Origin of the sequence: Clostridium thailandense (assembly GCF_019207025.1) — a bacterium.
Classification (GTDB): Bacteria; Bacillota; Clostridia; order Clostridiales; family Clostridiaceae; genus Clostridium_AM; species Clostridium_AM thailandense.
Window position 1 is genome coordinate 1 of the sequence record NZ_JAEEGC010000006.1, and the last position, 44,628, is coordinate 44,628.

Annotated in this window: 37 protein-coding genes, 6 tRNA genes, 2 rRNA genes and 1 riboswitch; of the genes, 3 read left to right on the forward strand and 42 right to left on the reverse strand. The window is 31.0% G+C overall.

Features of this window, described 5'->3' with window-relative positions; genetic code table 11:
• Positions 1-181: 181 nt before the first annotated feature.
• The 21 genes from I6U48_RS01125 to I6U48_RS01225 all read right to left on the reverse strand — a co-directional run bounded on the left by I6U48_RS01125 (position 182) and on the right by I6U48_RS01225 (position 23,067).
• Positions 182-1,417, reverse strand: a complete 1,236-nt coding sequence (locus I6U48_RS01125) for a nucleotidyltransferase domain-containing protein (protein WP_218318560.1) — start codon at positions 1,415-1,417, stop codon at positions 182-184.
• 49 nt (positions 1,418-1,466) lie between these two features.
• The gene (locus tag I6U48_RS01130) at positions 1,467-2,195 is read right to left on the reverse strand and encodes a CpsD/CapB family tyrosine-protein kinase (protein ID WP_218318561.1); all 729 of its coding nucleotides are present in this window, start codon (positions 2,193-2,195) and stop codon (positions 1,467-1,469) included.
• 17 nt (positions 2,196-2,212) lie between these two features.
• Positions 2,213-2,956, reverse strand: coding sequence for a YveK family protein (locus I6U48_RS01135; RefSeq protein WP_218318562.1), 744 nt, complete (start codon positions 2,954-2,956; stop codon positions 2,213-2,215).
• 438 nt (positions 2,957-3,394) lie between these two features.
• Entirely contained in the window at positions 3,395-4,897 is a 1,503-nt protein-coding gene (locus I6U48_RS01140) for a ParB N-terminal domain-containing protein (protein ID WP_218318563.1), read from the reverse strand.
• Positions 4,897-6,462, reverse strand: coding sequence for a lipopolysaccharide biosynthesis protein (locus tag I6U48_RS01145; protein WP_218318564.1), 1,566 nt, complete (start codon positions 6,460-6,462; stop codon positions 4,897-4,899). The genes I6U48_RS01140 and I6U48_RS01145 overlap by 1 nt, the downstream gene beginning before the upstream one ends.
• 7 nt (positions 6,463-6,469) lie before the next feature.
• Positions 6,470-7,651 (reverse strand): glycosyltransferase family 4 protein, encoded by a 1,182-nt coding sequence (locus I6U48_RS01150; protein WP_218318565.1) that lies wholly within the window; start codon positions 7,649-7,651, stop codon positions 6,470-6,472.
• 52 nt (positions 7,652-7,703) lie between these two features.
• Complete coding sequence (locus I6U48_RS01155; RefSeq protein ID WP_218318566.1) at positions 7,704-8,687, reverse strand: capsular polysaccharide synthesis protein; 984 nt, start codon at positions 8,685-8,687, stop codon at positions 7,704-7,706.
• A complete protein-coding gene (locus I6U48_RS01160; RefSeq protein ID WP_218318567.1) occupies positions 8,647-10,065 on the reverse strand; it encodes an O-antigen ligase family protein in 1,419 nt (472 codons plus the stop codon). The genes I6U48_RS01155 and I6U48_RS01160 overlap by 41 nt, the downstream gene beginning before the upstream one ends.
• Before the next feature lie 51 nt (positions 10,066-10,116).
• On the reverse strand, positions 10,117-11,055 hold the full coding sequence (locus I6U48_RS01165) for a glycosyltransferase (RefSeq protein WP_218318568.1): 939 nt from the start codon (positions 11,053-11,055) through the stop codon (positions 10,117-10,119).
• An 86-nt stretch (positions 11,056-11,141) separates the two neighbouring features.
• The gene (locus I6U48_RS01170; protein WP_218318569.1) at positions 11,142-12,158 is read right to left on the reverse strand and encodes a radical SAM protein; all 1,017 of its coding nucleotides are present in this window, start codon (positions 12,156-12,158) and stop codon (positions 11,142-11,144) included.
• 124 nt (positions 12,159-12,282) lie between these two features.
• Positions 12,283-13,542, reverse strand: a complete 1,260-nt coding sequence (locus I6U48_RS01175) for a glycosyltransferase (RefSeq protein WP_218318570.1) — start codon at positions 13,540-13,542, stop codon at positions 12,283-12,285.
• Between the two features lie 14 nt (positions 13,543-13,556).
• On the reverse strand, positions 13,557-14,501 hold the full coding sequence (locus tag I6U48_RS01180) for an NAD-dependent epimerase/dehydratase family protein (RefSeq protein WP_218318571.1): 945 nt from the start codon (positions 14,499-14,501) through the stop codon (positions 13,557-13,559).
• A gap of 11 nt (positions 14,502-14,512) precedes the next feature.
• A complete protein-coding gene (locus I6U48_RS01185; RefSeq protein WP_246615152.1) occupies positions 14,513-15,694 on the reverse strand; it encodes a glycosyltransferase family 4 protein in 1,182 nt (393 codons plus the stop codon).
• A 95-nt stretch (positions 15,695-15,789) separates the two neighbouring features.
• Complete coding sequence (rfbC, locus tag I6U48_RS01190; RefSeq protein ID WP_218318572.1) at positions 15,790-16,365, reverse strand: dTDP-4-dehydrorhamnose 3,5-epimerase; 576 nt, start codon at positions 16,363-16,365, stop codon at positions 15,790-15,792.
• 26 nt (positions 16,366-16,391) lie between these two features.
• Positions 16,392-17,267: a dTDP-4-dehydrorhamnose reductase gene (rfbD, locus tag I6U48_RS01195; protein ID WP_218318573.1), complete on the reverse strand. Its 876-nt coding sequence runs from the start codon at positions 17,265-17,267 to the stop codon at positions 16,392-16,394.
• 34 nt (positions 17,268-17,301) lie between these two features.
• Entirely contained in the window at positions 17,302-18,219 is a 918-nt protein-coding gene (rfbA, locus tag I6U48_RS01200) for a glucose-1-phosphate thymidylyltransferase RfbA (protein WP_218318574.1), read from the reverse strand.
• A gap of 17 nt (positions 18,220-18,236) precedes the next feature.
• A complete protein-coding gene (gene rfbB / locus I6U48_RS01205) occupies positions 18,237-19,292 on the reverse strand; it encodes a dTDP-glucose 4,6-dehydratase (protein WP_218318575.1) in 1,056 nt (351 codons plus the stop codon).
• Between the two features lie 14 nt (positions 19,293-19,306).
• Positions 19,307-19,933, reverse strand: a complete 627-nt coding sequence (locus tag I6U48_RS01210; protein ID WP_218318576.1) for a LuxR C-terminal-related transcriptional regulator — start codon at positions 19,931-19,933, stop codon at positions 19,307-19,309.
• 132 nt (positions 19,934-20,065) lie between these two features.
• A complete protein-coding gene (gene galU, locus I6U48_RS01215) occupies positions 20,066-21,001 on the reverse strand; it encodes a UTP--glucose-1-phosphate uridylyltransferase GalU (RefSeq protein WP_218318577.1) in 936 nt (311 codons plus the stop codon).
• Positions 21,002-21,550: 549 nt separating this feature from the next.
• Positions 21,551-22,186 carry a response regulator transcription factor gene (locus tag I6U48_RS01220; protein WP_218318578.1) on the reverse strand — a complete coding sequence of 212 codons (636 nt, stop codon included), beginning with the start codon at positions 22,184-22,186 and terminating at the stop codon, positions 21,551-21,553.
• 67 nt (positions 22,187-22,253) lie between these two features.
• Positions 22,254-22,336: riboswitch (cyclic di-GMP riboswitch) on the reverse strand.
• Positions 22,337-22,503: 167 nt separating this feature from the next.
• Positions 22,504-23,067 (reverse strand): VanZ family protein, encoded by a 564-nt coding sequence (locus I6U48_RS01225; RefSeq protein WP_218318579.1) that lies wholly within the window; start codon positions 23,065-23,067, stop codon positions 22,504-22,506.
• Positions 23,068-23,264: 197 nt separating this feature from the next.
• On the opposite strand from I6U48_RS01225, the gene I6U48_RS01230 reads away from it, so the two are divergent.
• On the forward strand, positions 23,265-23,666 hold the full coding sequence (locus I6U48_RS01230) for an HD-GYP domain-containing protein (protein ID WP_218318596.1): 402 nt from the start codon (positions 23,265-23,267) through the stop codon (positions 23,664-23,666).
• Between the two features lie 464 nt (positions 23,667-24,130).
• On the opposite strand, the gene I6U48_RS01235 is transcribed toward I6U48_RS01230, so the two are convergent.
• The 14 genes from I6U48_RS01235 to I6U48_RS01300 all read right to left on the reverse strand — a co-directional run bounded on the left by I6U48_RS01235 (position 24,131) and on the right by I6U48_RS01300 (position 36,209).
• The gene (locus I6U48_RS01235; protein WP_218318580.1) at positions 24,131-25,540 is read right to left on the reverse strand and encodes an APC family permease; all 1,410 of its coding nucleotides are present in this window, start codon (positions 25,538-25,540) and stop codon (positions 24,131-24,133) included.
• Positions 25,541-25,745: 205 nt separating this feature from the next.
• Positions 25,746-26,801: a 2,4-diaminopentanoate dehydrogenase gene (gene ord / locus I6U48_RS01240; RefSeq protein WP_218318581.1), complete on the reverse strand. Its 1,056-nt coding sequence runs from the start codon at positions 26,799-26,801 to the stop codon at positions 25,746-25,748.
• A gap of 37 nt (positions 26,802-26,838) precedes the next feature.
• Entirely contained in the window at positions 26,839-27,933 is a 1,095-nt protein-coding gene (gene orr / locus I6U48_RS01245) for an ornithine racemase Orr (protein ID WP_218318582.1), read from the reverse strand.
• A gap of 58 nt (positions 27,934-27,991) precedes the next feature.
• Positions 27,992-29,371 carry a GlmL-related ornithine degradation protein gene (locus tag I6U48_RS01250; protein ID WP_218318583.1) on the reverse strand — a complete coding sequence of 460 codons (1,380 nt, stop codon included), beginning with the start codon at positions 29,369-29,371 and terminating at the stop codon, positions 27,992-27,994.
• A gap of 11 nt (positions 29,372-29,382) precedes the next feature.
• Positions 29,383-31,587: a D-ornithine 4,5-aminomutase subunit OraE gene (gene oraE / locus I6U48_RS01255; RefSeq protein ID WP_218318584.1), complete on the reverse strand. Its 2,205-nt coding sequence runs from the start codon at positions 31,585-31,587 to the stop codon at positions 29,383-29,385.
• The gene (locus I6U48_RS01260; protein WP_218318585.1) at positions 31,587-31,952 is read right to left on the reverse strand and encodes an ornithine aminomutase subunit alpha; all 366 of its coding nucleotides are present in this window, start codon (positions 31,950-31,952) and stop codon (positions 31,587-31,589) included. The genes oraE and I6U48_RS01260 overlap by 1 nt, the downstream gene beginning before the upstream one ends.
• Before the next feature lie 11 nt (positions 31,953-31,963).
• Entirely contained in the window at positions 31,964-33,376 is a 1,413-nt protein-coding gene (gene ortB, locus I6U48_RS01265; protein WP_218318586.1) for a 2-amino-4-oxopentanoate thiolase subunit OrtB, read from the reverse strand.
• 33 nt (positions 33,377-33,409) lie between these two features.
• Entirely contained in the window at positions 33,410-33,706 is a 297-nt protein-coding gene (gene ortA / locus I6U48_RS01270; RefSeq protein ID WP_218318587.1) for a 2-amino-4-oxopentanoate thiolase subunit OrtA, read from the reverse strand.
• A 348-nt stretch (positions 33,707-34,054) separates the two neighbouring features.
• Positions 34,055-35,467 (reverse strand): sigma-54 interaction domain-containing protein, encoded by a 1,413-nt coding sequence (locus I6U48_RS01275; RefSeq protein WP_218318588.1) that lies wholly within the window; start codon positions 35,465-35,467, stop codon positions 34,055-34,057.
• A 260-nt stretch (positions 35,468-35,727) separates the two neighbouring features.
• Positions 35,728-35,844 (reverse strand): 5S ribosomal RNA (gene rrf, locus I6U48_RS01280).
• Between the two features lie 22 nt (positions 35,845-35,866).
• Positions 35,867-35,941 (reverse strand) — tRNA-Gly (locus I6U48_RS01285).
• Between the two features lie 31 nt (positions 35,942-35,972).
• Positions 35,973-36,047, reverse strand: a tRNA-Gln gene (locus I6U48_RS01290).
• Positions 36,048-36,053: 6 nt separating this feature from the next.
• Positions 36,054-36,130, reverse strand: a tRNA-Arg gene (locus I6U48_RS01295).
• A 5-nt stretch (positions 36,131-36,135) separates the two neighbouring features.
• A tRNA-Gly gene (locus tag I6U48_RS01300) sits at positions 36,136-36,209 on the reverse strand.
• Between the two features lie 460 nt (positions 36,210-36,669).
• On the opposite strand from I6U48_RS01300, the gene I6U48_RS01305 reads away from it, so the two are divergent.
• Positions 36,670-37,527: a TerC/Alx family metal homeostasis membrane protein gene (locus I6U48_RS01305; RefSeq protein ID WP_218318589.1), complete on the forward strand. Its 858-nt coding sequence runs from the start codon at positions 36,670-36,672 to the stop codon at positions 37,525-37,527.
• Between the two features lie 39 nt (positions 37,528-37,566).
• On the opposite strand, the gene I6U48_RS01310 is transcribed toward I6U48_RS01305, so the two are convergent.
• From I6U48_RS01310 to I6U48_RS01320, 3 genes are all read right to left on the reverse strand, one after another.
• Entirely contained in the window at positions 37,567-39,429 is a 1,863-nt protein-coding gene (locus I6U48_RS01310) for a PTS fructose transporter subunit IIABC (RefSeq protein WP_218318590.1), read from the reverse strand.
• Positions 39,430-39,537: 108 nt separating this feature from the next.
• Positions 39,538-40,449 (reverse strand): 1-phosphofructokinase, encoded by a 912-nt coding sequence (gene pfkB, locus I6U48_RS01315; RefSeq protein WP_218318591.1) that lies wholly within the window; start codon positions 40,447-40,449, stop codon positions 39,538-39,540.
• Positions 40,446-41,198, reverse strand: coding sequence for a DeoR/GlpR family DNA-binding transcription regulator (locus tag I6U48_RS01320; protein WP_218318592.1), 753 nt, complete (start codon positions 41,196-41,198; stop codon positions 40,446-40,448). Before I6U48_RS01320 ends, pfkB begins: the two co-directional genes overlap by 4 nt.
• A gap of 223 nt (positions 41,199-41,421) precedes the next feature.
• Here I6U48_RS01320 and I6U48_RS01325 point away from each other — a divergent pair, with 223 nt between their 5' ends.
• Positions 41,422-42,129, forward strand: a complete 708-nt coding sequence (locus I6U48_RS01325) for an HAD family hydrolase (protein WP_218318593.1) — start codon at positions 41,422-41,424, stop codon at positions 42,127-42,129.
• A 163-nt stretch (positions 42,130-42,292) separates the two neighbouring features.
• Here the strand turns inward: I6U48_RS01325 and I6U48_RS01330 are convergent, their stop codons facing one another.
• The 4 genes from I6U48_RS01330 to I6U48_RS01345 all read right to left on the reverse strand — a co-directional run.
• Positions 42,293-43,924: a M20/M25/M40 family metallo-hydrolase gene (locus tag I6U48_RS01330; protein WP_218318594.1), complete on the reverse strand. Its 1,632-nt coding sequence runs from the start codon at positions 43,922-43,924 to the stop codon at positions 42,293-42,295.
• 105 nt (positions 43,925-44,029) lie between these two features.
• Positions 44,030-44,105: transfer RNA gene (locus I6U48_RS01335), tRNA-Pro, on the reverse strand.
• A gap of 9 nt (positions 44,106-44,114) precedes the next feature.
• A tRNA-Gly gene (locus I6U48_RS01340) sits at positions 44,115-44,188 on the reverse strand.
• A gap of 285 nt (positions 44,189-44,473) precedes the next feature.
• Positions 44,474-44,628: ribosomal RNA gene (locus I6U48_RS01345) — 23S ribosomal RNA — on the reverse strand; the annotation flags it as partial.

Sequence of the window (44,628 nt, forward strand, 5' to 3'; positions counted from 1 at the left end):
ATTGAGAATCTAAAATTTAAAAATAACAGGTTTATTCAGCCAAAAGAAACTATTATCTCAGAATGGTTTGAAAATAAATACCCTTCAGCATTAAATTAATTGTAAAAAACTCTCGTAAATTCAAAAAATCTCTATCATTTTTTGATAGAGATCTTTTTACTTTCATAAGATTATAAATTATTTATAAATCTAACCATTTAAATAAATTAATCCGTTTTCTTAAAAAATCAGACTGCGATAGCAAGAGAATGCTTTTCTCACAAATATTATAGTCCTTACGGAAGATGCCATAAATTAGACGATGTAACCATGCTAATGGTATACATATTGGATAATCCCTTGCATAGCTATACCTCCTTGAAAGTTTATGAGGCATTGGGAAAAAGAATTCAATAAGATATTTTAATTTCCCAGTAAGACTATAATATTGTCTATTACTTTCATAATAGAATAAAAGGTTATCGTCTGCTGGACCTAATCTTACCTTACCATAAATCCCTCCATAAACCCCTTCAGCAAGAACACTATCTATAATCATATCTATATATTCATTATTCTCTAAATCCTTATTGTACAATATGTTTGGTATAACCATATGAAACAATCTTCTACAAACTTCAAATATGGCAAAAACAAAATTTTTGATTTTACACCTTACAACTTTTTCATAAAAGCTATTCCAGTTGACTTTATGTACCTCTGTTTCAACCAAAATTACTAAATCACAAAGTTGACGGAGTCCAAATCCTGTATTGGCAAAGTGCACAGCCATATGCAAGCATAAGTATAGAATTTGATTTTCCAACGAAGGAATTAATATAGTTGCACCACCTATATTAATTTTTTCATTATTTTCCCATATGTCCTTTTCTAAATAATCAGCGTTTTTAAAATAGTTCATATCTATTGCTAACCAATGAAGCTCAATAGGAAAAAATTGTTTATGTAAAAATAATATATGTTTTAAGTCCCTATGATCCTCAAAATATCCTAGATTCAAAAGAATTTCTTCTACTTTGTCCAAATCTTCAACATGTATAAGTATATCTGTATCAGACATAGTTCTCAGTTCTTTTACTGGATAAAGTTCTCTAAGTACTAATCCTTTTAGCCCTATGACTCGTATTTTGGCTTCATTAAGAGCCCTTAATACAGAGATTATCTTATTACTGTTTTGTGCCTGATTTAACGAAGCTAAAATGGTGGTTTTCTTCCATTCATTCATAATTTCATTATTAGGTTTTAAATTGTCATCAATATCTTTTATTATAGGATATAAAAGTGCATATATATCCTGTTCCTTTGTAATTTCAAAAACTGTGCTCCAATTAATATTATCTATTTCATTATTGTTAACCCTTCTACCATGTATTGCTGCATTCAAAAGATGTACTAATGTTTGTTGATTATTATTCATACATAATCCTCCAGTAAATAACATATAAAACAACTTATGGTTAGCTTCTCTAAGCGCTAGCACTTGATTTATCATTGACTGGACCTCTGTTTTCTATATTCCTATATTTCACATCAAGAAGACTATTAATTTTATCATCAAGGCTTATTACTGATTTTTTTTCTTTATCTAATATACAACCAAGTATTTTGCACCTGATAGTAGCTATATTATCTTTAATAACACTGCCTTTATTTATTTCATTAACCCCCTCCTTCAAAACAAATAAACATCCATCAGTTGCGGCAGTGATAATTTGCGTATAACTTAAGTTTTCAAATGAAGGTGTATTCACAATTATATAATCAAAACCTTTCTTTAGGTATTCCATAACTGTCTTTAGATGTTCTGTTTTAAATAAAGAACTGTACCTATTCAAATCATTAGTGCCAAGTGTTAACATTGAAAGATACACGTGTTGTGTATCTTTTATATAATTCTTCAAATGCATATCATCTATACTTAAACTATTGGCAACCTCTAGCATTCCAATAAGCCCATTAATTGCTTTTATTCTATGATTACTTATGTTTAAATTCTCAGTTAAACTACAATCTATAAATAGTGTCTTTTTACTGTTTTCAGCCAAAATCATTGCAACATTTTTAGCTATTATTGTCTTTCCTTCTATATCACTATTACTTGTAATACTGATACATTTTACTTTATTACCATACCCTTCTATAATATTACGTAATCTTCTATATCTTTCCATGATATTACTTTTATCTTTCTTCATTTTTCACTCACCTCATATTATTCAATAGTGACTATCACTGGAATATTCAATATATCCTTGACTTGTTTTTCATTTCCTATCTTTAATCTATCTATATAGTTTCTGAAAAGTACTATACCAATTGATAATAGTAAGCCAAATAAAAACCCACAAGCAATACTTCTGGATTTACTTGTCGGTATTGGATTACTTGGTGTTCTTGCCTCATCCAATACCTGAATTTTTCCTACAGGCAATAAACTCATACTTTCCTCAATAAAGTTTTTACAATATGTGTTTGATATTTTGGCAACATCATCCCTGTTACTGCCAACTGCAGTTAATTTAATTATTTGCGTATTACCTGCACCGCCTGATAAAGAGGATGTTGATGAAGAGTTTGCCAAAGTTATTGGAGCAGCTGTCACCATTGCTCTTACTTGTGAGGATGAATAATTCTTCAATTCTTCCGCAGTTTTATCCATTACTAAATTGGATTGAGCAATTTGCACATAAGTATCTATTATTTTTTCGTATAATAAAATATCATTTTGTGTATACTGTGATTCATTTTTTGAGTTTTGTACAATACTTGTGTCTCTCTTAACTACTATTGCTGTAGCACTAGCTACATACATTGGGGTTGATAGAAACATGACTTTTAATGCTATGATACCTGTACACAATATTGTTACTAATAAAATAAATACAATTTTTTTCTTTAAAATTTTTATAATATCTATTAACGTTAGGTATTCCTCTGTATTATTTATGTTTTCCAAAGCTTTCACTCCCTCTATTTGTTTAATATTTTGCGTTTACTTATATATATTACAGTCTCAGTTATATTACTTTAATTTAGTCTATTGAATTTATCGTTTCTCCCCCTTACTATTAGTTTTTATATTACTTTCTATATTCACCACTATACCACCTAGTTACACCATCTACCATTCTTCTATAGCACTATTTTTTAATGATACGTATAATATCCAGTGTAATCTACCCATACTATTTTAATATCATATCCGTATACTACTCAGGTATAATTATGTTCAACAAGAATTCTCCAATTGTATTATAATTATTCTTTATTTGAAACATTTTTATAAAGTTGCAGTTGGATCGTTAAACAAAATGACAACTATGCACTAGACACTGCACATATATTTAAAAAGTCAAAAGACACTGACCTATTAACTGTTTTGTTCTTATTCATTTTATTCTCTTCTAATTAATTTTCGTATTTTATGATATCCCTCGAGACTACCATTATTTATCATCCAGTTTCGCAAGTTTTCTCGATTGCGATGATATGTTCTTCGAAATGTAAGTTTGTACGTCAAAAAAATTTTTTTTACTCTTTGATTTGGGCTTACATTCTTCTTTAATCCATTAATCAAAATTACATCAAGTTTATCTTTTTCCTCTCCACGATTTTCCTTCATTTTTTTTACAAGTGAAATAATAATAAACTTTAATCCAAAATAGTAAAAATAACATTCTGGATTATAAATAATATTAGTAGCTGTCATTTGATAATATTTCAAGTAATTCACATGACTCTCGCCTAACAATGACTCAACTTTTTTTATATCTTGGGAACAAGTTATATAATCAATATCATTAGCATCACGCAAATTATAAAGTGCAATAACAGCACTAGAGTCTATCACAAATTCTTCAAAATTCAAAAGATTGTTAATTAATTTAGACTTATATAAAAAAATTTTTTTATTCAGTTCAACATTTCGATCTGGAACTGTATTATTTATAAACTCTAATGTATTATAGTTTAAAAAAATCTGTGCCAGCATTACAGTTTCTTCATGAGTATCGTTAATATGTAGAGAATGTTTTCCCATGCCGAAAATTTCTCTAATTTTTTCTTTCACTTTTATAATATGATTCAAATTTGAATCTTGAATAACATAAATACATATTGGTTTATCAACATCATAGCACTCGTCTGCTTTGCTAGTAGCACCGGTATAATTATTCTCTAGCCCTCCCATCCAATCAAAACCGCAATAAGTTTGTACCATTATATTTCTCAAGCCGTTATAGGTTACATCGATTTTTTTACTATAAACTACTGTGAATTCATTATTTATAATAGTTTCTGCCTCTGTTATCTTTTCTTTATTAGCACCTATTGCCTTTGGCCACATACAAATCAGATGACTATCTGCATGTAAAATTATAAAAAGATAAATCATAAAATCCAAATATTTTTCTTCTAAAAACCTATTATTAAATAGTCGATAATTATTAGGTGGATACTCACAATTCACTCTTACAACCGGTACTTGCATATTCAGAGCAGCTGCAATTGCTACACGATGAGCACCATCCATAATTACACCAGATGCATTTACAGGTATTGCAGATACATCTGAAGAAACTCCTTTTTCTCTAATACTACTAATTAAATTGTCAAATGTTTCAATATAGGATTCCAGTGTCCTTTTTTCTGGATTACCTGGTTCACTAAATGTTCCTTGTGAAAATGCTTTGATATGTTCCTCATACAATTCCTTGGGCCATGTCATATCATAATCTCGTTCTTTACACCAAACATAGTAGTATTTTGCCATTAAATCGATACGATCTGCAACAAGAAGTTGCTGTGCATTCACCCATTCAATATAAACTTCTTCTTCTCCGTTCAAAGCATATTTGTTACAAAAATAATTACCAATCAATTCATTTTTGGTTGCCATTAGTCGCATGCCCATCCTTTCCTGTTTATTTTCACTAAAAATTTTTCCAAAAACAGATTCATAACCAATTGTTTCATTATCTTATATTCTTTAGTATGCCGGTTTGTAATGGAAAACGAAACTAAAACAATCATAGTTGTAATACATAATTTCACTATCATAAATATAATTGAATTCTTAGGCGTTATCAGCACCATTATATATATAAATATAATATCCATTAACGCCACTGCTATAAGCTTTCCTTGCATTTTCCAGTAATTAATCACTGGTTGTGAAAACTTCGTTCTATAAAGTAATCTAGGTTCGTACCAAACAGTAGTTAATAATCGGCTAATTCCGGTTGCATACAGAATTCCAGCCAAACCAAATATTTTCCCCAAAACAAACGATGTTATAATATTTATACAAGCTGTGATTAACATTATATATTTTATTTGCTTAAACAACCCCATTGTTTCACGATACATCCATACGGGATTAATTATATTTTGTAAATAAAAATTAAATAGCACAGCAAATAAAATTATATTATTCAAAGAATACTCTGTTCCAAATGCCATTGTAATAAAATCTGTAAAAATTGCTAACATACATCCGGTACACCATGTAGTCAAAACTGCAAACATTAAGATTAATGTATTAAATATGTCATAAGACCTTTTTTTATTTCCTTCTGCATTTAAATTTCCTAAGCTAGATATTAAAGAAGTTATAATAATATTAATAAATGTCATTATAGCAGTGACAATCATATTATAATTGGAATAATATCCAACAAAAATCGTGCCACAAATAATAGAAATTAAAATATTGTCCGTACTATTAATAATCACCACGCTAATTTTATACAAAAAAGTTGCCTTAAGATTTGAAAATAAATTTTTCTTTTCATCTTGAAGTATCATAGTTTTTTCATGATTCTTAATAAATGGGTATAACCTATTTGCAATCGTATTAAGTACAACATTATTAAGAATTGTACACAACACAAACAGTGATAAATAAATTAGATAATTACTTGTCCATAACAATATAATAATTTGTAAAACATACTGTACAAACAAAATTATAATGTTTACAACCTTAATAATGTAATTTTTCTGATCTGCATTTATAAGTGCCGTCTTATAGACAACAAAGTATGAAACAACTGAGTTTAATAAATATAAAAAATAATATTCAATTAATTCATTATAAGGAAGATTACTGTTAATAATAAATTTTAAAACTGGTAATAAACATATTCCAACAATGGCCACAAAAGATGCTATAAATAAATATAATTTCTGATAGAAATTTAACAGTTGATTTATTTTTTCTTGGTTATTTTCCCTAACAGGTTTATAAAGACTATAATTTAAAACATTACTAACTCCTAATTCAGCCATAGATAAAATTGATAAAATATTTGAGTATAAACCATTTACACCGAGATATTCTGCACTTAACATACGTACAAAAATTATGCGTGCAACAAATTGTAGTAAAGTTATTAAAAATTGAGAAGCAATTCCCCATATTACATTTGTTTTAAAATTTTTACTTCTTGAATTTTGATTCATAATTACCTCATCTATCTATTTCATCAAATAATTTTTTTTCTAAACTAATCATAGAAAATTCTTTCAAATATAGTTGTCTTGCATTTTCACATATCTTTCTTCTATCTTGCAAATAATATACTTCCACTATTTTATCAGCCAAATCATTTGTATTAGAATAATCATACGAAAACCCATTTATTCCATCTTCAACAAATTGATACTGACCTGTTCCAGATGCTGTAATATATAAGCATTTAAACATCATTGCTTCAGTTACAACTACTGGCATCGGATCATCATTTGAAGCACAAATTACCAAATCTGCTGATGAATATATTTGATGTATCCTTTCTCTAGGAACAGCTCCTACAAAAACAAAATGTGAATTACGCTTGATGGCTTCATCAAACTTTTGCTTATAATCATCTTCCCAAGTAGCACCTACAAATTTAAAAGTTACACTTTCTTGTATTTGTTTTGGCAGAAGATCATATGCTTCTATTACTTGGAGTTGATTTTTACGCCTGCAAATTCGCCCTATTACTACAATTTCAAATTTATTCTTTCCCCTAACTAGTTCTTTTTCTTTCGTAGATAAGCAATTTTTATTAACATTTTCAAACTGATCTGGTGTCCCATAATGCATAATATCGCTAGGAATATCCTGAAATATTTTTGTGAAGGCATCTTGTGTTCGATTACTAACACACTTTACATTAACATTACTTGCTAGTTTATGAGGAACATAACCTTGATAGTATCTTAGTAATGATTCTGTTTCATGAAGCCACCAAATAATAGGTGTTCGTATAACTTTCGGTAAGAAAACTATACAATCATAACAAACAATCGTATTTATAATAGTTAACTTAATATCAATCTGAGCCAAAATAGGAGCATATTTTTTTAACTTTTTTCCATAAACAAATGCATGCATTTTTTCTTTTTCACACTTATCAATAAGTGGCCCTGGCTCACGAAATAGAAAAATTATCTCATAACTGTGCTTTTGTAAAATCTTTGCTGCATCAAATAGTACAATAGGAGCTCCACCTGACAAATCAGCATCATGACTTATTAATAAACAATATTGCTTATTAGTGTCCAAAACTTGACTCTTTATCTGTTTAGCTAAGTTACTTGCATCAGAAGATGCAATAATTGTAGTTCCATATATATTTTTTATTTTACGCTTTACCATATTCATTAATTTTATCATCCTTTTCAATTTTGTGGATTCTCAGTTATATTATTCAAATTTAGTCTGTTGAATTATATATTTCTTTTGCAATATATCCATAAAAAGTTTCTCTATTCTTTTTAGTTTTAAGGTTAAGTTTTTGTCTTCTCTGAAGTTTATGAAAAACAGTATCTTTAATAATATCTTTATATACTTCGTTATCAAATTTATCATTCAATACTAAATTTAATTTAAAAAGCTTAAGATTATTGATTGGAACACTATCTATTTCTCTTTTTATTTCAGGAATATAGTTATATCCTAACAAAATAATATAATCAAAAAGAAAATAGTCTATTAAGTAATCTTCACGTTCCCAGTAATGTATATTGAATGAATTAATAAATGAAAATATTATATCGGAAGTATTTCCTGATAATAAAGCTGTATTCCACCTATATGCGGATAGAGATGTTATATTTTCATCAAATTCTAATTTCCCAGTAAAAAATTCTGGTTTAAATATATTATTTGATATTGACTCAGTGAGATAGAAAGTTGCATCTATCCATAATCCCCCATACTTGTTCAATAATCCGATACGAACAATATTGGAGAATTCAGTAAATGAAATAATTTCACTATTAAGTTTTTTATAAATATATTGCGGAAAGTCAATGTACTTTTTTAAATTCTTTTCAGAAATTAAAATAACTTCATGCTCACCACAATTTTTTTGTATACTATTTATGCATATTCGTATTAATTCTGGAGCTTCATCATAACCCTGCCACCAAAATACCCATATTTTTTTTGTCGAAGCTTCAAAATGTTTTTCTAATAAAAAAGCATTCTTATATTCTGCGATTATATGTCTGTAATTGTTATACAAATATTGCATAATATATTTTTGCTTAACTTTAGAAATTTTCAGAAATATCCTTAGTGGTCTTTTATCATAGTTAAATAATGCTTCTAGTAACGCAAAAAAGGCAATTCTAAATCCAAAATTTTTATTTAAATTATATATTTGATTCAGTCTCTGTTTTATTTTGTATATCATAATTAAACTCCTCTATTTGCTTAATTTTTATTGGTTTCATTTTAACTTTATTGTATGCTATAAACATAACTATAATTGTCCAAAATACCTTTTCACACCCTACTGCTGAAAACAACAGAAGAAAGTACATAATAAAACAATATTTAAAAGCATTATTAGCATTTTTAGCATCTTTTTTGTTACTGCTTCTAATCGACTCAACCAATAAGCCAATAAACAAGCTTAGTACTCCTATACTTCCAACTATTCCTTCACTTAGAATATACTCTAAGTAACCAACATCCAATGTATTAGTAGCATACCATTTACCACTTGGATTCATAAAATAAGCAATTCCTCTAATATGAGGATTTGCACCTAGACCAAATAAAAATGTATTCGTCTTAAATAAGTATAAAATGCCTGACAATTGTATTGCCCTAGAATTCAATCCTTGAGCATTCTCTCCATAATTCGCTAATTTATAATTAAATCCAAAGACATTTAAAATCGATTTGAAAATGCTAGTGAAAATATCAAATATGAAAGGATTTATTAAAGAAACTAGTATAATACTGATGCCAATGAACGCTATTGCTCCATAATATTTACGCCTGCTTGATTTCTTCTTATCAATAAACATAATAGCCATTAATACTACAAAAGAAATAATCGAACCTCTAGAATTAGAAAATAGCAAAGCTACTATATCGAGTAAGAAAATCAGTAGATATTTTTTCTGTTTTGAGCTTTCGTACATATACATTATCAATGGAGATACTAAAGCACAAAACTGTCCAAAATAAACAGGGTGACCAAAGGTTGCTTCCGCCCTTGTAAAGCCTAATCGTTGCACAGATGTTTCTAGCATAGTACGACTTACAGTCTTAAAATAGTAAGCTACGTTTATTCCCGTGATTGATTGTAATATTCCTATCACAAAAATCACTGCAGAAGAATAGATAAAAATTTTTAGACATTTTAAAAAAACTTTCTCACTAGATAGACATGATACAACAACTAAAAGTACTACAAGTTGTTCAAATATAATTATAAATAGTTCTTTAACTGCATCTACTATTGAAAACATATATAAACCATTTGCAATTATTCTGAATATAAAATATATAGCAAAATACATATACAGCCGCTCTTGTTTTAATATCTTAATTGTTGATTTTCTATGATCTTTTGTAAAATAATATACACATAAAATTAGTATGATAATTCTACTTGCAGTTAATAACGGTAATGAACTAGAGAATTCTACTGCAAAATATTCTGGTAATACAGCATATAAAGCAAAAAATAAATATAATGGCCATCTTTGATTTCCAATAATAATTAAGAAAACCATAGAACCAAATATTAAAATTGTCAAATAAATCAATATATCCATAATTTATCTTCCATTTCTCATTTAATAATACTTTTTAAAGACTGCGACTTGCTATAATCGTCTCAATGTATAATTAATTTTTAAAAAAACACTTCTTCTGTACGAGTAGCAGCCAAAAGGTGAATTAAAACTATATAATAACCTCGTCATAATATTCTTTTTGTACTTCTGCAAAAACTTCTTCATATCGTCATAAAGTTTATCTGATATACCCAATACATCCATAATAGTTAGCAAATTCTCCATTTGCAGAATAACTTTTCTTTTATTTATCAATAATAATTCGTCTTTTAGTGTTCGTTCTATTTTCTCACTCAAAGGTTCTTTTCCTGAGTTAACACCCAATGTATTATTTCCATGTTGCCTATAATAAATATATGGTCTATTATCAAAATACACTTTTCCAGATACGGCGCAGAGCAAATATAGCCACTGATCATGCATTGCCAATTCATTTTTTATATATTGAACTGTTTCACGATATTTGAATAATAATTCTTTGTTAAATACTGTGGTGCATCCAACTGTTCTGTTATCTGCTATACTTTTATATATGTCTAATTTATTAAGATGCCCATTTAGAACATATATTACGTTTAAACTGCTATCAGTAACATATGCTGCAGAACAATATATTTTAGGACACAACACAGAATCAGAGTCCATTTTCTCTATAGCAGAATAAATTTTATCAGGCTTCCATACATCATCTTGATCACAGAAAGCATAATAGTCGAAATCGCATGGACACTTTTTGAGCAACTCCATAAAGCTTCCACATGCTCCTAAATTTTTACCATCAGATATCAATTTTATATTTACATTCTTTGACATTATGTCATTAATAATATTCATACTTTTGTCCTTTGATTTATCATCACGTATGAATATATCGATAAGCACATTCTCTTGCTGTAACAACGATTCTATTTGCTCTCGCAAATAAAGTTCCCCATCGTATACAGAAAGCAATATTAGTACTTTTTTCATATTATAGAACTCCTTTTTGAATAATAATTAAAGTATTATAATTTACGAGCTGCATAAAAAATTTTTCTAAAGCACCAACTTAATTTTTATTTTTCCGATATTACTGTAATAAACTTATTTTCACTCAGACTATATTTGCTCCCCTTGAATAACTTATGTTTTATAACCCACCAAGCTGGTACCCAAATATACCTATGCATAGCTGGTGATACACTACCAATCATCCAACAGTTTCTTTCACAATTTTTAGTACATTTGCGAACTTCATCTGCCTGTTTAGAATTCCATAGCTTCTCCCAGGACTGATTCTTAAGATTACCCATAACTGCTTTCCTACCCATTCCATTACAAGGAATAACATCACAGAACGGATCAATGAAAAAAGCATTACTAGACATATCACATGGTAAGAGTCTCTTCTGACCATATATATAATTTATAAGGCCATGATTAAAGTAAGCTCTAAACCACTTTTTGGGAGATTTACTTTTAAGTAATTCATTATTTAGTTTTTCAAAGCTTTTAGCTACTTTATACTTATTGTCTATCTTGTTTGTTGTTTTCCTGAAATAGAAAGAATTGTGCAAGGTAGCAGTAGCAAATTCCATACCTAATTTATCAGAGATTTTATAAAGTGGAACCAAATCTTCACAATTCATATCCTGAACTGTCATCCCAAATCCCACATCTGGATGCCTCATTTCAACTAATTTCTTTAATGTGCTATACCCACGATTGAATCCATCTGCTAATCCTCGTATTGCATTATTTGTTACTTCAAGTCCCTCGATTGAGATTCTAATACCAACCTCTGGAAACTTATCACAAAGATCAATTATACGATCTGTGAAATATCCATTCGTAGAAATAACAATTCTATCTGATTTTTTATATAATTCTCTTACTATATTCGCCATATCTTTGCGGATAAAAGGTTCTCCACCAGTAATATTAGTAAATGACATTTCCGGTAACTTCTTTATATCTTCTAGTGTAATTTCTTCGGATGCCTTTGTTGGATCCCTCCAGCAATCACACATATTACAGTGTGCATTACATCTATATGTTACAATTACTGTTCCATATAAAGTCCTCTTACTCATTACATTTTTTTCTCCTATCTTTTTTGTATTAATCTAATATATTCTCGATATGTATTATTTTTTGTTACAACTATGTCTTTTTTAATATATAGACACAGCTTTCCCCAATAATTATAATTAAGATCTATATTTTATTATGATCTACACATTTTTTCGATCTAATTAGTTTCATATATTTAGAAATTAGTTCATCAATATATTTTTCCCAGTAATGTTTCTCTTTTGCTGAATATAGTATTCTATAAGATATTTTTTCATATTCTTTTCTATCAAGTTGCATTATGAAGTTTATTTTTATTTCCAAATCATCCGCATTTCCAGCTTCGAAAAGATATCCTGTTTTTTTATCTTCAATTAGTTCTGGCAGTCCACCAATTCTGCTAGCAATAACAACTTTGCCTTTTGCGATTGACTGTAGAATCGAATACGGACAATTTTCATACCATTCTGATGGGACTACAATTATTCTAGACCTTTCTATAATTTTTTCCATCTCATCTCCATAAATTGCACCGAGTAATTCTACATTGGTTAACCTATTCTCATCTATATATTTCTGTAGTTCATCTTTTATTAATCCATCTCCAACAATAATCAATTTATACTTACACTCCATTTGTTTATGGGCTTTCAAAAGTGTCAAAATTCCTTTTTCTTTTGAAAAACGTCCAAAATACAAAATATAATCTTTATATTCTTCATTAAATTTATATTCCTGATTAATTGGCAAAAAATTAGTCATATTAATAATTTTCGATTTTGTAAATTTGGATTTTTTCATTAAAGCCTTATATTGTTCACATTCAGCAATGTATAAATCTATTTTGTTGTAATATTTTCCGATTTTTAAAAATTTGGCTTCCATAACTCCAATGAAACTTTTTGCCTTCGAATCCTTAATACATAATTTTTTCACACAACTAACTATACCTTTATCCATACAGTCCTCACAAATTCCTGTTCTTGATAACATTGTATAATTAGGACAAGCAAAAATTAGGTCATGCATAGTCATAATAATCGGTATATTATATTTTTTGAGCACATCAACGACAGAAAAAGTAATTTGACGATGTATTAATCCAATATGTGCAACATCTGGTTTTTCTTCCCTGATAAGCTTTTTCATTTTTTCTTTTGCTTCAAAAGAATAAAATATCTTTAATCCCAATTTTATTTTACTTAGCATACCTTGCTTTCGACCATTATAATCTACATTTGAAACAAAATACTTTGATTGTGCACATGGTAAGTTTTTCTCATCTTGCATTGCAAAATAAATGACTTTATGGCCTTTTGCTATTAACGCTTCTGCTAAAGCAAAATAATAAGTCTCTGACCCGCCTCTCTTATAATGAAACTTATTAATTAATAATATTTTCATAATTACTCCCTATATTAATATTTAGTGTGATAAACTTTTCGCATAAAGTAGACTGTCTTTTCAATTCCTATACTCAACGGAATAGGATCAAGCTTTCCAAATGTATTCTCATATAAACTTATATCCAAATAATTCTCAGGCACATCAACTTTTCTCCCTTCTATATAATTTATATTGAGTCTAATTTTCAATATTTCCTGAATTGTTTCAATAACTTTCCTAATGGATATCCCATAACCACATCCTAAATTAAAAGTACGTTGCTGATGCTCTTGATTTGTTATATTTAAGATTCCACGTACTGCATCATCAATATAGATGAAATCTCTAACCACGGAACCATCTCCATAAACCGTAATTTCTTGTCCTATTAATGCCTTATAGATAAATGTAGTTACTGCTCCAAGAACTCCATTTGGATTTTGATATGGGCCGTATGGATTCGCTAATCTAATCACTCTATAATCAAGTCCGTATATATATCTATATAAGTAAAGCAATTTTTCTATAGTAATCTTTTGTAAACCATAAGCTGTAATTGGATAAGTTGTTGTATCTTCCTTTAAGGGCATTTCTTTTTCTTTCCCATACACTGTTCCTCCAGAGGAAGGGAATATTACTTTTTTAACCTTGTTTTTTACACAAGCCTCCAATAATTTAGCCATTACAACAATATTGGCAGCCAATTCATCAGGTATACACTGATTTGAAGTTGTAGGGACAGTAGTACTCACAAGATTAAATATAATATCTTGATCTCGAACCAATTCATCAAAATTAGTATCTATACGAAATTCTCCGCAAACATATTGCAGATTTTCTAATCCAAAATTTTTAATATTTTTAAAAAGCATCAAGTTTCTATCATATAAAGTAATGTTTAAATTTTTATCTTGAGCAAGTTGTAAAACTAAATTAGTTCCAATAAATCCTGCTGCACCAAAAATAATAATATTCATATATACCTCTCTTAATTTCTATAAAGCTGTATTGTGCTTAATACCACATCATCCCAGCTATATTTATTACATATAAAATTACTCGCTTCAGCTTTATATTTATTAACAATACTATAGTTATCACACAACCATTCCAATTTTTCTTTTAAATCACATATATTGCCCTTCTTAAAAACAACTGCTTTATCTTGGACTACTTCTGTGCATTCAGGAATATCAGAAACCACACAACAGTTTCCATAGCTCATTGCTTCCAGAAGACTAATTGGCATACCCTCAAGATCACTCGGCAACACATATGTGTATGCATTACTGTATAATTGCTGCAACACTTCGCCCTCTACAAAACCTGTAAAAATAATTCTATCATCACTCTTAGCCTTTTCTTTAATCTCACTCATAAATGTATCTGTATCTGATGAGCCTCCCGCAATTATAAGTTTTTTCGATGTATTTACATTTTTATAAGCATCTATAAGATATTGAATGCCCTTCTCTGGAACAATTCTACCCAAAAACAATATATATTCATCTTTTTTAAGCTTCCACTGTTTTTCAATCAACTCAGTCTCTTTGATTTCTGGTTTACTAATGCCATTAGGAATAAAAATAGTTTCTCTTCCGTAAGTATCTTTGAAATATTGTTGTACATTTTTGCTAAGAACGATCACTTCATCTGCATATCTAGCGGCAATCTTTTCACCGAGTTTTAAATACCAAGCAGCAAATCCCCCCCATTTTGATCTCTGCCAATCTAACCCGTGAATTGTAACTATAGTACGAATTCTAAATATATGAGGAATCACCAGCATTACCGAAGGACCTTCTGCGTGGTAATGGATGCAATCATAATGACCAAACAAAGCTTCCAGTGTTCCTAGGAAAGATGATGTTAATGCAGCAAAACCTTTTCCCTCGATAGTAGGAACTGTCTCAATACGGACTTTTTTATATTCTTTTAGCTGATCATTGCTGCTCCTATCATCAAACTCTTTTCCACTAACATGATGCCCCTTACGATTATAAGCAGTCACCTTATGTCCTAACTTTGCTAATCGTATTGAAAGCTCTTCAACTACAACTTCAATGCCACCTTCTCTAGAAGGTATACGTTTATGTCCAATCATTGCGATATTTAGCTGTGATTGATTACATTCTTTATGATGCTTATTATTCATCATCTGATTGAACATTTTATTGTACCTCCTAAACCTATTAAAATTCTATATTGATTACCTTTATTATATAAACCAAACTACTTATCTTACCTTATTAAATAATTTATCTATTATATTACAATATCAAACACAAACTTATTCTCTTTTAATTTGCACCACTTTTTATCTTTCTCTGATAAAATCAATTCTTCCATATTAACTTTATCTAATGGCCAATTTATGTTTATATCTTTGTCATTCCAAAACAAACCTACCTCATCTTCTGGATGATAAAACTTTGTACATTTATAACAAAATTCAGCCTCTTCAGATAAAACCAAAAAACCATGTGCAAAACCTTCAGGTATATAAAGCTGCTTTTTATTTTCCTCTGAGAGAGTTACTCCTACCCATTTACCATAGGTTTTTGAGTTTTTCCTTAGATCTACTACTACATCAAATACTTCTCCTTGAGTAACCCTAACAAGCTTTCCCTGTGGATACTGTCTTTGAAAGTGTAATCCCCTTAAAACACCTTTTTTAGACCTTGATTGGTTATCTTGTATAAAAATTGCATCAAGCCCTGCTTCTTTGAAATCTTCATAATTATAAGTTTCCATAAAATATCCCCTGTCATCTCCAAATACAACTGGCTCTATTACATATACACCCTGAATTTCTGTTTCTGTAAATTTAAATCTGTTCATTTAAAGCACTCCCTATAAATTAATTATCAATGCCATCTATTAAATGCCTTCAAAGCCTTTTCCCATTCTCTCATTTCATCACCCAAAGTACAGCGAAGCATCATATTATCAAGAGCGGAGTAAGCAGGTCTTTTAGCAACTCTTTCAATCTTCTCAGAGGTTATAGGGATCACTGTACAATTAATTCCAGCATAATCTACAATTTTATATGCAAAGTCATACCAACTGCATTCCCCTATTCCAGTACAGTGATATATTCCGTAATTCTCTGTTGTTATAAGTTTTAAGATATGATGTGCTAAATCTTCTGCATTTGTAGGATTACCTCTTTGGTCATTTACTACTTCTAAATAACCTTTTTCTTTTGCCGCATTTAATATGGTATACACAAAATTTTTACCATACTTTCCATAAAGCCATGCAGTCCTGACTATAAAATATTTACTACAGTGCTCTCTTACGTATTGTTCTCCTAAAAGCTTAGTCTTCCCATAAACACTTACAGGATTAGGGATATCATATTCTTTAAAAGAGATGTTTCCCTTTCCATTAAAAACATAGTCTGTAGACACATGTAAAAGCTTAGCTCCCACTTTTTCTGCAGCAATAGCTAAATTACATGGCCCTATAGAATTCACTTTAAAAGCATTATCTATGTCACTTTCGCATTTATCTACATCTGTATAGGCTGCACAATTCACAATAATATTAGGAATAAACTCCTCAATATAATCTAAAATTTCTTTTAAATTTGTGATATCAAGTTTATCTAAATCTACATACCTTATTTCAGAATTTACAATGTTATCATCTATTTTACCGATTTCAGACTTACCTTTATCAATTATGGAATGTATTTGAACACCTAACTGCCCCTTAGCCCCAGTAATTAAAATTTTCATTTTATCTTAACCTCCAAACATTTTAATAGAATTATTAAAATATCTCTCTTGTTGTAGCCACTTCTTCAATTAAGAAATTTTTTTCTTTAATTAAACTTAAAATATACCTTCCATAGTCTACCTTTCTTAGAGGCTCCACTAAATTTATTAATTGTTCACTATTGATATAACCTTTTCTGTAAGCAATTTCTTCAATACAAGCAACATAAAGTCCTTGTCTTGTTTGAACGGCTTCAACAAAATTTGCTGCATTAAGAAGTCCATTCGGAGTACCAGTATCTAGCCAAGCCATACCCCTTCCAAATAGCTCTACTTTTAATTTTCTGATTTTTAGGTATTCATTATTAATCTCTGTAATTTCTAGTTCTCCTCTATCTGATGGTTTAACACTTTTCGCTATCTCTACTACATGGTTATCATAAAAATATAATCCTGGAACAGCATAATTGGACTTTGGATTTTTGGGTTTTTCCTCTATTGATACCACATTAAAAGTTTCATCAAATTCTACTACTCCGAAATCATTAGGATTACTTACATGATATCCAAAAATAGTGGCTCCTTCAGTTCTATCTGCAGCTATTTGAAGTCTTTCTGAAAAACCATAACCATAGAAGATGTTATCTCCTAATACTAATGTTACGTTATCTTGTCCAATGAATTCTTCTCCAATTATAAAAGCCTCCGCAAGACCTCTTGGTTTATCCTGTACTGCATACTGAATGCACAAGCCTAATTGTTCTCCACTACCTAAAAGCTCCTTGAAAGTGTCTAAATCTCTTCGTGTTGATATAATAAGTATGTCCCTTATTCCTGCAAGCATAAGAACAGATAGCGGATAATAAATCATTGGTTTATCATATATAGGAACAATTTGTTTTGATATTGCTTTTGTCATTGGATACAGCCGTGTACCTGAACCTCCTGCAAGTATAATGCCTTTTCTAACCATTTTGTTTCCCCCATAGCTTATATAGATTCATACATTTTTTCATAATATTTTTGATATTCTCCAGAGGTTATATTCTTCATCCATCCTTTATTTTCTAAGTACCATTGAATAGTTTTATCTATACCTTCTTCAAAATTTGTTTCTGGATACCAATCTAGTTCATCTTTAATCTTAGCTGGATCTATAGCATATCTTCTATCATGTCCTTTTCTGTCCTCTACATATTTTATTAATGACTCGCTTATAGAAGAGTCTATATTCTCCTTAAAATATGAAATTATAGTTTTTACAATATGAATATTCGTTCTTTCATTATGTCCACCAATGTTATATACTTCTCCGAACTTACCATCATTTATAACCATATCTATAGCTTTACAATGATCATCCACATAGATCCAGTCTCTTATATTTAAGCCATCGCCATAAATAGGAAGTAGCTTTTTATTTAAGCAATTGTTTATGATAAGCGGTATCAATTTTTCTGGAAATTGATATGGTCCATAGTTATTTGAACATCTTGTAATGTTTATAGGCATTTTATATGTATCATAGTAAGACTTAACAATTAAATCAGCTGAAGCCTTGCTAGCAGAATAAGGACTATGAGGGTTTACTGATGTAGATTCAATAAAATATCCGTTCTCCCCTAAAGATCCATACACTTCATCAGTAGAAACCTGAATATACTTTTTATCTTCTGTGAAGGTATCTCCAATTTTCCAATAGTTTTTAGCAACATTAAGAAGATTTACTGTACCTAAAACATTGGTCTTTATAAATACTTCTGGTTCTTGTATACTCCTATCTACATGTGATTCAGCAGCAAAATTTACAATATAATCTATATTAAATTCTTCAAATAAATTTTCTACTGCATATCTATCACATATATCTGCCTGTACAAAAATATAATTTGGATAGTTTTCTATAGTTTTAAGATTCTCTAAGTTTCCTGCATAAGTAAGTTTATCTAAATTTATAATTTTTATATTATTGTATTTATTTAACATATAGATAATAAAGTTTGATCCTATGAATCCTGATCCACCAGTTACTAAATAGGTTTTCAATTTTATTCCTCCTTCTATTTATTTAACATTTCACATTTATTCACATATAGTGCAATCTCAGTTCTGTTGCTTAAATTTAGTTTGTTGAATATGTGATTAATATGCTTTTTTACTGTATGTTCTGTTATTAAAAATTTCTCTGCAATTTTTTTATTATTTTCTCCCTTAGCTACTTCCATCAATATTTGTTTTTCTCTAGCAGTTAATACTTTTAAATCAGCTTTAAAATTTTCTTTTTCATTTATCATGTGGTCAACAAAGTAAGAATCATAGTATTTTTTACCAGTATATACCTGTTCTATAGCGTGCAGCATTTCTGTTTCACTAGAGTTACCTAATATGTATCCTTGAACTCCATTTTTCAATGCTTTCACAAAGATTTCGTTATCTCCGTAAAAATCTAATATTATAAATTTAGCCGTTGAACCAGAATCTCTTATATCAGTAATTAAATTCAACTCTTCTTTGTTTCCCTTGCAAATATCTAACAGAACCACATCCGCTATATTATTTTTTATTAAATTCACAGCTTCTTTCACCGTTTGACCAACGAACTGTATTAAAATATCTTTTTGCTTAGATATAATAGATGATATTCCTTCTCTTATTAAAGAGTACTTTGATATAATTATGACTTTCATAAAGCTTCACATTCCCTTTTCTATTCTGTTTATTACCTAATAAGATAAACATTTTAACCTACTTCTTATTATTTTTTGCATCTAAAGTTCTATTTGTGACTTCGCAGAAACCTAACACGAAAATAGACTGCTTTAATCTGTAATAGAGGCTTCCTTTATAATTAAATCTTCTTCACTATAAAATTTTTCTCTATCATTCAAGTTACTAGCTTTAAACCTTGAAAGATATGACATAAGCTCATCTCTCAAATCCTTACGTTTCAAAGCATACTCTATATTAGCTTGTAAAAACCCAAACTTATCTCCAACATCATATCTAGTTCCTTCAAAACTGTAAGAATACATAGCTTCTTGTGATGATAATTTTTTTAATGCATCTGTAAGCTGTATTTCTCCCCCTTTTCCTGGTTCAGTTTCTTCTAATATTTCAAATATTTTAGGAGTTATTATATATCTTCCTAGAATAGCTATATTTGATGGAGCTTCTTCTATCTTAGGTTTCTCAACTAGATCTTTTACCTTATAAACTCTATCCTCAATATTTATGCCTTTTACAATACCATACTTTGATACTTGTGATTCATGCACTGGCTGTACTCCTAATATGGATGTTTTGTATTCATTAAAACAATCTATTAATTGTTTTAAACAAGGTACTTCGCTATCTACTATATCGTCTCCAAGCATGACCGCAAAAGGCTCGTCTCCTACAAAGGTTTTAGCACGGCTTACAGCATGTCCTAATCCTCTTGGTTCTTTTTGTCTTATAAAGTGAATATCTGCTAAGTTTGATATACTTTGAATCATTTGTAATAATTCTTTTTTATTATTATTTTGTAGTTGATCTTCAAGCTCTACTGATTTATCAAAGTGATCTTCAATAGCTCTTTTATTTCTGCCAGTTATTATTAATATTTCCTCTATACCTGATGCCACCGCTTCCTCAATTATGTATTGAATAGTAGGTTTATCTACTATTGGCAGCATTTCTTTAGGCTGAGCCTTGGTTGCTGGTAAAAACCTTGTACCCAGTCCAGCAGCTGGAATTATTGCTTTTTTTACTTTCATCCCTATTACTTCCTCTTTATTCATATAAAAATTGCTCAGGAATCTACATTTTAAACTGAAAAGCCTTATATAGTGACTTAATTTAGTTATTGTTCAAACTATATCTTTTACATCTTTACTCAATAACTGCTTATCATTAATTTTATAATTATTACATGTTTACAATTTTACCATGTGATTGAATTTTTACCATTACACTACAATTCCATTTTTAATACATTTGTATAATAGCCCGTATAATCTACTCATACTGTTTTGATATTACATCTATATACTACCTAGGTAGTATTTTCAATCAGAATTTTTAATTAATAACTGGTATAGATATATTTTTCTTTGAGAAATAAAAATATCAATGGATAATAAACCCTCATGCAAATAAAAAAGGTATATATAATGACTAAATATTAATCATCATATATACCTTTACTTTAAAATATTTGAAGTATATATTTTTATTATTACTTGCTACTAATAGCCTCTCCTTTTCTATCTGTTAGATCTATGATAATAGTTTCACGATTACTGCTAAATAGAACTTTTCTTTTACTATGATGCATTTTCTCTGATAACTCCACACTTATTAGCATACAATGCTACCTGTGTTCTATCGCTCAGGTTAAGTTTTTCGAATATATGATTGACATGCTTTTTAACTGTGTTCTCAGAAATATAAAACTTATGTGATATTTCACGATTACTCATGCCTTTTCCTATTTCACATAAAATTTCTCTTTCCCGTGGAGTAAGCTGTGTAAAATCTTCAACCTTAGTACTACTCTCATTAATCATACTATCTATGAAGAAGGAATCATAATATTTCTTACCTTTATACACCTGATCAATTACATATAGTATTTCCATTTCAGTTGATTTTCCTAATATGTACCCATCTACATTACATTTTATTGCTCTTACAAAGAGTTCTTTGTCACCTTGAAAATCTACTATTATAAACTTAGTTCTCATCACTTGATCTTTTATTTCTTTAATTAGATTTAACTCATCTTGGTTATATTTATGCAAATGAAAAAATACAATATCAATATATTCCTCTCTAATTAAATCAACTGCTTCCATTATTGTTTCCGTATCAAGCTTTAACTTCATATAGCTACATCTTGTAGCTATTGAACATAGTCCTTCTCTTATTAGTGTATAATTTGAAATAATAATTGAATTCATAAAAACCACCCCAATAATCCTAATATCTTATGTTTTTTATTTTATAAACAAAAAACTTCCAAAAATTATAATCATTGGCCGGTTGCACTATTAGCTCCCTAAACTCCAAGTGCCCAAATACAGAATTTAGTTCCATGCCTCCGTAATTATTCTACTCTTTTTTCCATAAAACTCATCCTCTAAATATTATTAAACATATGACAATAATTACACTAAGGTATATTATTAGTATTACTTTAGGTTTATTTATTCTCATACAGTAGAATATGAAATAAACAAATATATATACCCTTTCTATAATTTGTAATAAAATATTTTTAATACTTTTGGGAAAATCTTTTTCCATTAGACTTTATCTTCAACTTATAGTAGAGAAAGTAAAACACTACCATACCTAAAATACTTCCCAGAAAGTCTATCAATACATCACTAACAAGTGAAGTTCGTCCTGGTATAAATGACTGATAAAACTCATCCAATACAGCATAAAGCAGGCATATGAACATAATGTAGGTTAAAGCTCCTTTTCCCCTTATATTGAAAGAAAACAATATACTACTTACTAATATAGCTAATACTAGATACTCAAATGCATGGGCATTCTTTCTTAAAAATTTATTTAAAATTTCTTCTTTATCTGTATTTTTTAATTTAATCAAACCTTCTTGATTGAAAATTTTGCTTTCGGTTAACTTTTCGTCTTGCGTTTTTGAAACTTGCACTATATTCTTATATTGTTTAACTATCTTATTGCACTGTGTTTTTATATCATTTAAAAGCTTATGGCTTCTTGCCTCAGATATATTTGCATCATTAGACGAATTGTAAAATATAAAACATATCCAAAATATGCTCAAAAGAATGCATATATTTTTTTTCAATTCATTCTGCCCCCAAGTCTATATCTTAATTAGTAATTTTTTCATCATAATATTAAAATTATAGCACACACAAAGTTAACATTCTACCATTTATTCACTAATATTCAAAATTATTTTTTTATATCCTATTTATAGCTTTAGATATTTGTAATATTTCTTCAAAATAATAGTAATATAGTTATTTATTTTTAAAAACTATTGCAAGTACAGAAGAACATTTTCATAGAGTTAAAGAACTTTCAATCAGGCTCGCTCATCACATAGGGTTATCTAATAGTGAAGTCGAAAAATTGGGATTGCTTGCAATGCTTCACGATATAGGTAAAGCAGCTATACCCGATGATGTTTTGGAAAAGCCTGGTTCACTGAATAGTGAAGAATGGTCTTTGATGAAACAACATTGTGAAATAGGATATAGAATCGCAGTCGCAACTCCTGAAATAGCTCCTATAGCAAATTTCATTTTATACCATCATGAACACTGGGATGGAAGTGTATATCCTTTTGGCTTGAAGAAAGATGAGATACCTAAGTTATCACGTATATTTTCTATAATAGATGCTTATGATGTTATGATCTACAGCAGGCCTTATCGGTAAATGATGCAATTGAAGAAATAAAAAGGTGTTCAGGCTCTCAATTTGATCCAAGTATTTGGGAATTTTTTACAAGCATGCTGCTAAATGAGTATAAACAAAAAAATTGCAACTTTTAGTTATAGAATTAGAAACTAGAAAGTTGAGCTATACCTCAAATATGTTCACCTTCTAAGCAAGTGAAAGCATATACCTGAGTTTAAGTCAACTTTCGTTTTTAATCCTACAACTAAAAATTTTTTGCCTTTTTCTTTGTATTTTTAACAACTTTATTCTAAACTTACATAATAATAGCCCTCTTAAGAATTTTACAGTTTTATTTAATCTCTTAAGAGGGTAATTATTTTATCTACTTAGCACTCTGAAAATCTCCATTTTTAGTATCGTCGTTCTTAGTTTTATGTTTAAAATCTTAATTCTCAAAATCACACTTCATAAGAGAAACCAATTTAATTTTATAACATTTTTTAAACATTATCCGATATTCCATTTGAATGTTTATCTTTATTATTCAATGTACTATGTCTAATTCCATATAAGAAATAAATTAAAACACCAATTACAGTCCATATAGCAAACCTAATCCAAGTAACTCCTGGTAAACTGTACATAAGATAAAAGCAAAATAATACTGTTAACACTGGCGTGACGGGAACTCCAGGGCATTTAAATTTTCTTTCAGCATCAGGCATGGTTTTTCTTAATACAATAACGCCTACAGATACAATTATGAATGCCGATAAAGTTCCTATATTACATAAATCCATAAGCACAGTCAATGGCAACAATCCGCCTATAAGAGCTGTCAAAGCACCTGTAATTACAGTACATGCTGCTGGAGTACCATGCTTTTTTGATATAGCTGCAAAAGATTTTGGTAATAATCCATCTCTAGACATTACCATAAATATTCTAACCTGACCATACACTGTTACAAGCAAAGTCGAAATCATTCCTATGACAGCTCCTACACCAACTAATGCAGACCCCCAATTAATTCCTATTCTTGACAATGCTGCTGGTAGTGCGTTATTTACATCTATTTCTTTAAATGGAACCATCCCTGTAAGTATAAACGAAACAGAAACATAAAGTACAATAATCACCCCTAAGCAAATAGTTAGCCCTAATGGAATGTCTCTCTTAGGATTAATCGTTTCTTCTGCTGCAGTAGAAACAGCATCAAAGCCTATGTATGCGAAAAATATAATAGCAGCAGCTGACATTATTCCTTTAGTTCCATAGGGTGCGAATGGATGATAGTTAGCGGGATTTATATGAGTTACTCCAAGAAATATGAATACGATTATTACAGATACCTTTATGATAACTATAATATTATTTACTTTTGCACTTTCAGATACCCCCAAATAAAGCAACCAGGTTATAAAAGCAACAACGAGAATAGCTGGCAAATCCATCATCCCCCCAACAAGTGGAGTTTTTATTATCATTTCAGGAAGGTGTATTTTATAAGCGTCTAAAACCCCTATAAAAGCTGCTGACCATCCAGAAGCAACTGCTGCTGCGACAACAAGATATTCAAGTATTAAGTTCCAACCAATAAGCCAAGCTACAATTTCGCCAAAAGCAACATATGCATATGAATAAGTGCTTCCGGATACCGGAAACATCGTTGCAAGTTCTGCATAAGTAAGAGCACAAAGAGCACTTGTTATTGCTGCTACTACGTACGACATTGTAACTGCTGGACCTGCCATTTGTGAGCCTTGCCCCGTGGCCACAAATATACCGGTTCCTATTACTGATCCAATTCCAAGTGCTGCTATATCAAATGCTGTCAGCTTTCTTTTTAGACCGCTCCCCTCTGTTGACTCTTTAAAGTCTTGAACAGTCCTTTTTCTAAATAAATTCATAAAGAAATCCCCCTTAATTTTTTAGGCTTTTATTTATTAAAATTTTGGGCAGTCAAGCATTAAAATTGATTTTATGTGCTAATTTATGAGTCAGGAATACATATTATTAAACTCTTAGCGTATAAAACTAGCAGAATTATTGGTTTAATGCATATATCACAGCTTATAGTACTATATAGTTGGAACTATAATTTTACTCAACTAGTTAGTTCTCATTTTTTATTAGTTCTCTGAAATCCCCCATTATTGCTCTTGGCACAGGAAGATCTATCATTGTCTTGAGTCCTGGATCAGCATTTATTACATGTGGAATCATATTTACGCACATAGCAATTGTTCCAATTCCACCTTCAACCTCAGGCTTATTTGCCATGTGAATATCCGGTGTTCCTTTAATTGTTATATAGTCTCCTGTTTCTGTACCTTCCATTTCTGGTTCAATCTGTTGTGGGTGAATCATATCTATCTTAACTTCTCCATCTACCCATCCCTGGCCTGTCATGTTAACACCTGCAACATCTCCAGCTTTTGAAAATCCATAAGGTGATTTTCTATCAATAGATGTAACTATTGGTTTCATTTGCTGTTCAAATTTTTCAACCTTCCAGCCAATGGCATCTCCAATCATTCTTACTGACTCTGCAAACCCAACATGTCCAGCAAGTGTGCCATCTTTAACTCCTTTTTCAAATTCTTCTACAGTAGCACCAACACCTTGTTCCTCCATAACAGCTGGTCCAAATGGAGATAAGCTGTTCACTCTCTTTGCTTCAACATGTTCAACATCCATCATACAACCAGTTAAACAAACTACAAGTAAGTCCATAATAAGACCTGGGTTTATACCAGTTCCAAGTATACTAACACCATTTTCTTTAGCTATTTTATCAAGTTCTGCCGCAAGTTCAGGATTTTGAGCTTGTGGATAAGCCATTTCCTCTGCTGTTGTGATTACATTTATTTTCTTTTCAAGTACAGTCTTTATTTTTGGAAATACTTTTTTTGTAAATGTATCTGTAACAACAAGACATACATCACAGCATCCTTCAGTTAAAACTTCATCAATTTCAGGTTTGATTATAACCTCCGGTCTGCTTCCTTTTTCTATTTCTAAGACTTCATATATACTCTTTCCTACTCTATGTGGCGCCATATCACATACACTTACAATATCTACCCCTTTTTTCTTTAAGAGCATTTTTACCATGCCGCTTCCCATTGCTCCAAATCCCCAAATTGCGACTTTTACATTTCTTTTCATCTTAATTCCTCCTTAATTATATTAATCTTTGAAATCTTCACACAACTATAGATATAGCTAGCTCCTCTTCGTAATACTTTTCCACATACCCTGAAGTCATAGCAGCAAGGAGACACCCATAATCCATTTTAAATTTCACTATATCTCCAACCTTAAATTGACTTTTACTATCTGTAACATCTAAAATCAAATGGTCGCTGCTTGCTCCAAAAATACTTATATTTTTATCTAATGGGCTAAGCCCCTCAACTTTTATATCTTGCCTACCTATAGCTACAATGGCCCTTTTACGTATACCTTTATCCTCAAAATGTGGTCTTTGTCCAAAGGCATCCATACCTATTGTCCCTTTAGGAACTGTTGGCTTATTTTTTATTTCTACTATTTCACCTTTTAGTATAAAGGCATCATCATAGCAGTTAGGTATTAGCTGTCCAAAAGCTGTTTCTCTTCCTAAAACAATTCCTTCACCAATTCTTAATTGGTTAATTTCTACAGGAATAGTGCTATTCATAATCATATAAAGACTGCTGGAATTACCTCCAGATATTATTGATAGTTCTATATTAAAAAGAGCTTTTATATCATGTTTTAACTTAACGAGTTTTCCTAAGTTATTTCTGTCTGGAAGCACTCCTCCATAACATGTAACATTAGTACCTAATCCAACCAATCTTATATTCTCTAGCTTTAATATTTCCTTAACAATACCAATAACATCTTCCTCAAGCACACCCTCTCTTAAGTCTCCAACATCTACCATAAGTACTATGTTGTGAATCTTACCTAGGCTTTTTGCTGCTTTATCTAAAACCTCAATAGTGTTTAATTCAGAGTTCATGCTTATATCACTATACTTAACAACATCTTCAGCTTCACTTTCCATGGATATCCTTAAAAGAGTCTTCTTACAATTCATGTCTTTTACTTTTTTTAAATTTTGTATTCTCGAATCTCCAATATGGGTAATGCCTCCATCTAACATTGCTTGTACTATAGAGGTTTCTGCACAAAACACCTTTGTGACTCCAATAACATTAATACCTTTTTTGCTACACATGGATAGAACTTCTTTTACATTGTGAGTTACTTTGGACAAATCCACTTCTACACATGGGTATCTTTTTCTCATAATGAGACTCTCCTTTTCATTTATTACTTTTATAATCACAATTTTCTGCTCTACACTATTAAGCTTCTTCTTTATTACTTTCCATATCCTTAGTTATATTTAAACTCTGTCTTAAAAGAGCTTCTGCAGCTTCTTTATTCTCTCTACTCAGCACTCCAGCACAGGCCATAATATAGTCCTTGTCTATTAATACCTTAGACCCTTTTCTTGGTAACATGGTAACATCATCTTTTAGATACCTTATATTTAAGAGGTTATCTTCTCCTCCTGGCAATCTTGTTAATGCTCCACCAGTGCCTATTATATATTTTACCTGAGATAAATCTTTTCCATAGGCTATAAAACCACTTTCTCCACCATATTTTCTTTTTATAGTTCCAACATGCCTATTTACTGCTACTTCTACCGCTTTCTTAGTTAACATGCAGCTAGCCTTTACTTCATCCTCCTCTGTAGGTATAGGCTTTATGTGATCAGCTATATGCTCCTTACTAAATCCTGCTAAATCTCTAACATCCAAAATTTCTATAACATTTTTACTGTTAACAAAAACTCCAAGATCCCCTTCTACTGTTCTTTTAGCTTTCGGTTCTGGATTCACTAACATATCCAAGATTACTACACTACCTTCTGTAACAGAATGCACATCAGTAGTAGCTCCACCAACATCTAAGACCACTAAGTCTCCTATAATCTCGTAAAGAACTTTTGAACTTTCCATAACCGCACCTGGAGTTGGCATTATGCTCCCATCTACCATATCCTTTATCTTATTCATTCCAGGAGCCTTTACGATATTCTTTTCAAAAGCATCCTGTATTACTTTTCTAGCTGGTTCTACATTTAATTCATCTACTCTAGGATAAACGTTATCGATGATGTAAAGTTCCTGTCCTTCAAATATCTCCCTTATCTCTTCTCTATTTTCAATATTTCCACAGTATACTATTGGCTTATTAAATTTCTCTGCGCTTATTAATTCCGCGTTATGGAGAGCTGTTTCTCTTTCACCATAATCTGTACCACCTGCGATCATTATCATATTAGGATTTATATCGCGTATTCGCTTTAGATCACTCTTCCTCATCTTTCCAGCTGTGACCATTTTTATTATTCCACCAGCTCCGAGTGCCGCCTCTTTAGCAGCCTTAACTGTCATTTGTTCCATGAGACCATGGACAGTTATTTTTAGGCCACCAGCTGCACTGCTGGTAGCTAGCATCTTTCCCCAAACAAGTTCTTCCCCTATTTTGTCTTCAATATCTTTTACTGCATTTTTTAATCCTACTGTTACATCACCATCTAATACCGTAGTACAGCTTTTCCCTTGAAAAGCTGTATCTACAAAAACCATATTATTTTTATCAAATTTTAAATTAAAGGCTGTAACTAATGTAGTAGTGCTACCTATTTCAGCAATCAGGTAATCTACTTTCACAAAAACCCCTCCTATTCTTCTTCATCAGGATTAAGCCCCATTAGTTTCTTTATTATAAAGGATGCAACATCCGTTCCATTAGATCCTCTTCCAAATCCAACATCCATTCCTTGTGCTTTAGCTATTTCATCTGTTACCTGAGTTCCACCAGATACAAGAATCAATTTATCTCTTACACCTTTTTCTACACACAAATCATGAAGTTTTTTCATATTCTTTGTATGAACATCGTTATGAGTTATTATTGTACTGCATAATATTGCCTGAGCCTTTGATTCTATAGCTGCATCTACAAGCTTTTCTACTGGACAGGAAGTTCCAAGATATATTGCCTCTATTCCAAACTTTTCAACACCACCATGTTTAATGTCAATAACTTCCCTCAATCCTACTGAATGTTCATCTTCTCCAACCGTTGCAGCAACAACCTTTATTGAATGCTCTTTTACATAATCCCTCATCACATCAAAAGCAAGAACTTTTCTTCTTCTAGGAAGTACTAATTCATCACGCTTTACTGGAGTAAAATCACATACTCCTTTTATTTCTACAAGCGTTCCTTCAGCCTTTTGTAATACTTGCTTATGAAGAATTTCTACATCTTTTAGATTCATTCTCTTTCCTATTTCAATAGCTGCTGCTTCACTAATTTGCTCATTTTCTGGTAAGCATAAAGTAATTTTTACATATCCATCCTTAGCCCATTGCACTTCTGGAACTACAGTGCCATCTTCCCTAACCTTTTCCATTCTCTTAAATGCATTATCATTTTCATCTAGTTCATCTATATACTTAATTTTAGAATGATTGCATAATGTACACTCATGTATAGCATCACAAGGTTTACTATATTCTTTTGGAACATTGTTATATCCAAAGTGAGCGCAAACTGGTGCAAAATAGTCTTCTTCTCTTTTAACTATTGTACCTACAGCATCTCCACCATTCATTTTTCTTGCAATACCGTCTCCGTTTCTTTCTGGGTATTCCCCTGAATCAACAAAGAATCCTCCATCAACAGCCTTAAAATATCCACCTTCTTCAATCATTTCTTCTAAGAATAGAACAGCTCTTTCTTTCAATTCTCTTACTTTCTCTGGTAGATAGCCTTCTTTCTTTAACTCTAACATATCCATTAGGCCATCCATTGCTACAAATGATTGTTTAGCTGTATTTATAGCATGTATGTTATTATAGTGCCATGGAACATTTCTTCCTTCATCAGGAGTTATTGTACTTTGTATATCTGCAGAAGTTAACTCAGATATTAACAAGTTTAGAGTATGTCCTACTGTAGCTTCTCTTTCACAGGATTCTATATATTTAGTGTTCATCTGAGCTCTCATCTTGTATTTATCAAATAAATCTCTTAAAGCTACTGCATAAGGTAAATCATATCTCATACAAGGTGCTGGCGCTGATGTTGGAGGTACTGTTGAAAGAGATATTTTTTCTGGCTTCATTCCAACCATTTCTGAGAATTTTGCATTTATAGCATGCTGCACCATAAGCTCTGGCATTACATTGTAGCCTTTCATAGCAGTTGCGTTAGCATTATGAGCACCATCTATTTGAAGCATATCTGCCCATGCCATTACTCTTTTAGCTACTGCTGCATCAACAAAAGATCTAAACATATTTATATTTCTATAAAGTACATTATATTGAGGATCTTGGTGAGCTCCGTTTACTCCTTCTTCAGCAAACATAACTGCTATGTCAGGTCCTGCTACACCAGATATATAGGAGTGGAAATTAATTTTTCTTCCTACTTCTTCTTCTATTAAGTCTATAGCTTTTCTTGTTGCTCTAACTTCTTTTCTTGTTATAGGAACTCCACCTATCCCTTCTGGGGTTCCCTCTATTAATCCATCATAATGGCTTTGACCTGCTGTTCTTATAACCATTAGGTGATCTGCTCCATGCCAAGCAGCCATTCTCATTCTTCTAATATCATCTTCAAATCTTCCTGAAGCTATTTCTGTTGTAATAACTGACTTTGGTTGAGGATCTATGCCACCAAAACTTCTAGCTGCTGGAAGTGGCTGACTCTTTTTTAAAGGCTTTGACATTTCATGATATGTGAATTCTCCAACTTTTATTTCAGGACTCTCCTCTCTCCAGTGCCATCCTCTCCACTTTGGTTCATATTTATCTAAATCTTTTAATATTTCCTCTACATTAAGCTTTTCATTCTCTTCTAATCTTTCTATCATTACTTTTCACCTGCCTTCATTTTTTCAACAACTAAATCCCAACCAATTCCTTTACTTAGCTCTTCTCCAGCTTTTAAATAGTCCACATTTTTCAATTTAGCATAAGTTAAAACTACATTTCCCATACCTTTTCCAAGCAAGTTCCACTTTGTACCATAATCAACTATTGGTTGAGCTTCTAAGCTTGAAAATCCCATTCTTAAAAGTACTGAACGTTCAATACCTGGTGATGTATGTGTATATGATAAATCTACCAGTGGCTTTACAATCTGTTCTGTTAAACTCCAAAATCTCTCATATAATTGTTCATCATTCAGGTCTTTTAAATGTTGTCTTCTTGTCTCAAAATCACTCGCCCTTTTCATAATTTTCCCCCTTATTCTACTATGATTTTATTTTCTTTTAATATCTCTCTAATCTCATTTATAGATATTTTAGTTTCCTCTGATAGGAATTCAACATCTATTTCCTTAACTCTATTTTCTTCTGCTAATTTTAAGGCATTTTTTAAGTATGATTTTCTCAAGTGCTCCATATCTACATCTGTTACCGATACTACTGATGGATGGGAAGGTAAGACTATATTCTTACCTGGCACTTGATTCTTTGGATCCCCTATAAGAATTTCAATTCCATTTTCCTTTGCAAAATTAAGCTGAGCTATTGAATGTTTACCAGCTCCTGTATATTCGGTTTCTTGGATAACTATTATTTCATCATTGTCATATTCCTGTGAAATTGCAAATGCTGCTGCCAAGGACGTATTTCCAGCTGGACCTCTCTCAAGTCCTTCTAATTGGGCTAATAGTTCGGTCATCCAGAATACTTCACCCTGACTTATTGTTACATATCGATCCATATATCTTAATGGTCTTGCTGCACTTCTTGGCACATCTGATCTATCTGGATTAGTCATAAATGGAATTCCAAAACCAGTATGTCCTGTTGTAAAGGATTTCTTGTTAAATGCTATGTCTGATGCCATGTGTAATCCACTTAAGTCCACAGATGACCCTATCACCTTTACATTCATTGCCTTTGCTTTTATCAATCCTCTGGCAGTACCTGTAACATTGCCTCCACCTGCATGTGTTACAACTACAGCCTTAGGTTCTTTTCCAAGTCTTTCTCTGCACTGCTCAGCTATTTCATAGCCTAAAGTTTCCACTCCAGCTATTCCATAAGAAGAATATAATGAAGCATTATAATATCCTGTATCTTCTAATATTTTTAGATAAGTATAAAATAGTTCTGGTCCAACGGTAAGTCTTACAACTTCTGAACCATATCCCTCACACTTTCTTCCTTTTTCTATTATTTCTGGCTGTCCAACTTTTCTTGAATCATAGCATTCGTTAGCTATTATACAATTAAGTCCTCTTATATTAGCTTGAGATGCTACTGCTGCTCCATAGTTTCCTGATGTTGCAGCTGCTACCCCTTTATATCCTCTTTTCATGGCATCATATACAGATACAGATGCTCTTCTATCTTTAAAACTTCCTGAAGGATTACTGCTCTCATCCTTTATAAAAATTCTAGCTGCTTTTCCTGTTTTCGATACTTTTCTTGCAAGTTCAGTTATTCTTTTAAGTTCTAGCAATGGAGTATTTCCTACTCCTACTTCTTTTTGAATTTCTCGTATTTCTTCTAAAGAATATCCTACATCCTCCATAAGCTTTTCATACTCAAATGAAAGTACCCCTGTTTCATATTTATCAAAATCAATACCAACGGATTTAAGCATAATCTCATTTTTTCTTGACATGAGCTCTTCATACTTATTCATAGATCATTGCACCTCTCTTTTATTTAGAAAAATCTAAAAATCATTCTTTAATAATTTTTTTGCCTGCTTTCCAACGAAACCTAACTCCTGAACATACTTTCCGAAGGAATGATAGTACCCTGGTTCAATCTCAACTACTTTTCCCTTTACAATTCTTCCTGCATTAGTTTCAACTTCTACTTCTCTACCAACTTCACAGTCCTCTAAACAATTACCTCTTATCCAACACTTAAGCGGAGTCTTTTTTGTTTCATCAGGTATACTTTGAGATCTTTCCTCTGGAGTCAAAACAACTTCTTCAATTTCTACCCATGTACCTTTTTTTATCATAATTTTCACCTACCACTAAAATAATTTTTATTTAAACGACTATCTTAAATTTTAATTTAAAACTTAATCGAGACCTTCAAGTCCCAGTTTCTAATTACTTTATACTATAAGCAAAAATTGTGCCAAGCATAAAAAACACGTATCTAGGTTTATTCCTAAAATACGTGTATAAAATAAAGCAAAAAAATTTGCACCATTATTCTGAAAATTTAGATCGGTATTGGAAAAATATGTTTAAGCTTCGAACTTGTATAAGTGCAACTTTTTTTGCACTTGTAGTAAAAATTTTTTGCACTATAAATATTAATTTATTACTATTTATATTTATACAATTTGTTAATTGACTTACTATAAAAAATCTAACTTACTTATATTATGCTTTTTCATCTTATATTGCAAATTTTGCCTTGAAATATTTAATTGCTTTGATGCCTTACTGATATTATAGTTATTTTTCTTTAATATCTTTTCTATTACATCCCTTTCAATATTATCAATGTAATCTTCTAAATCAAAATCTTGATTCTCATCTATATTAAAGTTATCCTTCTTCGTAGAAGTTTCATTAGAAAACTTATTAAATATCTTTGGTTCAAAATGCCAGTATCCTAAAATGGAATTATTGTCTGCCATATTTATAGAGGATTCAATTACATTTTTTAACTCTCTTATATTTCCTGGCCAATCATAATCTAATAATTTGTTCATAACATCTTTATCGATTCCCTGTATGCATTTTCCCAAAATTCTATTATAGTTTTCAATAAATTTTTCAATTAATATCGGTATGTCATCTTTCCTCTCTCTTAGCGGTGGTATATCTAATCTTATGACACTTAATCTATAATAAAAATCTTTTCTAAGCTTACCACTTTCAATTAATTTTTCTGGCTCTTCATTTAGAGTTGCTATTATTCGAACATCACAATTTACAGTCTTATTGCTTCCTATAGGTCTTATATATCCATCTTGTAATACTCTTAATAATTTAGATTGAAGATATGGTTCCATAGAGTTAACTTCATCTAGAAGAATAGTTCCTCTATTTGCCTCTTCAAATAATCCTTTTTTATTTTCTGCTCCTGTAAAACTTCCTTTCTCTGTGCCAAAAAGCATTCCTTCAAGTAATGCTGCTGGAATAGCTGCACAATTAATAGGTATAAAGGGCTTATCTTTTCTTAAACCATTGTAATGAATACTTTGCGCAAAAACCTCTTTCCCACACCCTGTTTCTCCATAAATTAAAACAGAAGAACTCGAGATACTTGCTTTTTTAGCTTTCTCTATAACGTTCTTCATTATAGAACTCTTTCCATATATGTCACTAAAATTATAATTTTTTTTCTCTTTAGCATTTATTCCTTGTAACTTACATATACATTCCGTTAATTCTTTTAATTTAGTCATATCTTTAGCAAGTTCAAATGCTGCTATGATTTTTCCTTCTGAGATTATTGGTATAGTTGTATTTATTGTTGTAACCTTCTTCTTATATTCATTGCTATATTGCTGAATTAAATCTACGATTTTCTTACCTGTTTTCAAAGCATTCATTATGGTAGATGTATCTTCCTTTACATCCTTTAAATATTCGTTAACCCTTTTTCCTAAAACTCTCTCAGGCTCTATTCCCTCTATCTTACCCATAACCTTATTATAATACATAGTCTTGCCAGTGGAATCTACTATATGAACCCCTTCATCTAAATTTTCTAGTAAACATTCTAATACCTTTTCCACATTAAATAAACTATCCCCCATTTTATTCCCCCATTCATGTCTTAGAAAAATAATGCAACATTTTTCCACACCAACCTATTTATCCGATGACCACACACTCTAATACCTTCAAGCACTCTGTGTTCGCAGACAAACTCTATCTGATACCAAGAACTCTGTTTATATAAATTATAAGTTCAATTATTTCCTAACGCAATATGTTGAATTATTATTTCTTAAACTCTGTACATATAAAAAAGAGTCAAACATTATCTAAAATGCTTGACTCTTTTATATATGTGACCTGGCAGCGACTTACTCTTCCACAAAGTCTCCTCTGCAGTACCATTAGCACTATAAAGCTTAACCATCGTGTTCGGAATGGAAACGGGTGTTACCTTTATGTCATTACCACCAGATTATAAAATTATAAATATATGTTGGAGCGGAAGACGGGATTCGAACCCGCGACGTTCACCTTGGCAAGGTGACGCTCTACCACTGAGCCACTCCCGCAAATTTAGAGTGTAATACTCTATTAATTAAATGGCTGGGATGGCAGGATTTGAACCTACGCATGATGGAGTCAAAGTCCATTGCCTTACCGCTTGGCGACATCCCAAAATAATGGTGCGTCTTAAGGGATTCGAACCCCTGGCACACGGCTTAGAAGGCCGTTGCTCTATCCAACTGAGCTAAAAACGCATATCTGGAGCGGGTGAAGGGAATCGAACCCTCGTAACTAGCTTGGAAGGCTAGCACTCTACCATTGAGTTACACCCGCATGTCCTTAGTACATTTATGAATTATATACTACTATTCGATCATTGTCAACAATATTTTTAAATAGATGAGTATATTTGCACTCTAAATTCTTCTTATGGAAAACCACAGTATAGCAAAGTCAATAATAAGTTATTAATTATCTTATAATGCAATTAATTTATATACTAAAAGTTATATTCAATACTTGACCTGTAGTTATTTATGTGTTATTATAATCTCATAAAAATTAATAGCTTTAGTTAAAAGGGAGTAATTTAAATTACAAAGTCAACATTACGATTTAGTTTCTTACTAGATCTGGTTTTGTAAGCCTGTATAGGGTAATAAGACTTTTAACATAATTTTAAAGAATTATGTTAAAAGTCTTTTGTTTTTAAAAAATATTTATTGATTAAATATAGAACAGCAGTTTTATATGGCTCTGCATTTATCAAAACAATATTAAAGGAGGAGTTCTAATGTCTACTAAAAAATCAGTATTAAATTTAAGCATATGGGTTGGTTTAGCATTATTATTTAACATAGGTATCTATATCTTTATGGGCCCCGAAAAAGCCTTATCTTTTCTAGGTGGTTATGTCATTGAGCAAAGTTTAAGTCTAGATAATCTATTTTTATTTTTGCTTGTATTTCAAGCTTTTGCAATAAAACCAGAGTATCAGAAAAAAGTTCTTTCTTATGGTATATATGGCGCAATAATTTTAAGACTAATATTTGTACTCTTAGGAATAACTGTAGTAAATAAGTTTCACTGGGTATTATACATCTTTGGATTAATATTAATAATAAGTGGAGTTAAAATGTTCGGAAACCATAACAACGCTGTTAACATAAAAGATAGCAAAATGCTTAAATTTATCAATAAAATTGTTCCTGTTTCCGACAAATTGGAAGATGAAAAGTTTTTTATAAGAAAAAATAAAAAACTCTATATTACACCTTTATTCGCAGTGCTACTACTTATAGAAACTTCAGATATCATATTTGCTGTAGATTCAATACCTGCTATATTTTCTATAACAACAGATCCTTTTATAGTTTATACTTCAAATATATTTGCAATTTTGGGACTTAGAAGTATGTATTTCTTATTGTACAAACTTCATGAGAATTTTTCCTATATAAAATATGGAGTTGCTTGTATATTAATATTCACAGGTCTAAAACTTTTAGTATTATTATTTAATATACACATCTCTGTGCTTGTATCATTAGTATCTATATTCACCATACTTGCAATAAGCCTTCTAGCTTCAGTATTTTTAGGTAACAAAAATAAAAAAGATGAATCTACTAGCTATTCTAATGTACAGTAAAAAAATGAGTCGATGAGATTTCTTCATCGACTCATTTTCTTATTCTACTACATCCTTTTTAATTGCTGAAAGAATAAGTGCCGTTACTACTGTACCTGCAGCTATTGCTATTACATATTGCAATAAATGTGTAACTACATTCGGTATCACTAAAATCCATATTCCACCATGTGGTACTGCCAAAGTACATCCAAATATCATTGAAAGTGCACCAGTCACTGCTGAACCAGCCATTACTGATGGTATTACTCTAAAAGGATCTCCTGCTGCAAATGGTATAGCACCTTCAGTTATAAATGATACACCAAGTGCCCAAGCAGCCTTTCCTGCTTCCCTTTCTTGCTCTGTAAATTTTTTCTTTGCTATTACTGTTGCTAAAGCTATTCCAAGCGGAGGTGTCATACCTGCTGCCATTACTGCTGCCATTATTGCTGAACCTCCTGCTGCCAATGTTCCTGTTGCAAATATATAAGCTGCTTTGTTAAATGGACCACCCATATCAAATGCCATAAAGCATCCTAATACTACACCAAGAAGTGCCGCATTTGCTCCACCTAAACTCTTTAACCATGCTGTTAAGCCTTCATTTATAGCTTTCATAGGACTACCTAATATAAATGTCATTATTAAACCTATTATTATTGTTGAAAGTACTGGTATTATTAATACTGGCATTAAACCCTCTAATGTTTTTGGTAATTTTATATATTTCTTTATCAACATTACTACATAACCAGCTAATAGCCCCGCTATTAATGCGCCTAAAAATCCTGCTCCTATATTACTAGCTAATGCTCCGCCCACAAATCCTGGTACAAGACCTGGCCTATCTGCTATTGAATATGCCATGTATCCTGCTAATACTGGAAGCATAAGTGCAAATGCTTGTTTTCCTGTGCTAAATATTGCTTCTGCCACTGTTCCTGGACAATTAAAAACATATATTCCACCAAGTGCAAATCCAATAGCTATAAGTAAACCACCAGCTACAACAAATGGTATCATATGAGATACTCCTGTCATTAAGTGCTTGTATAAACCTGCTCTCTCTTTCTTTTCTACTCTTGGTGTTGTTGTTTCTTTTATACCTGTAGGTTTTGCTTGTAATGCTTCATTTATTAACCCTTTAGCATCTTTAATAGCATCTTTCACTGATACTACTACCATAGGCATTCCTTCAAATCTACTTTTATCTACTTTAGTATCTGCCGCAATTATAACTGCTTTTGCTTCTTTCAAATCTTGTCCTGTAATTACATTTTCTGCTCCTACAGAACCTTGAGTTTCAACTTTAATATCAATACCCATTTCCTTAGCAGCTATCTGAAGAGCCTCTGCTGCCATATAAGTATGTGCTATTCCAGTTGGACATGCTGTTATTGCTAATATTACACCTTTCGATTCTTTGCTATTAGTACCTGCATTAGTTTCTTTACCTTTTAAATAAATATTTTCTTCTTCATCAACTATTTTTAAAATTTCATTTTCTGTTTTTGCATTCATAAGTTTTTGCTTAAAGCTCTCATTCATAAGCATACTAGACAATCTTGATAATGTATCTAAGTGTTCATTGTGAGCACCTTCACTAGCTGCTATCATAAAGAATATATGAGACTTATTTCCATCTAAAGAGTCATAATCTATTCCATCTGCGGAACGTCCAAAAGCTAAAGATGGAGTTTTAACTGCAGCTGTCTTTGCATGTGGAATTGCTATTCCTTCACCTATACCTGTTGAGAACTCATTCTCTCTCTCCCATATGGCATTTTTAAATTCATTTTTGTCGTTTAATTTTCCTGCACTATCTAGTTTATTTGTCAATTCATCTATTACGTCAGCCTTTGTAGTAGAATTCAATTCTACTATAATGGTGTTTTTCGTTAATAATTCAGTAATTTTCATAATTTCTCCTCCTTATTTCTAAAGGTTTTCATCTTAAACATTTCTTTCTTATAGAACTTAAACTCATACTTCAGAGAAGTATATCCTCTCCGAAGTTAAATTACAAAATTATATTTTAGTAACACTTACTTGTGGAAGTAAATTTTCAACTTCTTCCATCTTACATAAATCCATTGAAAATGCTGTTGCACTTCCTGAAGCTACTCCTAACTTGAATGCTAGTGATATATCTAAGGTTTTAGAATAACTTGCGAGGAAACCGGCTATAAGAGAATCCCCTGCTCCAACTGAGTTCTTTACCTCTCCCTTTGGTGCAGATGCATGAAAAGCGCCCTCTTCTGATACTAGCAGCGCCCCTTCACCCGCCATGGATATAATTACGTTTTGAGCTCCCATTTCCCTAAGTTTTTGAGCATAATGTATAATTTCTTCTTTAGTATTAATTTGAACATTAAATATTTCACTTAATTCATGATTATTAGGTTTGATCAAAAATGGTTTATATTTCAATGTAGAAACTAATGCTTCTCCAGTAGTATCTACTACTATTTTTACACCTTTGCCTTCAAGGTTTCCTTGAATTCTTGAATATATATCTCTTGGTAATGATGATTGTACATTCCCTGCTAATATTAAAAAGTCTTCTGAATCTAAAGAATTTATTTTTTCAAATAATTTATTTAAATCATCAGGTAAAATATTAGGTCCTGCACCGTTTATTTCTGTTTCTTCATTAGATTTAAGCTTAACATTTATTCTTGTATCGCCATTCACGGTAACAAAATCAGTTTCCACACCTTCTTGTTGAAGAGAAGTTTCTATAAATGCTCCTGTAAATCCACCAATAAATCCTAGTGCTTTGCTTTCTACCCCCAGATTATTCAATACTCTTGATACATTTATTCCTTTTCCACCAGCATATTTGTTATCATAAGCTACTCTATTTACGGTTCCTGGAATAAAATTATCAACTTTTATAACATAATCTATTGAAGGATTAAAAGTTACAGTATATATCATTCACCTGTCACAACCTTTACTTTAGTTTTTTTATTATACTCTTCATAATTTTCTATCTCATTATTCGTAATTATTACAGCACTTTTTATATCTGCTACTTTTACAAAACTTACTTCTCCAAATTTACTTTCATCTGCTAATACAAACGCTTCTCTAGAATGCTTAATTGCATTTTCTTTAAGAATTGCTTCTTCAGAATCAGGAGTAGTAAATCCAAATTCAAAGTGTACTCCATTTATTCCCAAAAAACATTTGTCAAATCTAAATTTTTGAAGGCTTTTTAATGAGTCTGATCCAACGACTGCTTTTGTTGTATTTTTAATTTTTCCACCAAGTATATAAGCATTTATGTTTTTATCAACAAGAGCGTTTATATGCTTAAGACCATTAGTAACCACAATAATATTTTCTTTGTCTATATATTGAATAATTTCATAAGTTGATGTGCCAGCATCTAAATATATGCTATCTCCATCCTCAATTAATGATGCAGCATATCTAGCCATAATCTTCTTCTCACTTACATTTTGAATTTCTTTTTCACTATAACTAGGCTCATTTAATCTTCTCTTAGTTAATGTAGCTCCACCATGTATTCTTTTTAAAGCATTAATGCTTTCTAAGAAAATGATATCTCGTCTTATTGTTGATTCAGATGTATTCAGTATTTCTACAAGCTCATTTAGCTTTACTATGCCTTTTTCCCTCAAAAGTTCTAATATAATATTATGCCTTTCTTCTGTAAGCATTTTATCACCTTCTTATTAATATAAGCTTTATACTCTATGTAAACATTATAGTATAATAATTTTCAGAAATCAATCATTTTCTTTCAAAAAATTTTAAATTATTTCATGTTATTCTGCCAAAACATCCATTTTCATTCATATCCTGTTTCAAGCTTTCATAGTCCATAGTAATTTATTTTCACCTATGGTAAAATAAGTACCATAATAATAAAGGAGGCTAAATATGAATACTATTTTATTTGATCTCGATGGAACTCTGCTTCCACTAGATAATACTCTATTTGAAAAAATATACTTCGCTGAACTAATAAAATACTTTTCTGATATAATGACTCCTGATGAAGTCACAAAGAACATATGGGGTTCTACTAAGGTAATGGTAATGAATCTAGAAAATAAAACAAATGAAGCTGTTTTTATGGAGGACTTAGGTAAGAGGGTAAATTATGACTTGACTGAGTTGAAGGACCGTTTTGATAAGTTTTACGATACTAATTTCTCTAAAGTTAGAGAAGCAGTTAAAGATATTTCTTTTATGAGGGACAGTGTTAGAATTCTAAAAGAAAAGGGCTATACAATTGCAGTAGCCACAAACCCTTTATTTCCACTTAAAGCTATTCACCATAGAATCCGTTGGGCTGGCTTTGAACCTGAAGAATTTTTGTATATATCAAGCTTTGAAAAAAATCATTACTGTAAGCCTCAGCTTAAATATTATGAAGAAGTATTAGATCATATCTCTAAGAAACCAGAAGATTGTATTATGGTTGGAAATGACGTACAAGAAGATTTAGTATCAAAAAAATTAGGTTTAAAAACATACTTAATAACTGATAACTTACTACATAGAACTCAAGACGAAATAGTTACGGACTATATGGGTGAATATAAAGATTTTTACGATTTTGTTAAAACTTTACCTTATGTTTAACATAAAAACTTATTAAAATAAAAATGGGAGTGTCGCACTTAGCGAAATACGGCCGACACTTAACTTATGCTCCGGGATATATTGATATTCTTCCAAAATGTCAATATATCCCGGAGCATAAGCTAAGTGTCAGGTACTGGTATCTACGTGCAACAGCCCCATCTTATTTTAATATTGAATATATCATTTTTTTATATAACTCCGGAACTACATTAAAAGAATATGAGATATTTAATCTTTCGGTATATTTATGAAAATCCTTACCTTCTCCACCAAAAACAATACCTGGAATGTTTAGTTTTTCTAAAGCTTCTAATGGCAGCTTATAGTTCATTCCATATCCAACAATATTTGATGATAGATTATTTAAATTTTTATTTTTATTCATTCCAGTATAACTCAAATCACATATTCCCATGAAAAAGTCTTCTTTTATGATATTCTCATTAAAGTCGTCCTTGGCAAATTTTATTGTTTTGTCTATAGCTTCTATAAAACTTATACTTTTTTCATCTAACCCTTGCAAGTATTTATGAGGATAATATGGAGGAATAAATGAAACTATTATCATTGGACCCTTATTACTATACTTCTCATAAGTCTCTTTAACAATATTTATAGCAATTGTTTGATTATCCATTTTTTCTTTTTTCCAGAGGTCAACCTTAGTTTTTATGCATCCATCAAAATCTTCAACTTCAGATTTAACCTTCTCAAGCAACTCTCCATAAGTCATTACACAAGCTTTATTCTCTAAATATTGGACTTTATCTGGAGACTTCTTCATAAATCTATCTCTTTTTTGCTTTAGGTCTTCCAAAACATTATTAAAAGCTTCTAAACTCAATAACTTTAATTTGTTCATAAGTTTACCTTCTGAAGTATTTAAAGTTAACAGATTATAATATGCCGCAGCGTATAAAGGAGTCTGCACAGAATATAATTCTTTCAAGTCCGTCTGCTTTAAACATGTCGGCGGTGAAGTAACAGTACTATTTACTTGGTCAGAAAAATCAGAATTAGCTTCTAATAATTTATTTATTTCAGAAGTTAAAGCATTAGGATTCAAACCTTTAAGTGGCTCTCCTACATGAGTTTCTTTTCCAACACAAAAAAATAAAGGCATTATCTTTCCTACAGTTCCCATATATATTCTTTTAATGTTTTCATTTCGATTCTTTGGTATGCAGCATTCCGAAATTATAGCTCCTGAATAATCATACTTTTTTTCATCTTGCAATTTAGAAAGAAATGGTACTGCTGCAACCATACCTTCTGAATTGCTTTCTTCACCTGCTACTGCTAGAAATAATAAATTTCCTTTAAAGCTTCTTTCCTTACTAAACTCTCTAATTATTTCTATATCCAAAGCTATACCATATTTCATATCAGAAGTTCCTCTGCCGAAAATCCATTCACCGGATTCAAAATCTAACAAAGCTTCTTTATCTAGATTTAACTCACTAATTCTTTTTGTACATTCCTTAATATTAAAAGCTATGGATTTTAAGTGTCCAAATTCTTCTATTCCAACCACATCTGAATGGCCTGTTAATATTAATGTGTTGCTGGACTTTTCTTTTCCTTCTACAATTGCCCACACAAATTTTCTTCTATATAAATCTTCATCTATATCTTCTATTCCAAAATTTTGTTTGTTATTTTTAAAATATGGCATCTCAGATAACATACAATATATTTTTTCAGATGTTAAATTTTCACTTTCTGTACCTGATATTCCTGGTATAGAAACTAGTTTTTCTAGAGTATCATATATCTTTTCACTTAAAGTCATTTTGACTCCCCCATTCTATACTATTCTATGATTATATACTAAATTATCACAAATTTAAAATAACATATAAAACAAAAACACTAGGATAAATATCCTAGTGTTTTTTGGTCGGGGTGACAGGGATTGAACCTGCGACCTCATGGTCCCAAACCACGCGCGCTCCCATCTGCGCCACACCCCGTTAATTAATTGGAGCGGGTGAAGGGAATCGAACCCTCGTAACTAGCTTGGAAGGCTAGCACTCTACCATTGAGTTACACCCGCATATACTGATTTCTTCTAAATCTTCGATTTAGCTAAAGAATCAGTACTCCTCAGCTCTGCTGAGTGAGTTTCCTATTAAAATTGCTATAAGCTTCGCATTTCTTCGTCAGCTCCCTCCCTCCGGTGCTCATTTACAGCAAGTAAACTCTGCTCCTCGCTCCAGTGCTTCCTTGACCTGCTCGCTTCTATCAATTTTCTTGTTACTCTTTGTTTTTAAAAAATTAAAGATTGCTCTCTGAAAATTGCACAGTGCTGATTCTTTAGCTGTAGAGTTTCATTAAACATTTGGTCAAGCCCTCGACCTATTAGTATCAGTCAGCTGAACATGTTACCACGCTTACACCTCTGACCTATCAACCTTGTGTTCTTCAAGGGGTCTTACTAGCTTACGCTATGGGAAATCTAATCTTGAGGTGGGCTTCACGCTTAGATGCTTTCAG

Bases quoted from the DNA above. Each gene is read 5' to 3' on its own strand.
- I6U48_RS01145 (WP_218318564.1), bottom strand. From the start codon at position 6,462: ATGAATCAAAATTCAAGAAGTAAAAATTTTAAAACAAATGTAATATGG.
- I6U48_RS01275 (WP_218318588.1), bottom strand. From the start codon at position 35,467: ATGGGGGATAGTTTATTTAATGTGGAAAAGGTATTAGAATGTTTACTA.
- I6U48_RS01125 (WP_218318560.1), bottom strand. From the start codon at position 1,417: ATGAATAATAATCAACAAACATTAGTACATCTTTTGAATGCAGCAATA.
- ortB (WP_218318586.1), bottom strand. From the start codon at position 33,376: ATGAATAAGTATGAAGAGCTCATGTCAAGAAAAAATGAGATTATGCTT.
- I6U48_RS01305 (WP_218318589.1), top strand. From the start codon at position 36,670: ATGTCTACTAAAAAATCAGTATTAAATTTAAGCATATGGGTTGGTTTA.
- rfbA (WP_218318574.1), bottom strand. From the start codon at position 18,219: ATGGTTAGAAAAGGCATTATACTTGCAGGAGGTTCAGGTACACGGCTG.
- I6U48_RS01160 (WP_218318567.1), bottom strand. From the start codon at position 10,065: ATGGATATATTGATTTATTTGACAATTTTAATATTTGGTTCTATGGTT.
- rfbD (WP_218318573.1), bottom strand. From the start codon at position 17,267: ATGAAAATTTTAATTACTGGGGCTAAGGGGCAGTTAGGTGTTCAAATA.
- I6U48_RS01180 (WP_218318571.1), bottom strand. From the start codon at position 14,501: ATGAATATTATTATTTTTGGTGCAGCAGGATTTATTGGAACTAATTTA.
- pfkB (WP_218318591.1), bottom strand. From the start codon at position 40,449: ATGATATATACTGTAACTTTTAATCCTTCAATAGATTATGTTATAAAA.
- I6U48_RS01130 (WP_218318561.1), bottom strand. From the start codon at position 2,195: ATGAAGAAAGATAAAAGTAATATCATGGAAAGATATAGAAGATTACGT.
- I6U48_RS01185 (WP_246615152.1), bottom strand. From the start codon at position 15,694: ATGTTCAATCAGATGATGAATAATAAGCATCATAAAGAATGTAATCAA.
- I6U48_RS01175 (WP_218318570.1), bottom strand. From the start codon at position 13,542: ATGAAAATATTATTAATTAATAAGTTTCATTATAAGAGAGGCGGGTCA.
- galU (WP_218318577.1), bottom strand. From the start codon at position 21,001: ATGAAAGTAAAAAAAGCAATAATTCCAGCTGCTGGACTGGGTACAAGG.
- I6U48_RS01170 (WP_218318569.1), bottom strand. From the start codon at position 12,158: ATGAGTAAGAGGACTTTATATGGAACAGTAATTGTAACATATAGATGT.
- I6U48_RS01210 (WP_218318576.1), bottom strand. From the start codon at position 19,933: ATGAAAGTCATAATTATATCAAAGTACTCTTTAATAAGAGAAGGAATA.
- I6U48_RS01260 (WP_218318585.1), bottom strand. From the start codon at position 31,952: ATGAAAAGGGCGAGTGATTTTGAGACAAGAAGACAACATTTAAAAGAC.
- I6U48_RS01310 (WP_218318590.1), bottom strand. From the start codon at position 39,429: ATGAAAATTACTGAATTATTAACGAAAAACACCATTATAGTAGAATTG.
- I6U48_RS01325 (WP_218318593.1), top strand. From the start codon at position 41,422: ATGAATACTATTTTATTTGATCTCGATGGAACTCTGCTTCCACTAGAT.
- I6U48_RS01150 (WP_218318565.1), bottom strand. From the start codon at position 7,651: ATGAATATGGTAAAGCGTAAAATAAAAAATATATATGGAACTACAATT.
- I6U48_RS01155 (WP_218318566.1), bottom strand. From the start codon at position 8,687: ATGATATACAAAATAAAACAGAGACTGAATCAAATATATAATTTAAAT.
- I6U48_RS01140 (WP_218318563.1), bottom strand. From the start codon at position 4,897: ATGGCAACCAAAAATGAATTGATTGGTAATTATTTTTGTAACAAATAT.
- orr (WP_218318582.1), bottom strand. From the start codon at position 27,933: ATGAGAAAAAGATACCCATGTGTAGAAGTGGATTTGTCCAAAGTAACT.
- ord (WP_218318581.1), bottom strand. From the start codon at position 26,801: ATGAAAAGAAATGTAAAAGTCGCAATTTGGGGATTTGGAGCAATGGGA.
- I6U48_RS01220 (WP_218318578.1), bottom strand. From the start codon at position 22,186: ATGAATTCAATTATTATTTCAAATTATACACTAATAAGAGAAGGACTA.
- rfbC (WP_218318572.1), bottom strand. From the start codon at position 16,365: ATGAACAGATTTAAATTTACAGAAACAGAAATTCAGGGTGTATATGTA.
- I6U48_RS01235 (WP_218318580.1), bottom strand. From the start codon at position 25,540: ATGAATTTATTTAGAAAAAGGACTGTTCAAGACTTTAAAGAGTCAACA.
- I6U48_RS01330 (WP_218318594.1), bottom strand. From the start codon at position 43,924: ATGACTTTAAGTGAAAAGATATATGATACTCTAGAAAAACTAGTTTCT.
- I6U48_RS01320 (WP_218318592.1), bottom strand. From the start codon at position 41,198: ATGCTTACAGAAGAAAGGCATAATATTATATTAGAACTTTTGAGGGAA.
- oraE (WP_218318584.1), bottom strand. From the start codon at position 31,587: ATGATAGAAAGATTAGAAGAGAATGAAAAGCTTAATGTAGAGGAAATA.
- I6U48_RS01165 (WP_218318568.1), bottom strand. From the start codon at position 11,055: ATGAAAAAAGTACTAATATTGCTTTCTGTATACGATGGGGAACTTTAT.
- ortA (WP_218318587.1), bottom strand. From the start codon at position 33,706: ATGATAAAAAAAGGTACATGGGTAGAAATTGAAGAAGTTGTTTTGACT.